At 69.0% G+C, this 55426-nt stretch carries 59 protein-coding genes (2 of these 59 cut by a window edge); 20 read left to right on the top strand and 39 right to left on the bottom strand.

Going from position 1 to position 55426, the window contains the following annotated elements:
- On the top strand, positions 1 to 352 hold the 3' portion of the coding sequence (locus EV648_RS31415; RefSeq protein WP_132298749.1) for a BlaI/MecI/CopY family transcriptional regulator. It extends 35 nt beyond the left edge of the window; only the last 352 of its 387 coding nucleotides appear in the window; its start codon lies beyond the left edge, outside the window; its stop codon occupies positions 350 to 352.
- Positions 349 to 1254, top strand: coding sequence for a M56 family metallopeptidase (locus EV648_RS31410; protein ID WP_132298748.1), 906 nt, complete (start codon positions 349 to 351; stop codon positions 1252 to 1254). Before EV648_RS31415 ends, EV648_RS31410 begins: the two co-directional genes overlap by 4 nt.
- 386 nt (positions 1255 to 1640) lie before the next feature.
- On the opposite strand, the gene EV648_RS31405 is transcribed toward EV648_RS31410, so the two are convergent.
- The 6 genes from EV648_RS31405 to EV648_RS31385 all read right to left on the bottom strand — a co-directional run bounded on the left by EV648_RS31405 (position 1641) and on the right by EV648_RS31385 (position 5415).
- Positions 1641 to 2192, bottom strand: coding sequence for a dihydrofolate reductase family protein (locus EV648_RS31405; RefSeq protein WP_132298747.1), 552 nt, complete (start codon positions 2190 to 2192; stop codon positions 1641 to 1643).
- 27 nt (positions 2193 to 2219) lie between these two features.
- Positions 2220 to 2360 (bottom strand): hypothetical protein, encoded by a 141-nt coding sequence (locus EV648_RS42785; RefSeq protein ID WP_158292932.1) that lies wholly within the window; start codon positions 2358 to 2360, stop codon positions 2220 to 2222.
- Positions 2361 to 2373: 13 nt separating this feature from the next.
- A complete protein-coding gene (locus EV648_RS31400; RefSeq protein ID WP_132298746.1) occupies positions 2374 to 3477 on the bottom strand; it encodes a low specificity L-threonine aldolase in 1104 nt (367 codons plus the stop codon).
- Positions 3478 to 3508: 31 nt separating this feature from the next.
- The gene (locus tag EV648_RS31395) at positions 3509 to 4231 is read right to left on the bottom strand and encodes an anti-sigma factor (protein ID WP_132298745.1); all 723 of its coding nucleotides are present in this window, start codon (positions 4229 to 4231) and stop codon (positions 3509 to 3511) included.
- Entirely contained in the window at positions 4228 to 4761 is a 534-nt protein-coding gene (locus EV648_RS31390) for a sigma-70 family RNA polymerase sigma factor (protein ID WP_132298744.1), read from the bottom strand. The genes EV648_RS31395 and EV648_RS31390 overlap by 4 nt, the downstream gene beginning before the upstream one ends.
- A 132-nt stretch (positions 4762 to 4893) precedes the next feature.
- Complete coding sequence (locus EV648_RS31385; RefSeq protein WP_132298743.1) at positions 4894 to 5415, bottom strand: hypothetical protein; 522 nt, start codon at positions 5413 to 5415, stop codon at positions 4894 to 4896.
- Positions 5416 to 5509: 94 nt separating this feature from the next.
- On the opposite strand from EV648_RS31385, the gene EV648_RS31380 reads away from it, so the two are divergent.
- Entirely contained in the window at positions 5510 to 5839 is a 330-nt protein-coding gene (locus EV648_RS31380) for a nuclear transport factor 2 family protein (protein ID WP_132298742.1), read from the top strand.
- Here the strand turns inward: EV648_RS31380 and EV648_RS31375 are convergent.
- The 13 genes from EV648_RS31375 to EV648_RS31315 form a co-directional block, all read right to left on the bottom strand.
- Positions 5829 to 6812, bottom strand: a complete 984-nt coding sequence (locus EV648_RS31375; protein WP_132298741.1) for a zinc-dependent alcohol dehydrogenase family protein — start codon at positions 6810 to 6812, stop codon at positions 5829 to 5831. The genes EV648_RS31380 and EV648_RS31375 overlap by 11 nt on opposite strands.
- Positions 6813 to 6827: 15 nt before the next feature.
- A complete protein-coding gene (locus tag EV648_RS31370) occupies positions 6828 to 7850 on the bottom strand; it encodes an alcohol dehydrogenase (protein ID WP_132298740.1) in 1023 nt (340 codons plus the stop codon).
- A gap of 108 nt (positions 7851 to 7958) precedes the next feature.
- A complete protein-coding gene (locus tag EV648_RS31365; RefSeq protein WP_132298739.1) occupies positions 7959 to 8531 on the bottom strand; it encodes a TetR/AcrR family transcriptional regulator in 573 nt (190 codons plus the stop codon).
- Positions 8532 to 8675: 144 nt separating this feature from the next.
- Entirely contained in the window at positions 8676 to 12239 is a 3564-nt protein-coding gene (smc, locus tag EV648_RS31360; protein ID WP_199234918.1) for a chromosome segregation protein SMC, read from the bottom strand.
- A gap of 198 nt (positions 12240 to 12437) precedes the next feature.
- Complete coding sequence (locus EV648_RS31355) at positions 12438 to 12593, bottom strand: hypothetical protein (protein WP_241995774.1); 156 nt, start codon at positions 12591 to 12593, stop codon at positions 12438 to 12440.
- A 177-nt stretch (positions 12594 to 12770) separates the two neighbouring features.
- A complete protein-coding gene (gene mutM, locus EV648_RS31350) occupies positions 12771 to 13625 on the bottom strand; it encodes a bifunctional DNA-formamidopyrimidine glycosylase/DNA-(apurinic or apyrimidinic site) lyase (RefSeq protein ID WP_132298737.1) in 855 nt (284 codons plus the stop codon).
- A gap of 163 nt (positions 13626 to 13788) precedes the next feature.
- Positions 13789 to 14520: a ribonuclease III gene (gene rnc, locus EV648_RS31345; protein WP_132298736.1), complete on the bottom strand. Its 732-nt coding sequence runs from the start codon at positions 14518 to 14520 to the stop codon at positions 13789 to 13791.
- 35 nt (positions 14521 to 14555) lie between these two features.
- The gene (gene rpmF, locus EV648_RS31340; protein WP_077012766.1) at positions 14556 to 14747 is read right to left on the bottom strand and encodes a 50S ribosomal protein L32; all 192 of its coding nucleotides are present in this window, start codon (positions 14745 to 14747) and stop codon (positions 14556 to 14558) included.
- 67 nt (positions 14748 to 14814) lie between these two features.
- Complete coding sequence (locus EV648_RS31335; RefSeq protein WP_199234917.1) at positions 14815 to 15336, bottom strand: DUF177 domain-containing protein; 522 nt, start codon at positions 15334 to 15336, stop codon at positions 14815 to 14817.
- A gap of 128 nt (positions 15337 to 15464) precedes the next feature.
- Positions 15465 to 15935 (bottom strand): pantetheine-phosphate adenylyltransferase, encoded by a 471-nt coding sequence (gene coaD, locus EV648_RS31330; RefSeq protein WP_132298734.1) that lies wholly within the window; start codon positions 15933 to 15935, stop codon positions 15465 to 15467.
- On the bottom strand, positions 15935 to 16516 hold the full coding sequence (gene rsmD, locus EV648_RS31325; RefSeq protein ID WP_132298733.1) for a 16S rRNA (guanine(966)-N(2))-methyltransferase RsmD: 582 nt from the start codon (positions 16514 to 16516) through the stop codon (positions 15935 to 15937). Before rsmD ends, coaD begins: the two co-directional genes overlap by 1 nt.
- Positions 16513 to 18756, bottom strand: coding sequence for an ATP-dependent DNA helicase RecG (recG, locus tag EV648_RS31320; protein WP_132298732.1), 2244 nt, complete (start codon positions 18754 to 18756; stop codon positions 16513 to 16515). Before recG ends, rsmD begins: the two co-directional genes overlap by 4 nt.
- A complete protein-coding gene (locus tag EV648_RS31315) occupies positions 18753 to 20396 on the bottom strand; it encodes a DAK2 domain-containing protein (protein WP_241995773.1) in 1644 nt (547 codons plus the stop codon). The genes recG and EV648_RS31315 overlap by 4 nt, the downstream gene beginning before the upstream one ends.
- A 920-nt stretch (positions 20397 to 21316) precedes the next feature.
- Here EV648_RS31315 and EV648_RS31310 point away from each other — a divergent pair.
- Both EV648_RS31310 and EV648_RS31305 read left to right on the top strand, forming a co-directional pair.
- A complete protein-coding gene (locus EV648_RS31310; protein ID WP_241995771.1) occupies positions 21317 to 22300 on the top strand; it encodes an SAM-dependent methyltransferase in 984 nt (327 codons plus the stop codon).
- 12 nt (positions 22301 to 22312) lie between these two features.
- Positions 22313 to 22792 (top strand): AAA family ATPase, encoded by a 480-nt coding sequence (locus EV648_RS31305; protein ID WP_132298731.1) that lies wholly within the window; start codon positions 22313 to 22315, stop codon positions 22790 to 22792.
- Positions 22793 to 22858: 66 nt separating this feature from the next.
- Here the strand turns inward: EV648_RS31305 and rpmB are convergent, their stop codons facing one another.
- From rpmB to EV648_RS31280, 5 genes are all read right to left on the bottom strand, one after another.
- Positions 22859 to 23080, bottom strand: a complete 222-nt coding sequence (rpmB, locus tag EV648_RS31300) for a 50S ribosomal protein L28 (RefSeq protein ID WP_132191415.1) — start codon at positions 23078 to 23080, stop codon at positions 22859 to 22861.
- Between the two features lie 80 nt (positions 23081 to 23160).
- Positions 23161 to 25149 carry an aldo/keto reductase gene (locus EV648_RS31295; RefSeq protein WP_132298730.1) on the bottom strand — a complete coding sequence of 663 codons (1989 nt, stop codon included), beginning with the start codon at positions 25147 to 25149 and terminating at the stop codon, positions 23161 to 23163.
- A gap of 31 nt (positions 25150 to 25180) precedes the next feature.
- Positions 25181 to 26008, bottom strand: coding sequence for a carbohydrate ABC transporter permease (locus EV648_RS31290; protein ID WP_132298729.1), 828 nt, complete (start codon positions 26006 to 26008; stop codon positions 25181 to 25183).
- A complete protein-coding gene (locus EV648_RS31285; RefSeq protein ID WP_241995769.1) occupies positions 25998 to 27065 on the bottom strand; it encodes a carbohydrate ABC transporter permease in 1068 nt (355 codons plus the stop codon). Before EV648_RS31285 ends, EV648_RS31290 begins: the two co-directional genes overlap by 11 nt.
- A gap of 1 nt (position 27066) precedes the next feature.
- A complete protein-coding gene (locus EV648_RS31280) occupies positions 27067 to 28347 on the bottom strand; it encodes an ABC transporter substrate-binding protein (RefSeq protein ID WP_132298728.1) in 1281 nt (426 codons plus the stop codon).
- A 281-nt stretch (positions 28348 to 28628) separates the two neighbouring features.
- Between EV648_RS31280 and EV648_RS31275 the strand changes: the two genes are divergently transcribed.
- The gene (locus EV648_RS31275) at positions 28629 to 29243 is read left to right on the top strand and encodes an HAD-IA family hydrolase (protein WP_132298727.1); all 615 of its coding nucleotides are present in this window, start codon (positions 28629 to 28631) and stop codon (positions 29241 to 29243) included.
- A gap of 142 nt (positions 29244 to 29385) precedes the next feature.
- Entirely contained in the window at positions 29386 to 30990 is a 1605-nt protein-coding gene (locus EV648_RS31270; protein ID WP_132298726.1) for a GxGYxYP domain-containing protein, read from the top strand.
- 88 nt (positions 30991 to 31078) lie between these two features.
- On the opposite strand, the gene EV648_RS31265 is transcribed toward EV648_RS31270, so the two are convergent.
- Complete coding sequence (locus EV648_RS31265; protein WP_132298725.1) at positions 31079 to 32320, bottom strand: MFS transporter; 1242 nt, start codon at positions 32318 to 32320, stop codon at positions 31079 to 31081.
- Entirely contained in the window at positions 32317 to 32946 is a 630-nt protein-coding gene (locus tag EV648_RS31260; RefSeq protein WP_132298724.1) for an HAD-IA family hydrolase, read from the bottom strand. The genes EV648_RS31265 and EV648_RS31260 overlap by 4 nt, the downstream gene beginning before the upstream one ends.
- A gap of 48 nt (positions 32947 to 32994) precedes the next feature.
- Between EV648_RS31260 and EV648_RS31255 the strand changes: the two genes are divergently transcribed.
- The gene (locus EV648_RS31255; RefSeq protein ID WP_132298723.1) at positions 32995 to 34206 is read left to right on the top strand and encodes an ROK family transcriptional regulator; all 1212 of its coding nucleotides are present in this window, start codon (positions 32995 to 32997) and stop codon (positions 34204 to 34206) included.
- On the opposite strand, the gene EV648_RS31250 is transcribed toward EV648_RS31255, so the two are convergent.
- The 3 genes from EV648_RS31250 to EV648_RS31240 all read right to left on the bottom strand — a co-directional run bounded on the left by EV648_RS31250 (position 34189) and on the right by EV648_RS31240 (position 36807).
- The gene (locus tag EV648_RS31250) at positions 34189 to 34929 is read right to left on the bottom strand and encodes a DinB family protein (RefSeq protein WP_241995767.1); all 741 of its coding nucleotides are present in this window, start codon (positions 34927 to 34929) and stop codon (positions 34189 to 34191) included. The genes EV648_RS31255 and EV648_RS31250 overlap by 18 nt on opposite strands.
- Positions 34926 to 35741 (bottom strand): bifunctional hydroxymethylpyrimidine kinase/phosphomethylpyrimidine kinase, encoded by an 816-nt coding sequence (gene thiD, locus EV648_RS31245; RefSeq protein ID WP_132298722.1) that lies wholly within the window; start codon positions 35739 to 35741, stop codon positions 34926 to 34928. Before thiD ends, EV648_RS31250 begins: the two co-directional genes overlap by 4 nt.
- 103 nt (positions 35742 to 35844) lie before the next feature.
- The gene (locus EV648_RS31240; protein WP_132298721.1) at positions 35845 to 36807 is read right to left on the bottom strand and encodes a thiamine-phosphate kinase; all 963 of its coding nucleotides are present in this window, start codon (positions 36805 to 36807) and stop codon (positions 35845 to 35847) included.
- Positions 36808 to 36938: 131 nt separating this feature from the next.
- Between EV648_RS31240 and EV648_RS31235 the strand changes: the two genes are divergently transcribed.
- The 4 genes from EV648_RS31235 (at position 36939) to EV648_RS31220 (ending at position 39443) form a co-directional block, all read left to right on the top strand.
- A complete protein-coding gene (locus EV648_RS31235) occupies positions 36939 to 37172 on the top strand; it encodes an Lrp/AsnC family transcriptional regulator (protein WP_040455366.1) in 234 nt (77 codons plus the stop codon).
- A complete protein-coding gene (locus tag EV648_RS31230) occupies positions 37151 to 37672 on the top strand; it encodes a DUF3515 domain-containing protein (RefSeq protein WP_241995765.1) in 522 nt (173 codons plus the stop codon). Before EV648_RS31235 ends, EV648_RS31230 begins: the two co-directional genes overlap by 22 nt.
- A 109-nt stretch (positions 37673 to 37781) precedes the next feature.
- On the top strand, positions 37782 to 38198 hold the full coding sequence (locus tag EV648_RS31225; protein ID WP_132298719.1) for a YciI family protein: 417 nt from the start codon (positions 37782 to 37784) through the stop codon (positions 38196 to 38198).
- A 21-nt stretch (positions 38199 to 38219) separates the two neighbouring features.
- Complete coding sequence (locus tag EV648_RS31220; RefSeq protein ID WP_132298718.1) at positions 38220 to 39443, top strand: RNA polymerase sigma factor; 1224 nt, start codon at positions 38220 to 38222, stop codon at positions 39441 to 39443.
- A gap of 28 nt (positions 39444 to 39471) precedes the next feature.
- Here EV648_RS31220 and EV648_RS31215 read toward each other — a convergent pair whose 3' ends face one another.
- On the bottom strand, positions 39472 to 40605 hold the full coding sequence (locus EV648_RS31215; RefSeq protein ID WP_132298717.1) for a D-alanine--D-alanine ligase family protein: 1134 nt from the start codon (positions 40603 to 40605) through the stop codon (positions 39472 to 39474).
- Positions 40606 to 40881: 276 nt separating this feature from the next.
- Here EV648_RS31215 and EV648_RS31210 point away from each other — a divergent pair, with 276 nt between their 5' ends.
- Positions 40882 to 41478 carry a TetR/AcrR family transcriptional regulator gene (locus tag EV648_RS31210; RefSeq protein WP_132298716.1) on the top strand — a complete coding sequence of 199 codons (597 nt, stop codon included), beginning with the start codon at positions 40882 to 40884 and terminating at the stop codon, positions 41476 to 41478.
- A gap of 23 nt (positions 41479 to 41501) precedes the next feature.
- Entirely contained in the window at positions 41502 to 42596 is a 1095-nt protein-coding gene (locus EV648_RS31205; protein WP_132298715.1) for a PLP-dependent aspartate aminotransferase family protein, read from the top strand.
- Positions 42597 to 42674: 78 nt separating this feature from the next.
- Here the strand turns inward: EV648_RS31205 and EV648_RS31200 are convergent, their stop codons facing one another.
- On the bottom strand, positions 42675 to 43868 hold the full coding sequence (locus tag EV648_RS31200) for an MFS transporter (protein WP_132298714.1): 1194 nt from the start codon (positions 43866 to 43868) through the stop codon (positions 42675 to 42677).
- Positions 43865 to 44710: a DeoR/GlpR family DNA-binding transcription regulator gene (locus EV648_RS31195; RefSeq protein ID WP_132298713.1), complete on the bottom strand. Its 846-nt coding sequence runs from the start codon at positions 44708 to 44710 to the stop codon at positions 43865 to 43867. Before EV648_RS31195 ends, EV648_RS31200 begins: the two co-directional genes overlap by 4 nt.
- Positions 44711 to 44804: 94 nt before the next feature.
- Between EV648_RS31195 and EV648_RS31190 the strand changes: the two genes are divergently transcribed.
- A complete protein-coding gene (locus EV648_RS31190; protein ID WP_132298712.1) occupies positions 44805 to 45962 on the top strand; it encodes an MFS transporter in 1158 nt (385 codons plus the stop codon).
- 6 nt (positions 45963 to 45968) lie between these two features.
- Here the strand turns inward: EV648_RS31190 and EV648_RS31185 are convergent, their stop codons facing one another.
- Entirely contained in the window at positions 45969 to 46793 is an 825-nt protein-coding gene (locus EV648_RS31185; protein ID WP_132298711.1) for an SMP-30/gluconolactonase/LRE family protein, read from the bottom strand.
- 137 nt (positions 46794 to 46930) lie between these two features.
- Here EV648_RS31185 and EV648_RS31180 point away from each other — a divergent pair, with 137 nt between their 5' ends.
- Positions 46931 to 47083 (top strand): MerR family DNA-binding transcriptional regulator, encoded by a 153-nt coding sequence (locus tag EV648_RS31180; protein WP_158294110.1) that lies wholly within the window; start codon positions 46931 to 46933, stop codon positions 47081 to 47083.
- Between the two features lie 150 nt (positions 47084 to 47233).
- Positions 47234 to 47740 (top strand): GyrI-like domain-containing protein, encoded by a 507-nt coding sequence (locus tag EV648_RS31175; protein ID WP_132298709.1) that lies wholly within the window; start codon positions 47234 to 47236, stop codon positions 47738 to 47740.
- Between the two features lie 294 nt (positions 47741 to 48034).
- On the opposite strand, the gene EV648_RS31170 is transcribed toward EV648_RS31175, so the two are convergent.
- Positions 48035 to 49042: a sugar phosphate isomerase/epimerase gene (locus tag EV648_RS31170; protein ID WP_132298708.1), complete on the bottom strand. Its 1008-nt coding sequence runs from the start codon at positions 49040 to 49042 to the stop codon at positions 48035 to 48037.
- Between the two features lie 19 nt (positions 49043 to 49061).
- Positions 49062 to 50156 (bottom strand): Gfo/Idh/MocA family protein, encoded by a 1095-nt coding sequence (locus EV648_RS31165; protein ID WP_132298707.1) that lies wholly within the window; start codon positions 50154 to 50156, stop codon positions 49062 to 49064.
- Positions 50157 to 50225: 69 nt separating this feature from the next.
- Here EV648_RS31165 and EV648_RS31160 point away from each other — a divergent pair, with 69 nt between their 5' ends.
- Positions 50226 to 51374, top strand: a complete 1149-nt coding sequence (locus tag EV648_RS31160) for an ROK family transcriptional regulator (protein WP_241995763.1) — start codon at positions 50226 to 50228, stop codon at positions 51372 to 51374.
- Positions 51375 to 51398: 24 nt separating this feature from the next.
- On the opposite strand, the gene EV648_RS31155 is transcribed toward EV648_RS31160, so the two are convergent.
- On the bottom strand, positions 51399 to 52403 hold the full coding sequence (locus EV648_RS31155) for an NAD(P)H-dependent glycerol-3-phosphate dehydrogenase (protein ID WP_132298705.1): 1005 nt from the start codon (positions 52401 to 52403) through the stop codon (positions 51399 to 51401).
- Positions 52400 to 53308 carry a 1-acyl-sn-glycerol-3-phosphate acyltransferase gene (locus tag EV648_RS31150; protein WP_241995761.1) on the bottom strand — a complete coding sequence of 303 codons (909 nt, stop codon included), beginning with the start codon at positions 53306 to 53308 and terminating at the stop codon, positions 52400 to 52402. Before EV648_RS31150 ends, EV648_RS31155 begins: the two co-directional genes overlap by 4 nt.
- Before the next feature lie 16 nt (positions 53309 to 53324).
- Here EV648_RS31150 and cofC point away from each other — a divergent pair, with 16 nt between their 5' ends.
- Complete coding sequence (cofC, locus tag EV648_RS31145) at positions 53325 to 53996, top strand: 2-phospho-L-lactate guanylyltransferase (protein ID WP_132298704.1); 672 nt, start codon at positions 53325 to 53327, stop codon at positions 53994 to 53996.
- Positions 53997 to 54016: 20 nt separating this feature from the next.
- A complete protein-coding gene (locus tag EV648_RS31140) occupies positions 54017 to 54223 on the top strand; it encodes a hypothetical protein (protein WP_132298703.1) in 207 nt (68 codons plus the stop codon).
- A gap of 138 nt (positions 54224 to 54361) precedes the next feature.
- On the opposite strand, the gene EV648_RS31135 is transcribed toward EV648_RS31140, so the two are convergent.
- Together EV648_RS31135 and EV648_RS31130 are read right to left on the bottom strand one after the other, a co-directional pair.
- Positions 54362 to 54940, bottom strand: a complete 579-nt coding sequence (locus EV648_RS31135) for an HU family DNA-binding protein (protein WP_132298702.1) — start codon at positions 54938 to 54940, stop codon at positions 54362 to 54364.
- Positions 54941 to 55275: 335 nt separating this feature from the next.
- Positions 55276 to 55426, bottom strand: the 3' portion of a protein-coding gene (locus EV648_RS31130; RefSeq protein WP_132298701.1) for a hypothetical protein. It continues 38 nt past the right edge of the window; 151 of the gene's 189 nt are visible here — the last part of the coding sequence; its start codon lies off the right edge, out of view — the gene reads right to left on this strand; its stop codon occupies positions 55276 to 55278.

Genomic DNA, 55426 nt, shown 5'->3' with positions numbered 1-55426 from the left:
CGACCTCGAGCGGCTCGTTATGGAGCAGCTCTGGGCCGCCGACGGCGCACTCACCGTGCGCGAGGTGCACGAGCGACTCGCGGGCACCCGCGATCTCGCCTACACCACAGTGATGACGGTGCTCGACCGGCTTGCCAAGAAGAAACTTACCGAGCGCGAGCGGGACGGCAAGGCCTGGCGCTACAAGGCCGCAGCGCCCCGCGAGGAGATGGCCGCGGATCTGATGCGCGACGCGCTCGACCGGGCCGGCGACCGCCGCGAGGCCCTGGTGCGGTTCGTCGGGCAGGTCAGCGACGAAGAGGCAGCCTTGCTCCGCGACGCGCTCGCGCGGCTGGAGGCTCGGGAGGGGTGATCACCCCGCTACTGCTCGCTGCACTCGCGCTGGTGCTGACCGGGCCGGCACCGGCTCTCCTGGCTCGCTCCAGCTGGCCGTACCGGATCCCCCGCGCTGCCGTTGCCCTCTGGCAGGCGATCGCGCTGGCCGCAGTACTGGCTGCTCTGGGGGCTGGGCTCGCACTGTCGTACTCGACGGCGGGTGAGCCTGGTGAGCCTCGATTCGATCCGTCGTCTGCGCGGGATCTCGCCGCTGCGGCTGTGCTTGCGTTGACTGCGCTTGTCGCTGTCAGGCTGGTCTGGGCTGTCGGGCGGGTTGCAGTCGGGACCAGGGCGCGGCGGAAGCGTCACCGCGATCTGGTGGACGTGCTGGCGACACCGGACGGGCTGATCCCGGGTTTACGCGTGCTGGCCGAGGAGACGCCGCTCGCCTACTGTCTGCCGGCAATGCGTGGCTCGAGGGTGGTCGTGTCCGTTGGTGCGCTCGACTGCCTCGATGACGGTGAACTGCGCGCGGTACTGGCCCATGAGCAGGCGCATCTGCGTGCCAGGCACGACCTGGTGCTGGAAGCCTTCACCGCCCTCCACCACGCCTTCCCCCGCTGGGTCCGCAGCGACGTAGCCCTCGACCAAGCCCGAACCCTGGTAGAACTCCTCGCCGACGACGACGCCCGCCGCCGCAACGGCCCCCTCCCCCTGGCTCGAGCCCTGGTAGCCCTAGCCGGCTCCCCCGCCCCCGAAGCCGCCCTGGCCGCAGCCAAGTCCTCCACGGTTCTCCGAGTCCAACGCCTAGCCGACCCGGAACCCAACCACCCGGTCTTGGCCTCAGCCACCTACGCCACAGCAGCCCTACTCCTTGTGGTCCCCACCCTCACCGTCGCCGCCCCTATCCTCAAGGCTCTCGCCAACGCGGTCACGTAGTACTGCGCCCCGCGCGGCTCCTACTCCCACCCGGGCCGCTGCTCCGTCGCGGGCTCAGTGAAAGCGGGGGCTCCCGCAGCCGAGGTCATCGATCGGGCACCTGGATCGGGTTCCGCCGAAGCGCGCTGGGCTGGTCAGCTCGGCTGGCTGGTTCCACCGCAACCACCACGGCAGGCTCCGCCGGATGGGCTCGGGTGGTCATAGAGCCGCCACCACGACGTGGCACGACTCGCCACCCAAGCCGCCCGCCCGAATTCCTGCTCCGGCTGTACCGACCGACAGGAAGATGTCGCTCACGACGTCTACCTCCCGCGCCTGCCCAGGCGTTCAGCACACGTAGTACTTCCTGTCTTTCCGTACGGCCCTCAGCCGCGTGGGACGTAGTACTAGCTGGGTTTGTAGCGGAGGAGCGTGCCGTTCGTCGCCCAGGGGGTTGCCTCGAGAAGAGTCAGCGGCTGTGGCGTGTCCTGGGCAGGGAAGACAGGTTTGCCACCACCAATCAGGATCGGGCACACGCGCAACTGGATCTCGTCCACCAGCCCAGCCGTGAGCAGAGTGTGGAAAAGACTGATGCTCCCCCACAGGATGATGTTCTTGCCGTCCTCGGACTTCAGGGCGGTGACTGCCTTGACCGGGTCGGTGACGATCTCGCCCGGCTCCCAGTCGCCCCATGGTGCGCTGTCGAGGGTCGACGAGACGACCACCTTGCGGAGGCGGTTCAGCTGCGGCGCGATCACCTCGTCGGTTGCCGTCGGCCAGAAGTCGACGAACAGGCGGTAGGTGTTCGCGCCGAGCAGCATCGTGTCGACGGTCTCGAGCAGGTCGAGGTTGTCGCTGTCGGCCTGGTCCGCGACGCTGTCGAAGAACGTGAGGTCGTCACCGGGCCCGGCGGCGTACCCGTCGAGCGACACGTATTCCTGGAAGATGAGCTCTCTCATCTCCCACAATCTAATGGCTTTGGTAGCTCAGTGGCCGATTCCCTTGCCCTCGCCGCGGGCGACCGCGAGCAGGACGAGTCCCGACAGAACCAGCAGAATGACCATGGTGATGACGAACGTCAGCACTAGCGACTTCTCTCCCCGATTGTTGCCGTGCACCAGCCTCACCAGTGCTACGACCTCAGTCTTCCAGAAGTTCCCCGAAAGCCTTCGCCGCCTCGTCGATCTCCCAGCGCAACGTGTCCGGTGTCACCACCAGTTCCACAAACGACCAGCCCGGTACGTCGGCCGGTTGCCACGCGCCGGAGATCGATTCGCGGGTCGCCTCCATCCGGCGTACGGCGGTCACCTCGATCTGCTCGGCCGGCCGCGGCGCGTAGACGCGGAACGAGTTGGTGTGCGGCGGCTCCGGGAAGACGCGGAATCCCGTGCTCTGCAAGGCGGCAGCCAGCTCGATCGCCTGCTGGTGGAGGTCTCCCATCAGCGGCAGTACGTTGCGGAGCCCGTCTCGCGCGGACACGGCGTACGGGAAGAGGGTGTAGACGTTGCCGCCGAGCCTGCGCTGCCAACGACGTACCTCTGCGATCAGGTCCTCGGGCCCCGCGACAGCGGCACCGCTCAGACCGCCCAGCCCCTTGTAGAACGACACGTAGACGGTCGAGGCCAGTGCAGCCACCTCAGCAAGACTGTGCTCCAGGTACGGCGTGCTCTCCCACAGCCGGGCGCCATCCAGATGCAGCGGTACGCCGCGCTCCGCACAAGCCTCGGCGAACACCACCAACTCGTCCCACGTCGGCAGCACGAACCCGGCGTCGCGCAAGGGTAGTTCCAGCGCCACAGCGGCCAGGCGACCCGGTATGGCGGCCAGCTCGTCCGGCCGGGGCTGCCGCGGCTCGGAGGTCAGCCGCTCGATGCGGAGGTGGTGCACTTCCTCCAGGGCGTTCAGCTCATGCTGCAGGAAGTGCGAGAGCCCGTGCAGCGCCACCCGCTGAGTGCCGGCCCGATCGGCGTACACCCGGAGCACACTCTGCTGAGCCATGATCCCGCTGGGCACGAACACGGCCGCGGGCTTCCCCAGCAGCTCTGCGACCTCCTGCTCCAGCAGTTCGACCTCACCTCCGGTCCCGTAGCCGTCGCGCTCCTCCTCGGTCGCCGCCGCGGCCAGCGCAAGCAGGCTGTCTGAAACCGGCGTCTTCCGGCCGGACAACCAGCGGGTGCACTCGGCGGCAGCAGCCTTACGGCGGGAACGAAGATCTTCGGAGGCGGTCGTCGTCGGGTGAGTCACGCATCCATCCTCCCCGACGTCGCAACCAGATTTAGACCGGCGTAGTCACCACGTGCTCGCCTTGGAGAGTCTTGATCTCCACGGAGCGGACCTGGTCGATCGGGATCAGCACACCGCCGCCGAAGCGGCTGCCCTCGCGCGCTGCCTTCTCCGAGACCACCCAGCTGCCCGCCACGAAGGTGTTGCCGGCCTTGTCGGTGACGAGCATCTCGCACTCGGCCCCGGCCTTCAGGCCCGCGATGTTGACCATGATCCAGCTCCAGCCGGCTCGCGGCTCCACCGTGGTCGCCATGGTCGTCCGGGTCACCGTGTCCGTGGCGGTCACCTGCTTCGACCCGGCCACGGGCGCATCGGGATCAGCAATCGTCTGACGACCGATCAGTACGCCGCCGCCCAGCGCGCCGGCGATCAAGACGACGGCAGCGGCCACCAGGTACCACGTCGAGCGCTTCTTGCGCGCCGCAGCCGCAGGAGGCGCGGCAGTCCCAGCCTCGGCGGCCGCAACCTCGGCCGCGGCGGTCGAGCGAACCTCCCGCAGGGTCCGCTGCAGCAGCAGGTCACCGTCAGCCGGCGGCCCGTCCAGGAAGGCCTCTGGCGGTACATCGCCGAGGAACTCCTTCATCTCGTCGAGCTCGGCCAACTCCTGGCGGCACTCGGCACAACCGGCCAGGTGCTCGTCGATCTCGCGGACCTCGTCCGGCTCCAGCGCGCCGAGGGAGTAGGCGCCGAGCCGCGAGGGATCGTGTTCGCTCATCGGGCCACCTCCGCTTCCGGTCCACTCATCACCGCGCGGAGTGCGCGGAGGGCGTAATACGATCTCGATTTCACGGTACCCGGCGGAACTCCGAGTTCCTTCGCGGCTTCGGTCACGGACCGGCCGCGGTAGTACAACTGCACCAGCACCTCACGATGTTCCGGCGATACCTGGTCGAGCGCGTCCAGCACCACCATCGTGTTCACCACCGCCTCGGAGTGGTCGCCCTCCACCGGCGGGCGATCCTCCACCTCCGCCACCTCGGCGGGCCGCACCGCGCGAGCCCGAGCCCGATCGGTGACGATGTTGCGCGCGACCGTCAGCAGCCAGCCGCGAACCGACCCCTTGCCCTCGAGCAGGTCGTCAGCGTGCTTCCACGCCCGGACCAGAGTCTCCTGGACAATGTCCTCCGCGGCCGCTCGATCACCCGTCAGCCGGGTCGCGTACGCGAGCACGCTGCGGCCGTGCTCGGCGTACAGCGAGCGGATCAACGCCTCGGCAGCCTCCGGCCGGCGGTCCGTGTCACCCACCGCTATCCTCCCGGCCTCGACTGTCGCGGTCGTTCGTACGATAGGCGATCCAGCGACCATGGGCAGCACAGGGGACACCGCAGGGCCCCAAGTGGAGCCCTGCAGCAGGTAGGTGGTCGCTTCCATCGGGGCTCAGTACCCGTCGCTGCCCGACCCCGAGGCCTGGGTGGTGATCTTCTTGCCGTCCGCGCCGACGACCCACCAGACCCCGCCGACACCCTGGCCCTCGGCCTCCCCGGCCTCGCTGTCACTGGCGAACAGGTAGAGCGGCAGGCCGGCCAGCGTGACCTGCTTGGTGCCGTCGGTCCGGGTCACCGTGCCGACCAGCGAGGCGTCCACCCCGTCCAGCTGCGGCGTACCGCTGCCGGCCATCACCGGCTGCCACTTGACGGCGCAGTCGCCGTCGCAGTTCGACTTCGACGGATCAGCGGTGTCCTTGTCGAACACGTACAGCGCCCGGCCGGAGCCGTCCACGACGATCTTGCCGAAGTTGCCCACATTCGCGGTGGCGAGCTTGGTGACCGACGACGCGGGCGCCGACTGACTGCTGGTGTTGCTCGGCGCGGCGGCCGGGGTCTCGTCGCCGCCACCACAGGCGGTGAGTCCGGCCAGACCGAGAACGGCTGTTCCGACGAACGTGGCGAAGCGCTTCATGGGACTTCTCCTTGGGTTGTGGGCCGTTCGACACCACCCACACGGACGGACGGGCCGACCGGTTCAGGGAGAGCTCCGCGGTTATCGTTACGTTATGAGTACCGACGCCACCTTGCCCCCGGCGGTGCAGCGCGTGCTGACCGCGATCGACGAGCAGGACAACGACGCCTTCGTGGCCGCCTTCGCCACCGACGGCTACGTCGACGACTGGGGCCGGCAGTTCCGCGGCCCGGAGCGGATCCGGTCCTGGAGCGACAACGAGCTGATCGGCAAGCGCGCGACCATCTCGGACCTCCGGGTGTCCACTCCGGGCAACCCTGTCACCATCACCACCCAGGTCGGCGGCGACGGCTACAACGGTCCCTCCCACTTCACCTTCGACGTCCAGGGTGACCTGGTCGCCTCGATGACGATCACGGCCTGAACAGGATCTTCCCCGAGCGGCCGCCCTGGCGGGCGTGGTCCAGCGCCTTGCGGAACTCCGCCAGCGGGTAGGTCGCCTCGACCTCGGCCCGCAGTACGCCGTCGGCGACCAGCGCGGCGAGCTCGGTGTATGTCTGCTCGAGCTCCTCGCGCGACGCGTTGTTCAGCCAGTTGACGATCCACAGACCGCGCAGCGACAACTGCCGATAGATGGAGTCACCGAGGCCGATCGCCGTCGGAGCACCGGTCACGCTGGAGTAGCTGACCACTGTCCCCTCGAACTCCAGCGACCGCGCCAACGCTCCCGCTGTGGCGTCGCCGGTGCCATCGAGCACCAGGGACAACTTCTCCTCCCCCAGCGCCTCGGCGATCCGCCCCGCCAGGTCGTTGCCATCGACAACCACCAGGTCGGCGCCGGCAGCCCGGAGCCGCTCGGCCACCTCCTCACGCCGTACGACGCTGAGGGTCTTCAGGCCGGTCTGCTTCGCCAGAGCGATCACGTACTGCCCGACGCCGGAGTTCCCCAGGTTCTGCCCGACCCACTGCCCGGGCTGCAGATCGACGTACTTGTTCAGGGCCAGGTACGCCGTCAGCGGGTTGATGCCGACCATCGCCAGCTGTGCCGGGTCACCCTCGTCGGGAAGCGGCACGATGTTGCGGGAGGCAACGACAACCCGGTCCGCCCAGGTGCCCTGCTGGTAGTTCGGCACGATCAGGACCCGCCGGCCGACCAGCGACTGGTCCACCGACGTACCGGCCTGGACGACCCGCCCGACCCCCTCGGAGCCGAGCGCGAACGGCGCCTGCGCCTGATATCCATAGGTGCCGGAGGCAAGCATGAAGTCCACCGGGTTGATGGCGGCGGCCTCGATGCCGACCAGCACGTCGTCCGGGCCGACGGTCAGGTCCAGATCGGTGACCAGGGCAACGGACTCATCGATGTCGCCGATCGCATTCAGGATCAATTGGCTCATTGTGCTATCCCTGTCTCAGTTGTTCGTGGTGAGGACCATGCGGAAACGCGCGGCACCGGACAGCATCCGGGCGTACGCGTCCGCGGCTTTCTCGAGTGGAACCGTCTCGACCATCGGCCGGACGTCGTTGCCCAGGCTGAAAGCGAGGTTCTCCTCGTTCTCGCTGGGTGTGCCGGTCAGCGAGCCCGCGATACTGCGGCCTCCGAAGATCAGCGCCGAGGTGGCCACCTCGATCGGGTCGCCGGCAGCGCCGACCACGATCAGGCGGCCGCGCAACGTGAGGCCCTCCACCAGTGGAGTCATCGAGGCGCCGGAGGTCGCGGTCGCGATGATGACGGTGGCGCCGCCGAGCTCCTGCAGAGCCTTGCCCGGGTCCACCGCCGCGCTGTCGATGTACTCGGTGGCGCCCAGCTTCAACGCGAGTTCGCGCTTCCCCTCGCCCCGCGCGATCGCGACCACCCGCAGGCCGAGCTTCACGGCGTACTGGATCGCCAGGTGGCCGAGGCCGCCGATGCCCTGGACAGCGACCAGGTCACCCGGCCGCGGCGCGCCCTTGCGCAACCCGTTGAACACGGTGATCCCAGCGCACAACAACGGCGCCGCCTCCGCCGCCCCCAACTCCTCCGGTACTGCGACCAGCCCGCTGGCCCGGGCGATCACGGATTCCGCGTAGCCGCCGTCGATCGAGTCGCCAAGCACCGGCTGGTCCGTGCAGTAGACGAAGTCGCCGCGCCGGCAGTTCGCGCAGGAGCCGCAGTGGCCGCCGAGGTACCCGAGGCCGACCTGCTGGCCGATGGTCCAGCCGGTGACGTCCGGGCCGAGCGCGTCGATCCGGCCGACCACCTCGTGGCCGGGGACGATCGGCGTACCGGCCGGGCGGTTGCCGATGACGTTGTGCACGCCGTACATGTCGCTGTGGCAGACGCCGCAGGCCTCCACGGCGATCCGGACATGTCCGGGGCCGGGTTCAGTCAGTTCGCGCTCGACCAGGGTGAAAGCGCCGTCGCCGGTCGCCTGCACCGCGCGGTACGTGGTCATATCCTGCTCCTAAGATGATCGGTCGTCTTGAAGTGGGTAGAGCTCTCCCCTGGAAAGGGGAAGTTGTTAATCCGACTGCTCTCGACGGAGCGGCCGGGTCAGGTCCGGCTAAGCGAGCAGGGTGTCGAAGGTGACGGTGAAGAAGTCGTCGAAGGGTTCCGGCGATCGCTCGGCGCGGACCCGGATCAGAGTGCCTTCCCAGGCGCTCACGAGGTACCGCCCGATCATCGCGGTGTCGAGCCCGGCGGGAATGCTGCCGGCCTCCTGCGCCTCCGCGAGCGCCCCGCCCAGCCGCTCGGCCCACAGACCGAGCCCCTGCTTCAGCAGTTGCTGGATGGAGTCATTGTGGTCGGCAACCTCGGTGGTGAAGTTGCCGAGCATGCAACCCCGAAGGTTGCCATAGCCGAGCACCTCGTCCCGCAGGTACTCGAAGTGCGCTCGGATCCGCGCCAGCGGCTCCACGGACTGGTCGGCCAGATCCCCCAGCCGCCGCGACACCCCGTACCGCTCCAGGGCCTCGATCGCGAGCGCTTCCTTGCTCTCGAAGTGGTTGTAGAACGACCCCTTCGGCACCCCGGCCCGATCCGTGATGTCCTTCACCGCCGCGGCATTGAACCCCCGCTCATGAAACTGAGCCTGCCCCGCCTCAACGATCTCTTCCCGCATGCTCCGCCTAGCCATGCGTCCAATATGACCGGTCGTCTCAGCCAAGTCAAGCACTCCGCTGAACTGGCCGGTGCCGGCCGCGACGGAGGAGGCAGTGACTGGGTGATCCGGCCGCTGCCCGCCTGATCAGGGAGGGACCGCGAGATCAGGGAGGGCTGGTCAGGCGGGTTCGGGTTCGCGGATTCGCTGGGAGATGACGGCGGAGACGCCGTCGCCTCGCATGGTGACGCCGTACAGGGCGTCGGCGACCTCCATGGTGCGCTTCTGGTGGGTGATGACGAGGAGCTGGCTGTTCTCGCGGAGCTCCTCGTAGATCTCCAGCAGGCGGCCCAGGTTGGTGTCGTCCAGCGCGGCCTCGACCTCGTCGAGGATGTAGAAGGGCGACGGGCGGGCCTTGAAGAGCGCGACCAGGAACGCGACCGCGACCAGCGAGCGCTCACCACCGGACAGCAGCGACAGCCGCTTGACCTTCTTACCCGGCGGACGAGCCTCGACGTCGATCCCGGTGCCGAGCATGTCGTCCGGGTCGGTCAGCACGAGCCGGCCCTCGCCGCCGGGGAACAGCCGGCTGAAGACGTGCTCGAAGGCGACCTCGACGTCGCGGTAGGCCTCGGTGAAGACCTGCTCGACGCGGTCGTCGACCTCCTTGACGATGTCCATCAGGTCGCGCCGGGACTTCTTCAGGTCGTCGAGCTGCTCGGACAGGAAGCGGTGCCGCTCCTCCATCGCGTCGAACTCCTCCAGCGCGAGCGGGTTGATCCGCCCCAGCTGGTTCAGCGCGCGCTCGGCGGTCTTCAGCCGCTTCTGCACCTTCGCCCGGTCGAACGGCTCGGCCTCCAGCTCAAGGGTGTTGTCGTCGCCGTCCTTGGGCAGCGGCGGCACCAGCTGGTCCGGACCGTACTCCGCGATCAGCGCGTCCACCTCGGTACCGAGCTCGCTCAACGCCTTCTCGTACAGCGCTTCGAGCCGCATCTTCTGCTCTGCCCGGGCCAGCGCGTCACGGTGCACGGTGTTCGTCAGCTGCTCGAGTTCACTGCTCAGGTTGCGAGTAGCGGAACGAGCCTGGGCCAGCGCTTGCTCGCGATCGGCACGCTCGGCCTGGATCGCCGACCGCTCCGAGGCTGCCAGCTGCAGGGAGTGCTCGAGCCGCGCAAGGACATGCCCAGCCGCCAGGTGCACGGCCTGCGCCGCCTCTGACTGGCGTGCCCGCCGGGACGCCCGCGCGATTGCCCGGGCACGAGCCTCGCGCTCCTGGCGGGCCGCGCGCTCCAGGGAGTCGGCGCGACCGGACAGAGCCCGCGCGCGCTCCTCGGTCGTCCGCAGAGCCAGCCGTGCTTCCATTTCAGCCGCTCGGCCGCCCTTAGCAGCTTCGGCGAGCCGGTCACGTTCGGTCGGGTCGGGCTCGTCGCCCTCGTCGTCGCCGTACTGTTCGACGTCGTTCAGCCGGTTCTCGAGGTCCGCGAGGCCGGACAGGTTCCGGTCCCGCTCGGCCTCGGCCGCGGCGATCGCCTCGGCCATCCGCTGCGCCTCGCCGCGGGATGCTTTCGCCAGTGACCCGAACTGCGCCAACTGCTCGGCAACGGCCGCCATCGACGCGTCCGACTCGTGCAGCCGGGCCAGCGCGATCTCGACGGACTGCTTCTGCTGCTCCCGCTCGCGCTCCATCGCGGCGAGCTCGAACCGCAGCCGCTCGCTCCGCGCTGTGGCTTCCGTCAGCTTCTCGGCGGCCTCGTCGACCGCGGACTGCACCTCGATGAGGCTCGGCGCCGCGTCGGACCCGCCGTACGCGAAGTGGGCACCCAGTACGTCGCCGGCGCGGGTGGTCGCGGTGACGTCGGGCAGGTGCTGGACGAGCGACCGGGCCGCGGGGACGTCGTCGACCACGGCGACCTTGCGGAGCAGGCGCTTGAGCGCGGGCCGCAGGTTCTCCGGGCAGTCCACCACCTCGACCGCGTACTTCGCGCCGAAGGGCAGCTGGGGCCACGACGCGAAGTCATCGGCCGGGGCATCGCCGAGCAACAGCCCGGCGCGGCCGAGATCATGCTCCTTCAGGTGTCCGACGGCGTCCAGCGCGGCCTGGGTGTGCGTCACGGCGACGGCGTCGGCGGCCTCGCCCAGCGCGGCGGCGATGGCGGTCTCGTACCCGGTTCGCACGCTCAACAGCGCGGCGACCGAGCCCATCAGGCCGGTCACCTGCTCGGAGGCGGCCAGCAGGGCGCCGGCGCCGTCCTTGCGGTTCAGGCCCAGCTCCAGGGCCTCCTTGCGGGCGGCCAGGCCGGTCCGCTCCCGCTCGGCGTCACGCTCCTCGGCGCGCAGCTTGGTGAGGCGCTCCTCCAGCTCGTCCAGGACGCCCTGGGCCGCCTCGTACTCCTCGTCGAGACCTCGCTCACCGGCGTCGAGGCCGGCCACCTGGGTCTCGAGCGCGGTGAAGTCGTGCTGCGCCTTCGCGGCGCGGGCCTCCGCCTCGCGCTGGTTGGCCGCGAGCCGGCCGATCTCGGACTCGGCGGCGGCCGCGCGGCTCTTCAGCGCGTTCACCTGGCCGGTCAGCCGGGCGAGTCCCTCCCGACGGTCCGCGGCGGCCCGGATCAGCGCCGCGATCCGGCGCTCCTCCTCGGCGTGCTCGGCCTCCAACTGCTGGCGGCGCTCGATGGACTCGGCGAGCAGCTCGGAATGGGCCTCGACCTCGGCCTCGATCTGCGCCTCGGTCTCCCGGACCCGGGCAGCCTCCAGTTCGAGCTCCTCAGGGTCGCGCCCGCTGCGCGGCTCCTCGGCCTCGTCGTTCAGCGAGCGGATCCGGTCGGCCGCGATCCGGGCCGTGCCCTTGATCTTCTCGCCGAAGCCGGACAGCTGGTACCACGTGTCCTGCGCGGCCTGGAGCGCCGGCGCGTCGGTGCGCAGGGCGTCCTCGAGGGTGGCCTCCAGGTCCCGGGCCTCCCGCAGCGCGGCCTCGATCTGGGACCGCTTCTCGGTCAGCGCGGCCTCGTCCTTGAGCTCGGCCTCGAGCGCGGACTGGGCCTGCACGATGTCGTCGGCGAGCAGCCGGGAGCGGCCGTCGCGAACCTCCGCCTGGATCGTCACCGCTCGCCGCGCCACCTCCGCCTGGCGCCCGAGCGGCTTCAACTGGCGGCGGATCTCGGTGATCAGGTCGCCGAGCCGGTGCAGGTTGCCCTCGGTGGCCTCCAGCTTCCGGATCGCCTTCTCTTTGCGCTTGCGGTGCTTCAGCACACCGGCGGCTTCCTCGACGAACCCGCGCCGGCCCTCCGGGGTGGCGCGCAGGATCGAGTCGAGCTGGCCCTGGCCGACGATGACGTGCATCTCGCGGCCGATACCGGAGTCGCTGAGCAGTTCCTGGACGTCGAGCAGCCGGCAGTTCTGGCCGTTGATCTGGTAGTCGGAGCCGCCGTTGCGGAACATCGTCCGCGAGATGGTGACCTCGGCGTAGTCGATCGGCAGCGCGCCGTCGGAGTTGTCGATGGTCAGCACCACCTCGGCGCGGCCCAGCGGGGCCCGGCCGGAGGTGCCGGCGAAGATGACGTCCTCCATCTTGCCGCCGCGCAGGGACTTCACCCCCTGCTCGCCCATCACCCAGGCGAGGCCGTCGACGACGTTGGACTTCCCGGAGCCGTTCGGGCCGACGATGCAGGTGATCCCCGGCTCGAAATTCATCGTCGTCGCCGACGCGAAGGACTTGAAACCTCGGAGCGTCATGCTCTTCAGGTACAAGGCGTAGCTCCCAACCCGTGAAAGGACAGACGGAACCGATGGGAACCGCCGTAACTGCCAGTGACGCTGCCGCTACCCGGGGGAGGGTGTTCCGCTGATGAGTCTACCGACTGCGGACATGAAACCGGCGGAGGCCCGGACGGGGGCCGCCGCCGTGGGTGGTGCGGACGGTGATGTGTACTGCTGTGGCTTCGGCGGTCAGACCGAAGCGGGGGCGCGCAGAGCCTCGTCTACCGTGAGCAGACGGCCGTCGTGAACGGCTGCGACCAGATGGTCATTCTCTGCCTGCAGGCGCATCACGTGCGCCTCCAGATCGGCGACACGCCGGTTGAGCAGACGAACCTGCTCGAGCATGCGCGGGTCAGTGCCTCCAAGGTGCCCTAGAAGAGCCTTGGCCATTGTGCTGTCCTCCGGAAGGGTTCTGGCAGGTGGCGCCCCTGGTCCGCGGAGCGCATAGTGTGTGCCGTCTTTCAGGGTGACACCAGCATTAGCCTGGGTCAACCTGGGGTACGTCAATTAACGATATCCCGCTCACCACCGGGCGTGTCGCGGCGTCGGCTGGCACTTCGGGCAGCGATACGACGAACGGTTCATGAACGCCTCGCGACGGATCGGGCGACCACACCGGGGGCACGGCGAACCCTCCTGCCCGTACGCCGCCAGGCCGCGCTCGAAATAGCCGGATTCCCCGTTCACGTTGACATACAGGGCATCGAAGCTGGTCCCGCCGACGTCCAGTGCGGACGCCATCACCTCCCGGGCATGACGCAGGATTTCCCTTATTTGCAAGGGTTTCATCGTATCGGTCGCCCGGGCGTAGTGCAGCTTGGCGCGCCACAACGCTTCGTCAGCATAGATATTGCCGACTCCGCTGACCAGCGACTGGTCCAGCAGAGCGCGCTTCAGGCCGGTCTTGCGCTTGCGGACGCCGGCCACGAAGAGGTCCTCGTCGAAGAGTGGATCGAACGGGTCCCGGGCGATGTGGGCGATCTCGTCGGGCAGTTCCGCGCCGCCCTCGGAGTACGACAGACCACCGAACATCCGCTGGTCCAGAAAACGGACCTCTCCGCCGTCGTCGGCGAACCGGAACCGCACCCGCAGATGCTTCTCGTCCGCGGCGCCGACCGGCTGGACCCGGAACTGGCCGCTCATGCCCAGGTGGGCCAGCACGGCGTCGCCGGACTCCAACGGCAGCCAGAGATATTTCCCCCGCCGCGCGGGCGTCCCAAGGGTCTGGCCCTTGAGCTTGGCGACGAAGTCGTCCGGCCCGGCCAGGTGGCGGCGTACCGGCCGGGGGTGCAGTACCTCGACGGCGTCGATCGTCCGGCCGGTGGTGAATTCCGCGAGTCCGCGGCGAACGACCTCTACTTCCGGGAGCTCGGGCACCTGTGTCCTGCCTTGGGGGGTCGTGCGATGGCTCCGGTGTCCGGGCGGGTGCATCGCAAGGCGGAGGGATGCCTCGATGCGGGGTTCATCGTGGCATCCCGACAACGCAGCGAGGTGCCCGCCCGGGCGCCGGAGCCATTGTGCGAATCCCCAAGGCAGGACACTACGGCTGCTGGGAGGGGTCTGTGCTGTCGGGGTGGGCGGCTCGAAGAGCCTTCCAGGCGGTCTCGGCCGCCTGCTGCTCGGCTTCCTTCTTGCTCCGGCCGATGCCGTGCCCGTAGGTGTCCGAGCCGATCCGGACCCGTGCCTCGAAGGTCTTGGCGTGGTCGGGACCCGACTCGGCGATCACGTACTCCGGTACGCCGACGCCGAGTTGTGCCACCAGTTCCTGCAGGCTGGTCTTCCAGTCCAGGCCGGCGCCCAGCCGTGCCGACGACTCCATCAGCTCGTCGAACAGCGTGTGCACCACCCGGCCGGCCACCTCGAACCCACGGTCCAGGTAGACCGCGCCGATCAGTGCCTCGACGCAGTCGGCCAGGATCGACGACTTGTCCCGGCCGCCGGTGGCCTCCTCGCCCCGGCCCAGCCGCAGGTACTTGCCGAGCTTGAGCTCACGGGCAACCCCCGCCAGCGCGCGCATGTTCACCACAGCGGCGCGCAGCTTGGCGAGCCGGCCCTCGGAGAGGTCCGGATGGTTGCGGAACAGCGACTCCGTGACGATGACGCCGAGCACGGAGTCCCCGAGGAACTCCAGCCGCTCGTTCGTCGGCAACCCACCGTTCTCGTACGCGAACGAACGGTGGGTGAAGGCGTGCTCCAATAACTCGTCAGCCAGCGATACGCCGAGCCGCTGGTTCAGCTCGGCGTAGAGGCCCCCGTGTGCCGGCGATGTCATAGAGCGTTGACCGAATTCACTGGGTGAGGTGTCGCTTAGCTCTCGACGACCTGGCGACGCTCACCCTTGGCGCCGTACTGGCCGCAGGTGGGGCACACGGTGTGCTGCAGGTGCTTCGCGCGGCAGGCGGGGTTCACGCAGGTGACGAGCGACGGCGCAGTGGTCTTCCACTGGGCGCGACGGCTCCGGGTGTTGCTGCGCGACATCTTCCGCTTCGGAACGGCCACGGTTATGACTCCTCGGTTCGGCCGGGGGCTTGCGACCCGGCCGGCTGGCTGGCGTATGTGTCTTGGTCTAGCGGTCTTGCGGTCGTTCGTCCTGCTGGAGCAGGCCGCTCAGGGCGGTCCACCGTGGGTCGATGCCGTCCTCGTGCTGATGGCCGGGCTCGTCCGCCAGGCGTGCCCCGCACTCGGGGCACAGACCCGGACAGTCGTCCGTACACAGCGGCTGGAACGGCAGCGCGAGCACCACCTGGTCCCTCAGCGCCGGCTCGAGGTCGATCAGATCGCCCTCCATCCGGCTGGCCTCGTCGGGCTCGGCGTCACTCTCCGGGTAGACGTACAGCTCCTGGACGTCGGCGAGGAACTCGTCCTCGACGTCGACCAGGCACCGCGCGCACTCCCCGACCAGGCGGCCACGGGCCGTTCCGGTGACGAGCACCCCTTCGACAACCGCTTCCAGTCGCAGATCGAACTGGATGGGGTCGCCCTCGGGGACGCCGATCACATCGATCCCGAGATCGGCCGGTGCCGGAGCCGTGAAGGAGACTTCGCGCTGGGACCCGGCACGGCGCGACAGCTCGTGGGTATCGATCACGAGTGGGGACCGCGGGTCCAAGACGCTCAGGACATCCCTTTCAGGCGTGGGCAGGCAGAATCTCAGTCTCAACGAGACCGGTGGACAACATTACCAAGTCCCTGCCGTTCGGCCCAATCCAGGGGCCGCTACAGCCTGTCGCGCAAGCGGGCGTGAACACCGGGTGGCAGGAAGTCGTCGACCGCACCGCCGAGTCTGGCGATCTCCTTGACCAGGCTGGAGGAGATGTAAGCGTTCTCCGGCGCGGTCGGCAGGAAGACGGTGTCGACGCCGGACATGTGCCGGTTCATCTGCGCCATCTGCAACTCGTAGTCGTAGTCGCCGCCCGAGCGCAGGCCCTTCACGATCACCCCGGCGCCCTCGGCCCGGCAGTAGTCGACCAGCAGTCCGTCGAAGGTGCCGACCCGGACGTTGCCGAACGGTTCGGTGATCTCGGTCAGCATCGCGACCCGTTCCTCGTCGCTGAACAGCCGCTTCTTCGACTGGTTCACCCCGGCCGCGACGATCACCTCGTCGAAGGCGGCCGCCGCCCGTCCGATGATGTCCAGATGCCCGTTGGTCGGCGGGTCGAAGGTGCCCGGGAACACCGCTCGGCTCATCAGTTCATCCCAGTGCCCTGGTCATGGCGGTGACCGTACCAAAGCCGGGCCTCGCCGTACTTGCGATCCCGCAGTGCGGCGAACCCGTCCGGCCACTCCCACGGCTCCCGTTTTCCCCGCTCGACCACCGCCACCGCGTCGTCCGCGAGCCAGCCATTGCCCGCCAGCGCGACCAGGATCTCCTGTAGTTCAAGGGTTTCCAGCTTGTACGGCGGGTCGGCGAAGACCAGGTCGAAGGGCTTGCCGGAATTGTCGCCTGAGGCAACCTTCTCGACCGGGCGGACGAGCACCGTCGCCCCGGGCAGACCGACCGCCTTCACGTTGGCGGTGATCACCTCCGCAGCCTTGCGGTCCGCCTCGACCAGCACGACCCGCTCCGCTCCCCGGGACAGCGCCTCCAGCCCAATCGCGCCGGACCCGGCGTACAGGTCCAGGACGGTGAGGCCGTGGAAGCCGGCGAACTCGGCCTCCAGCGAGGAGAACAGCGCCTCGCGGACCCGGTCGGCCGTCGGCCTGGTCCCACTCCCGGCCGGTACGGCGATCCGCCGGCCGCCCGCCACTCCCCCGACGATCCGCGTCACGTCTTCTCCAGGTAGTCGGTCGCCTCGGACTCCAGCGCGCTGCGGACGAACGAACGCAGTACGGGGTATTCGGCCAGTTCGGCGTCGACCGAGATGATCGAGTTCGCCACGTGCCGCGCGGTCAGGATGATCTCCTCGTCGCGGAGCACGCTGAGCAGCTTCAGGCTGGTCCGGCGGCCCGACTGGGCGACCCCGAGGACGTCGCCCTCGCGGCGGGTCTCCAGGTCGATCCGGGACAGCTCGAAGCCGTCCGTCGTGGCGGCGACCGCCTCCAGCCGCGCGTACGACTTCGAACCGGCCCAGCCGTGCGTCACGAGCAGGCAGAGGCCGGGCACCTTGCCCCGGCCGACCCGGCCGCGCAGCTGGTGCAGCTGGGAGATGCCGAACCGGTCCGCGTCCATCACCACCATGGTCGAGGCGTTCGGCACGTCCACGCCGACCTCGATCACGGTGGTCGCGATCAGTACGTCGATCTCCCCGGCGGCGAACCGGGTCATCACCGAGTCCTTCTCGTCGGCCGGCAACCGCCCGTGCAGGATCTCCACCCGCAGGTCGCCGAGGATGCCGTCGAGGATCTCCGCGACCTGCAGCACCGAGATCGCCGGCCGCGGCTTGCCCTTGGACTCGGCCTCGTCCTCGGAACCGGCGGCGAACTCGCCTTCCTCGTCGGCGGCGTTCTTCACGTCGTCGCCGATCCGCGGGCAGACGACGTACGCCTGGTGGCCCTTCTCGACCTCCTCGTGGACGCGCTCCCACGCCCGGGCCAGCCAGGCCGGCTTCTCCTTCGCGGGGACCACCGAGCTCTTGATCGGCGACCGCCCGGCCGGCAGCTCGGTCAGCGTCGACACCGCGAGATCCCCGAACACGGTCATCGCCACGGTCCGCGGGATCGGCGTCGCCGTCATCACCAGCACGTGTGGGGTCGCGTCCCCCGACTTCTGGCTGAGCGCGGCCCGCTGCTCGACGCCGAACCGGTGCTGCTCGTCGACCACCACCAGTCCGAGGTCCGCGAACTGCACCTTGTCCTCGAGCAGCGCGTGCGTCCCGACCACGATCCCGGCCGAACCACTCGCCGCGTCCAGCATCGCCGTACGCCGGGAGGCCGCGTTCAGGGAGCCCGTCAGCAGGCCGACGCGGGTGGCCCGTTCGGCGCCGCCGAGCATGCCCTGCTCCGCGAGCTCGCCGAGCATCTTCGTCAGTGTCTTGTGGTGCTGGGTGGCGAGCACCTCGGTCGGAGCGAGCAGGACCGCCTGGCCGCCCGCGTCGACCACCGAGAGCATCGCCCGCAGCGCGACCACGGTCTTGCCGGAGCCGACCTCGCCCTGCAGCAGGCGGTGCATCGGATGCGGCCGGGCCAGGTCCGCGAAGATCTCCTCGCCCACCTCGGCCTGTCCCTCGGTCAGCTTGAACGGCAGCCGCGCGTCGAAGTCGTCCAGCAGACCACCCTCGGACCGGACCCGCGGTACGGCCTTCAGCGCGTCGGTGACCGCGCGGCGCTGGGCCAGGATCGTCTGCATCACCAGGGCTTCCTCGAACCGGAACCGCTTCTGCGCGACCTCCCAGTCCTTCTCGGTCTCCGGCAGATGCACCTTCTGCAGGGCCTCCCGCAGGCCGATCAACTTCTCCCGGCGCAGGATCAGCTCCGGGATCGGGTCGTCCAGCTCGCCGAGGTTGTCGAGCACGATCTTGATGCTGCGCTCGATCGTCGCGGTCGGCAGCTTCGCGCTGGCCGGGTACAGCGGCCGGAACGGCTTGGCCCGGCGCTCGATCTCCTCCTCGCTCAGGTCCTCCTCGTCCAGGATCTCGGTGCCGGGGCCCTTGAGCTGCATGATGTCGCGGAACATCGTCACCTCGCCCCAGAACAGCGCCGCCGTACCGGCGGTCAGCTTGTTCGCCAGCCAGGGCTGGTTGAAGAAGGCCAGCTCCAGGTCGTTGCGCCCGTCGGTGACGACCACCTTGGTGATCGTCTTGTGCCGGCGGTACTTGTTCACCTCGTCCGGCCGGATCTCCTGCTTGGAGTCCAGCGAGCGCACGGTGACCTTCTTGACCCGCCCGCTGACCGTGGCCTGGTCGCCGACCTCCAGCTCGTCGAACGGCGTCAGCTCGCCCTTCTTCAGGTAGCGCCGCGGGTAGTGCCGTAGCAGCTCGCCGACGGTCTCGATGCCGAGCACGTCCGAGAAGGTCTTGGCCGTCTTCGCCCCGACGAAGTCGCGGAGCTTCCGGTCGATGTCAGTCTTCATTCCACCCCGATCAGCAACGGGTACCTTTCCTGACCACCGTCGTACACCACGACATCGACATCCCGGCGGCTCCGGCGTACGTGCCGCACCAGCGCGTCGACCAGTTCGGGGTCCGCATCGCGCCCGGTGACCACGGTCATCAGCTCGCCACCACCGCCCAGCAGGCGGTCGACCACCCCGGTCGCGGCCGTCGCCAGGTCGTCGGTGATGAGGGCGAAATCACCGTCCACGACCCCCAGAGCGTCACCGATCCGGCAGGTGCCGGCCATCGTCCAGGCGTCCTTGACCGCGATCGTCACCGCGCCGTGGCGGGTCTGCCCGGCCGCGGCCGACAGGTGCACCACGTCGTCGTCGAAGCTGCGCTCCGGGTCGTGTACCGCGATCGCCGCCAGGCCCTGGACCTGCGCCCGGGTCGGGATCACAGCGACCCGGATGCCGTCCTGCCGCGCTGCGGTGGCAGCCGCCTCGGCTACGGCGATGGAGTCCTTGTCGTTCGGCAGCAGCACGATCTCCGGAGCTCCGGACCGCTCGATCGCCTTCAGGAGCTCGCCGGTCGAGCAGCGTCGCCCGGGTCCACCCGCGATGACGACAGCGCCGGAATCGGTGAACAGCTTGGCCAGGCCGTCACCCGCGGCGACGGCGATCACCGCCCGACCGGGGACCGGTTCGTGGTGGGTCAGGTCGGCGAAGTGCGTGACCCGGATCCGGTACGGGCGGCCGATCTCGATGCCTGGCTCGATCGCCCCGCCGACGTCGTCGGTGTGCACGTGCACGTTCCACAGGCCGTCGCCGCCGACCACCACGACGGAGTCCCCCAGGCCGGCGAGGAGGGTGCGGAAGTCGCCGATCTTCTCGTCCGGCGCCTCCAGCAGATACATCACCTCGTACGCCGGTCCGTCGGGGTCGAGGTCGTTCCCGGTCCGCGCCTCGGTCGGGACCACTCGGGCCGGTACTCCGGTGGTCGCCGCCGGACCGCGGCCGGAGAGCACCGACTCCATCGCCCCGAGAATCACCACCAGCCCGGCACCGCCTGCGTCCACCACCCCGGCCCTGCGGAGTTGTTCCAACTGCTCGGTGGTCTTGGTCAGAGCCACCCGTGCGGCCGCAACCGCCGCCAGGCACACCTCGGCGACCGTCTTGCCCTCGTTGGCCGCCTTCAGAGCCGCGTTCGCAGCCTCCCGGGCCACGGTCAGCATCGTCCCCTCGACAGGCTGCGCCACCGCCCCATAAGCGGCGTCGGCCGCGAACACCAACGCATCCGCGAACGCCACCGCCTCACTCATCCGCACATCCGCGAGCCCCCCGCCGGGCTGCTCCTGGGTGCGTGGGAGGTTCTCGGCCAGGCGGAGACCGCAGGCTCGGACCAGTTGCGAGGTGATGACGCCGGAGTTGCCGCGGGCGCCGAGCAGGGCGCCTCGCCCGAAGGCCTGGACCGCCTCCGCGAAGGTCAACTCCCCCTCGGGCAGCGCGTCACACGCCGCCTCCCAGGTCAGGTAGAGGTTGGTGCCGGTGTCCCCGTCCGGGACCGGGTAGACGTTCAGCTCGTCGATCTCCACCCGAGCCCGCCCGAGCTCCGACAGCGCAGTACGGGCCCAGCTCCGCAGTACGGCCGTCGTCAGCACCTCTTCACGAGCATCCACGCCCGGAAGGCTAACCGGTCCCACGCAGGTCAGGCCGATGCAACGGCCCCAAACCCGGGAACCAGATCGACGATCCCAGCCTCCTTCACGCTCAGCGCGCACCCGTCCCGTGGCCGCTTGTCGCAGAGCCAGCACTCAAGAACGCCCCGCCAACCAGCAACTCGCCCGCGCTATCCGTGCCACCCACGCCCCGACGCCACCGCACCCCCGGCACCACCCCAACCCGCTCAACACCACCGCCGCCCGCACTTTGTGCACCACCCGAGCACTCACCGCCGGCCCGGGCGCTCACCCCGTGGACAAAGTCGGCCCCACCACGGCCGACACCACCCGCAGCACGCACCTTGTGCACCGCCCGAGCACCCGCCGCCGGCCCGGGCGCTCACCACATGCACAAAGTCGGCCCCACCCCAGGCCGACACCACCCGCAGCCCGCACCTTGTGCACCGCCCGAGCACCCGCCGCCGGACCAGGCGCTCACCTCATGCACAAAGTCGGCCCCACCCCAGCCCAGCACCACCGCAGCCCGCACCTTGTGCACCACCCGACCCGAGCACCCACCGCCGGACCGGGGGCTCATCCCGTGCACAAAGTCGGCACCACCGCACCGCCGTACCGAACTCGTCCGGGCGGCGCCGTTGTACTGCGCACCCGGGTGGCGTCGTTGTACCGAGCGGCCCCCGGGTGGCGCCGTCGTATCGAGCGGCGCGGCTGGTCGCCGTCTGAGCGGTCAACCCTGCGGCGAGAGGGTTGCCTGGCCAGAGTCTGGGTGGGCAACCCTGCGCAGCCGGGGGAACCCCTCGGAGGGCGGGGCTGGTTGGGGGACCTGGTGCACGTCGTGCTCGCGCGGGATGGGCGAGGCGAGGTCCGCGGTGGTGGGTGGGCACCTACTATGTGTTGTGCTTCCTTTGCTCTTCTCGGTGGCGACCGACAGCTACGACCTGGCGGTCCGTGAGATCCGGGACGAGTTCGGGCCCAAGGTCAGGATCGAGCGGGTCAGTGGGGACCTGGGGCGGATCGTGGAGAACGGGCCGTCGATCGAGGAGCTGGCCGACGCCTGCGTCCGCGGGCGGATCATCTTCGTCCGGCATCTGACGGTCGAGATCGCGAGCTTCGGAGTCGACGAGGTCCCGCCCGCGCACGAGCTGGCCGAGTTGATCCTCGCCGAGCTGCCTCGGCACCCTCAACAGCTCGCCGTACAGACGTGGACGGACGGCGCGGGCACCGGCGGCTCGTACTACCACCTGCTGGAAGAAGCCCTCGGCGCCCGCGGGATCGAGGTCACCCGGGCGGGGCAGGACTTCGTGGTCTCGTGCTTCGTAGGGCGAAAAACTGTTGCCCTGGGCGTGAATCGGCTCGCGGACAGCCTGTCCGACTGGCCGGGTGGGCGGATGCGGCTGGCGCGGTCCGACGAACGGGTCTCGCGGTCGGAGTTCAAGCTGGAGGAGGCGATCCAGACGTTCGGCCTGCGGTTGCCCGAAGGCGGCAAGGCTTTGGACCTCGGGGCAAGCCCGGGTGGCTGGACCCGGATCCTGCGGCAGTACGGCCAGGAGGTGTGGTCGGTGGATCCCGGCGCGCTGGACCGGCGAGTGACCGCCGACCGTGGCGTCCACCACGTCGGTACTACGGCCGGCGAGTTCTTCCGGCGCAACCAGCTCCGGTTCGACGTGGTGGTGAACGACATGCGGATGGACCAGATCCTGAGCGCCCGGGTGATGCTCGACGCGGTGCCGCACCTGCGCCGCGGAGCACTCGCGATCGTCACCCTCAAGGGCGGCGGCCGGAACCAGCTGGACGCCGCCAGGCGCGGGATGGATGTCCTGCGCAAGGAGTACGACGTACTGCACGCCCGTCAGCTGCACCACAACCGCAACGAGCTGACGGTCATCGCCGAGGCCCGCTGAACCGTGGCCACCATGACCCTGCTCATCGGGTTGCCGGGAGCGGGCAAGACCACCCTGGCCAAACGGCTGGAGGCCGAGCGCCCGGCGCTTCGGTTGACTCCCGACGAGTGGATGGGTCGGCTGTTCGGCGCCAGTGAGCACGAGGGCAAGCGGTGGGTTCTCGAATCGGAACTCCTGTGGGGCGTGGCGACTCGCGCGCTGACGCTGGGAGTGGACGTGATCCTCGACTACGGCTGCTGGAGCGAGGAGGAGCGCGAGTTGTTCCGCACCCAGGCCCAGAGCCTGGGCGCACAGGCCGAACTAGTGGTTCTGCTGCCTCCGATGGAGGTCTTGTGGGAGCGCCTGAACGCCCGCAACGCGGCCGCGACGAGCGGGGTCTTCACCATCACCCGCACCGAGCTCGCGTCGTACGACGAACTGTTCCAGCAGCCGGGGCCGGACGAGCTGGCACGCTACGACCACCACCTGGTGATGCCCCGGGAACACCAGTAGGCGCCCGGGATAACCCGGGCGCCTAGGGGCCCTACACGGAGGACGGCCTACTGGAGGCCGGAAGTTCTAGCCGACGACGCGCTGAACCTTGCCCGCCTTGATGCAGGACGTGCAGACCTTCAGCTTGGTGGGCGTGCCCTTGATGATGGCCCGGATCGGCTGAATGTTGGGGTTGAAACGACGCGGCGTGCGCGCCTTGACCCGACGGATCATCGCGCCCTTACCCAGCCGCGCAACACTGTTGCCGAACGTCGGCTGCTTGCCGCAAACATCGCACTTCTTAGACATGATTCTCCGTGTTTAGGGTCGAGACACCGACAGACCATGTTACACAGCGGCCAGCGGCGCGACCAATTCGGTCCCAGCGCTCAGTCGAGCGCTGTTAGCCAGGCCACATCCTCGTCGGTCAGCTCGACCGACAGCCCCGGCAGCGAGGTCCTGGTCTCGCTGATCTGCCGCGGCCCGATCAGCGGGAACACCGGGTACGGCTGGTGCAGCAACCAGGCCAGCGCGATCGCCGTCGGCTCCACCCCGCGAGCCTCCGCGAGCACCCGCGCGCGGCGGAGTCGCTCGAAGTTCTCGTCGGAGTAGAAGCAGCGGACCAGTTCCTCGTCCGACCGGTCCTCCGGCTTCGCCCGCCCGGTGAAGAACCCGCGCGCCTGGCTCGACCAAGGAAACAGTGCGACCTGCCGTTCGCGCAACCACGCCTGCGACTGGTCGTCGCTGACATGCCTGCAGCCCGCCCAGGGTACGTCGTACGCGCGAGCCAGGCTGAGGTGGTTGCTCAGCAGGGTCAACGGCTGCTTGCCGTTCGCCGCCGCGTAGGCGTTGGCCTCGTCGAACCGCGCGGTCGACCAGTTCGACCCGCCGTACGCCTTGATCCGGCCGGCCCGGAAGTGCTCGTCCATCACGTCGACGAACTCGCCGACTGGGACCTCCTCGTTGTCCCGGTGCATCAGGTAGAGGTCGACGTGGTCAGTCTGCAACCGCTCGAGGCTCTCCCTCAGCTGTCGGGTGATCGACTCCGGGTCGCAGTGCGGCGTGTGCGCACCCTTGCCGATGACAACGACCTCGTCACGGTTGCCCCGCGACCTGATCCACTGGCCGAGCAGCTCCTCACCGCGGCCACGGCCGTAGATGTACGCCGTGTCGAAGGTGGTGCCGCCGCGCTCGACAAAGTCGTCGAACATGGTCACGGCGTGCATCAGGGTCTCCTGGTTGTCGACGCCCATCACCAGCCGCGACACCTGCTTGTCCAGGCCCGGCACCTGCCCGTACTTCATCGGCGCGTCCGCCCTCCGAGTCAGCGGCCGGCCCGTCAAGGTCGGGACGATCGCGTCATCGCGCTCGCTCGCGTACTGCTGGCCGATCAGCTTGCGCCATTCGTCCTGCACCGCGAGGTTCCCCAGCGTGTCGGCCCAGGACATCTCCGGGGCCTGACGCTGCTCGATCGCGGCCGCGACGGCGTCCGCCTCGGCCGCGTAGATGTAGGCCGGCTCCGCGGAGATGTCCCGCGACTCCTCCCCCACCTTGTGCACGGTGACGTGGGTCGGTTTGCCGTCGCCGCCGAACCACGGGTCCTCGATCACCAGGTAGCCCTCGCTGCCGAGGACGCGGACCCGGTTCTCGTCGCCGAGCCGGACGCCGGTGCTGACCTGGGCGGTCATCCCGCTGTCGAAGAAGAGCGTCGCCACCGACCACTCGTCGACGCCGGTCTCCCCGACCTGACCGACCGCGGTCACCGCCGCCGGATCGGCGTACGGCGCCCCGACGGCCGCGCCGGCGATCAGGCGCGCCATCGAGACCGGATAGCCGCCGACGTCGAGGATGCCGCCGCCGGCCAGCTCGTCGGCGAAGATGCGGCTCTCCGGGCGGAACGAGGACTGGAAGGCGAAGGAGGCCTGGATCTGGTGCACGGTGCCGATCGCGCCGTCGCGGACCAGCTGGGCGATCAGCTTGGTCTGCGGCAGGCAGCGGTACATGTACGCCTCCATCAGGAAGACGTCGTTGCGCACCGCGGCCTCGATCATCGCCGCGGCCAGCGAGCGGTTGATCGCGAGCGGCTTCTCGCACAGCACGTGCTTGCCGGCCTCGGCCGTCTTGATCGCCCACTCCACGTGCAACGGGTGCGGAGTGGCGATGTAGACGGCGTCCACCGTGGGGTCGTCCAGGAGTTCCTGGTATGACCCGTGGCGGTTGCGGATGGCGTAACGGTCGCCGAACTCGTTTGCCGAGTCCGTACTGCGGCTGCCGACTGCGGCGAGCTCGCCGGTCGTCGACGAAGGGAGCTGGCTGGCGAACCTGGAGGCGATGTTTCCGGTCCCCAGGATTCCCCAGCGAAGCTTGGTGTCAGGCACAGAGGTTCCCCTCGGAAGTTTGCGGTCAGGGTCAGAACTTCATCGCGCCGGCGGCGATGTCGGCGATGAAGTGGCGACCGCCGATGATGAACACACCGATCAAGGGGATCACGCTCATCAGCGCTCCCGCCATCACCATGCTGTAGTCGGTGCCGTACACACCGTTCAGCTGCTGCAGGGCGACCTGCAGGGTGAGCCTGTTCGGATCCGTCATCACGATCAACGGCCACAGATAGTCGTTCCAGACATTGATGAAGGTGAAGATGCCCAGGAACGCCAGCCCGGGTCGCAGTACGGGCAGTCCGACGGTGAGGTACTGCCGGAAGAAGCCCGCTCCGTCGACCTTGGCTGCGGAGATGAGTTCGTCGGGGATCGCGCCCTTGGCGTACTGGCGCATCCAGAAGATGCCGAACGCGTTGGCCGCGCCCGGGATGATGAGGGCCTTCAGCGACCCGATCCAGCCGAACTCGGCCAGCGTCACGAACTGCGGCACCAGCGCCAGCTGGGACGGGATCATGAAGGTCGCCAGCAGCAGCCCGAAGAGCAGGTTGCGGCCCGGGAACTCGTACTTCGCGAACGCGAAGGCGGCCAGCGAGTCGAAGAACAGCACCAGCACGGTGACCCCGACCGAGGCGGCCAGGGTGATCAGCATCGCGCCGAAGAAGTCGATGTTGTCCAGCACGTTGCCCATGTTCTCGAACAGGTGCGAGCCGACCAGCAGCTTCGGCGGGTAGGTGAAGATGTCGGGCGTGGTGTTGGAGGCCATCACCAGCATCCAGTAGAAGGGGAAGATCGAGACGGCCACGCCGAACATCAGCACAACGTGACCCACGACGGTCCGGATCCGCTCAACGGGCATCGGTCAGCTCCTTCCGCTCTTCGGTCTCCGCGTCGCCGGCCTGCCGCCGGGCGGCCTGCTCGGCGATCCGGGCGTTCGCGCGCCGGGCGGCCCGTTTGGTCAGCCGTTCGTCGTCGTTACCGCCGATCAGCCGCCAGTTGATGATCGAGAACAGCACGATCAGGATGAACAGCGCCCAGCCGATCGCGGCGCCGTAGCCGAACTGGTTGGAGCCGAACGCGTTGTCGTACAGGTAGGAGACGATGGTCAGACCGCCGTCGCCCGGACCGCCGATCGCGCCGCTGCTGCCGAACAGCACCTGCGACTCGGTGAAGATCTGCAGCCCGCCGATCGTCGAGGTGACCGCGGTGAACAAGATTACCGGGCGCAGCAGCGGCACCGTGATCCGCCAGAACGTCTGCCGCGGCGAGGCCCCGTCCACCTTGGCGGCCTCGTAGATGTCGGACGAGATCGCCTGCAGGCCGGCCAGGAAAATGATCGCGTTGTAGCCGGTCCAGCGCCACGCGACGATGCTGGCGATCGCGACCTTGATTCCCCACGGCTGGCTGAGCCACTCGATCTTGTCCAGTCCGATCGACTGCAGGAACGCGTTCAGCAGGCCGAAGTTGTTGCTGAAGATCGAGCCGAACACCATCGTCACCGCCACCACCGAGGTGATGTTCGGGATGAAGTACGCGATCCGGTAGAAGCTGCGGAACCGCGTCGCGTTGTGCAGCGAGTTCGCGATCACCAGGGCCAGCAACAGCATCGGGACCGTCGAGATCACCCAGATGATCAGGGTGTTGGTGATCGCCTTCCAGAACTGGGGATCGGTGAGCAGGTAGCTGTACTGCTCCAGCCCGACCCACTTCATCGGGCCGATCCCGTCCCAGGAATGGAAGGACAGGTAGATCGAGAAGAAGACCGGGAAGGCGCCGAAGATGGCGAACAGGATGAAGAACGGCGACACCGCGGCGTACTGCGGCAGCGCCTGGCGGAACTTGTTCGGCGGCTTGTCCGGGGCCGGGTCCTTGGTAGCCACCGCGGCGGTACGGCGGATCGTGTCGGTGACGGCCATCTCAGATCGCCCCCGCCCGGGTGAGTTCGCGGTCGATCTGGTGCTGCGCGTCCCGCCAGGCCTGGTCGGACGTCTTGCTGCCGATCTCGATGTTGACCAGCTCGGCCTTCAGCGCATCGCCGATGATCGTGTCGTAGGGGCTGAAGTAGGCGCCCGGGTACTTCTTCGCGGAGTCGGCGAACACGTCGACGATCTGCTGACCGCCGAAGAACGGGTCGGGTGCGGCCAGCCGGGAGTCGGTGTAGCTGGCCGGGGTGGAGGGGAAGAGCACCGGGTCGAGGAACGACTGAGCCTGGTTCTTCGACGACTCGAGCCAGCTGATGAACGCGAAGGCCGCCTCGGGATCCTTGCAGTACTTGGTGATCGCGAGGAAGGAGCCGCCGCGGTTACCCGCGCCGCCCGGTGCCGGAGTGACCCGCCACAGGCCCTTCGTCTTGGGAGCGGCGTTCTTCGGACCGAGCTGGGCCCACCAGACCGCACCGACGAAGGCCACCAGGCGTCCGTTGGTGACGACGGCGTTGGCATCGGTACTGCCGTCCTGGGCGTTGGCCGACAGGCCTTCCTTCACCACCCGGACCGCCAGGTCCCAGGCCTTCCGGATGTGGTCGCCGTCGGCGAGGTACTTGCCGTCAGGGGTCATGAACCGCTGGGGCAGCTGGGCCAGGGCGTAGAGGAAGACGGAGGTGATGTTGTCGGTGATGGCCGAGCCGGGCACCGCCTGCTTGGCCTTCTTGCCGACCTCGATGTAGCTCTCCCAGTCGGGGGCCGCCGCGGCCACGTCCGCCGGTTCGGTCGGCAGGCCGGCCTTCTCGAAGATGTCGCGGCGGTAGAACAGGGCGGTCGGACCGGTGTCCATCGGGAACGCCATCATCTTGTTGTCCGGCGTGATCCCGAGCTTCCACTTCCACTCCAGGAAGTCGCCCTTCAGCTTGTCCGCGCCGAGCTCGTTCAGGTCGTGGAACTGGTCCGCGTTCGGGAAGTAGGTGGCGACGTCGTCGTTGATCCCGATGATGTCGGGCACCAGCGACTTGCCGGCCAGCGAGGTCAGCACCTTGGTCTTGTAGTCGCCGCCGATCCGGGTCATCGAGAGCTTCTTGGACGTGCCCGCGATGCCTTTCTCGGCCTGCGCGATCAGATCGTCGTTCACCGATCCGGTCCAGCACCACATGCTCAGCTCGTCGGACGCGCCGAGCGAACTTCGTGAACCGCACCCGGACAGACCCGCGGCCACGGCCGCGCTCCCGGCTCCCAGCGCCAGGAACTTCCTGCGTGTCACTGTCATGAATCGCCTCACCTACACCTTCGCGTCGCAACCGGGAGGGGCATTTCCATGTTCATTTTCGCGAGAGATTGTCTACAAATGTTCAGACATCGCTAAGGTAAGCGCATACCAACTGAACCGGTCAAGGGCTCAGCCGGCGCCGCCGCGTCCGTTCCCGGTCACCACAGCGCGCGTGCCGGTCGACCGACTCCTGCCGTGCACCCACTTCCCCAGGCACCTCCCCAGCGGTCCCGGACGGTCCCGCACGGTCCCGGTGAGCGGCCGACTGAAAGGATGGCGACATGACGATCGATGCCGTGCTCTTCGACGCCGACGGCGTCATCCAGCGCCCGACGGTGGACTGGCGCGCCGCCTTGTCCGGCTTCGTCTCCCCCGGGGACGCCGAGGAGTTCGTGCTCGACCTGATGACGTCGGAACGTCCGTCGCTGGTGGGCAAGGGCGACTTCCGGGACGCGGTCGCCGAGGTGCTGCGGCGCTGGCACTCCGAAGTACCGGTCGAGGCCGTGCTCGACCTGTGGCGCCGGTTCGAGGCGGAGCCGGTGGTTGTCGACCTGATCCAGCAGTTGCGGGCGCACGGGATCGGGTGCCACCTGGCCACCAACCAGCAGGCCTACCGGCGGACGATCATGCACGACGAGCGGCACTACGGTGACTGGTTCGACCAGACCTTCTACTCCTGCGACCTGGGCCTGGCCAAGCCGGACCCGGCGTACTTCCGGACCATCCTGCAGGCGATCGATCGGCCGGCCACGTCGGTGCTGTTCATCGACGACAACGTAGCCAATGTGGACGGCGCACGAAGCGTCGGACTGCACGCCGAGGTCTACGACCTGGCCGAGGGCACGGACGCGTTGCGCTCCCTGCTGATCCGCTACGGACTGCCAGTTTCCGCCTGATCCTCGCCTTCGCGATCGCTGATTCTGGCCGATGTCGGTCTGATCCGGGCTGAGGTCTTGTCGGCGGAACCTCCCTGTGGCATCGTCTCGGCCCAGTTGACAACGTGGGACAGCAACGGGGGTCAGCCGTGGGAGGCACTGCATGTCCGGACTCCGTTTCACCCGTCGGCACGCCCTCGGCCTCGGCGCCGCGGCGGTCGGTGCACTGGGCCTCAACTCCGCCAGCATCAACTCCACCGCCGCCGCTGCCGCGAGCGCGGCCGCCGGTGGCTACCCGAAGGGCAGCCGGCCGCTGGTCCTGAACGTCCTGCAGGAGAGCTCACTGAGCCCGGCCGAACTGACGCTCGCGACCACCCTGCAGGGACAGCTCGCCCGCACCGGCAGCGAGGGCCTGTACCTGGACATCCCGTCGCTCGGGTATCGCCTGTGGCTCGACGACCTGGCCGACCGGTACGGCGTACGCGTCCGTCCGGGTGACCTGTGGAAAACCCTCGAGCGGTCGCGGGTGGCCGGATACGTTCTCTTTCGACAGGGCACCTCGTCGGTCAATGTGGCCACGACTCTCGCGGGGCTGACGGGTGCCGTCGCGATCGAGGAGAGCCTGGAGGCGGCAGCGATCCGGAGCGGGCTGCGCAAGGTCCTGGACGTGCGGGACAAGGACGAGCAGTGGGTGTGGGACCACTACTGGCACCGGCTTCGCCACGACGTGGTGATCGAGCAGAAGGAGGACTGGCCTGAGCGACTTCGTGACTACGCGACGATGGCGGGTGCTTTCGCCTTCTTCGACGGCAACTCCGCGTTCCGGACCAAGGTGGTCGGCGCGCTGGACGACGACGCGACAGTGATCGGGTGGGGCGACGCGACGAACGGTGAGGACACGTTCATCGGGCCGAACTCCGACGCCGGCGTGAAGGCGATCCCGGCCGACCATGCACGCAACCTGTCCGTGCTATCGGGGATCCGCGCGGACCGGATCTCCCAGCGCGGCCCGGTGGAGACGCCACGGCCGGATCCGGACGCGCACTACGTGAGCTTCCTGATCACGGACGGGGACAACATCCAGTGGATGCTGGGCGACTTCCCGACCGACCCCAGGTGGTTCGGCAGCGCCCAGCGCGGCAAGGTCGACCTGGGCTGGGGCATCTCACCGTCCTTGGTGGACCTCGCCCCGTCGGTGATGCGCTGGTACTACGACCAGTCCGGCCGAGGTGGCGGGGCTGGGAAGGACCGGTTCGTCGTCGGGCCCTCGGGTGGTGGGTATCTGTATCCGAGCCGGTATCCGAAGGACGCGTTGGACAAGCACACGGGTTCGCTGGCGCGGGAGATGGAGCGGGCTGATCTGTCGGTGGTGCAGATCATCGACTTCGACTCGTTCCCGGACACGGCGTTGTGGTCGACGTACCTGAAGCGGCCGCAGATCGACGGGCTGATCTACCTGGAGTACTCGCGGTACGACTCGCACAAGGGCAAGGTCGTCTGGGCGAACGGCAAGCCGGTGATCTCAGCGCGCACGATGCTCTGGGACGGCCTGCCCGGCGCGGACGAGGCCAGCGTGATCGCGGAGTTGAACTCCGCGACTCGCGACCCGCAGTCGACTGCCGGCTACTCGGTCGTCCTCTGGCACGCGTGGAGCAAGTCCCTCGACAACGTGATGACAGTCGTCGACGGCCTGGCCCCGCACGTGAAGGTGGTCCCACCCGACACCCTCGTCAAGATGGTCAGCCAACACGCGAAGCCTGAGGCCTGACGCACTACCGGCTGACCCACGCGAGCCCGAGGCCTGGCCCCGCAAGTCGGATGGCGCCACGCGTGACCACCCCCTGCGTCGCGTGGTGTCAGAGCTGACTCGCGACCGGCTGGGTTGGGCGGCGGATTAGTAGGAGGATCGCTAGGAGTGGGAGGGGGATCAGGAAGGCGGTTCTGAGGTCGAGGATGCCGGCGAGGGCTGCCAGGGCGGCGGGGGCCAGCAGGATCGCGGTGCCCGAGGCGAAGGCGCTGAGCGAGGCGAGGTGCGCCGGGCTGACTCCAGGGATGGAGATCAGGTCGGCGAGCACGATCGGGTAGAGCGTCGCCACCCCGAGCCCGGCAAACGCGAGTCCGACTGTCACCATCACGGGCGAGTCGAACGCCGTGACGAGGACCGTGCCGGCGGCGGCGAGCACACCGCCAGGCAACAGCGCCGAACCCCGGCCGCGCTTCACGCGCCCGCTCAATCGGCCGTGGTTCGCGGGCCTGATCTGTCGGCGAAGGTTCACCGGCTCGACCATTCGGCGGAGGTTCTCGGGACCGATCGTCCGGCCGAGTGCCATGCCGATGGGAAACGCGCTGGCGAGCAGGGCAGCCGTGCCAGCGGGTACGTCAGTCGCCAGGAGCCGCGCCACTGCCCAGATGACGAAGCAGAACTCGACCGACACCGCCAGCACTACGCGCGACCAGCCCCGGAAGACCGTCCCCCAAGGCGGTCCATCACCAGGCGACTCAGCAACCACCTGTACTGCGCGAGGCGCTACTCGCGATCGGGTCAACGGCAGCACGAGCAGTAGCGGCAAGATTGCCAGGAGCATGGCGATGCGACCCGTCGGGCCGAGCGAGTCGAGTGCACCGATCACCAGCGGCGCGAAGATTCCCGTAGTACTGGAGACTGCGTTGGCTCGGGCGATCCGGACAGCGGCACGTGGTCCGCTCAGCAGCAGCGGCACGACGAGCAGCATCAATGCGCCCCCCAGGCCTACGAGCAACCCACCTGCCAGCGCGACGACAAGTCCTTGAGCAACCGCCAGCAGCAAGGCACCAACCGCACAGACGATCGCGCCGACCCGAAGTACGAGCATCCGCGCGTCGGTCCGCAACGCCATCGGCCCGATCAAGGCAACGATCAGCAGCCCCACCGCGAACGCGGACGACAACCAGGCGAGCCGATCAGTCGCCTCCCCCAGATCCCTGGCCAGCAAGGCCACACAGGCCCCAAGCCCAGCGATAGCGAATCCCAGCCCCGCCAACGCCAGCCCACCCAGGACGTCCCCCGCCCTCTCCCCCGCCGCCACCTCCTGGTCAGGGGATTTGGATGGAGCGGTCATTCGGAGGGGTTGCGCGGATCGAGCAGGCGGGCCAGCTGATGCAGATCAACGAGCCGCATATCACCGTCAAGGCCCTTCAACGCGGCCGTCTGAGCACCGGCAGCGCGCGCGGCTTGAAGGCCAACCTCTGCGTCTTCGACCACCAGGCAGTACTGCGGATCGACCTCGAGGAGTTCCGCGGCCCGCAGGTATCCCTCGGGGTCGGGCTTGCCTCGGCTGATGTCCTCGATCGTCACCAGCACGGGCGGATCGATGCCCGCTGCGCCCAGGCGTACCTTCGCCAGCCTGTGGTCCGCGCTCGTCACCACTGCCCACGGCAGCACCAGTTGCTCGATCGTGGCGAGCAGCTCGGCAGCCCCGGGAGCCGCCGCGACGCCGGCCAGATCGTCGTATTGGAGTTCCAGTTGGCGCGCCGCTGCGACTGCGCGGGAGGTCTCGTCGAGGAGCGGGAGCATCTTGTCGACGGTGGACTCGGCCGGGGCGCCGTGAGCGATGGCGAGCACGTCCGCCGCGTTCACGCCGTACTCGGCCGACCAGGTGGTCCAGGCGCGCTCGACCGACTCGTCCGAGGTGACGAGAGTGCCGTCCATGTCGAACAACACGGCGCGCAGTTCCCGAAGCTCCATCGACTCCTCCATTAAACTCGTTCTCCGAGCATAAGGTAGAAGGGTGCTATGAACGCAAGAGGGAGCGCGTCGACAGTTCGCCATGACAGCCCTGACCGCCGCGGTTCTCGCCGGGGCCAGTGGCAGACGGCCGCGGACGTGCTCAGCCAGGTCGCCCGCCAGCCGGGCATCACCCGCGCTGCCGTGGCTCGCGAGCTGCGGCTGAGCACCAGTTCGGCGACGGAGGTCACTGCGCGACTCCGGGAACTGGAGCTGCTCACCGAGACGCCCGCACCGAGTCAGGGGCGCGGACGACCGACGACCGTGTTGCAGCCGCACCCGCGCGGCCCGCTGGTCCTTGCGCTCGACCTACGGCAGGGCAACTGGCGCAGCGCAGTGGTATCACTCGACGGCGTCCTGCACGACCAGCAGTCCAAGCGCCACCGCAGTCGCCGCGCCCGGTCGGTGCTTGCCACCCTTCAGCAGGCCGTGGTGAGCACCCAGGAGCAGTACGGCGACCGCCTGCTCGCCGTGACGTTGGCTGTCGCCGGCACTGTGCGGGACGACCAGCTCATGCAAGCTCCCACGCTCGGCTGGGGACAGGTCGACTTAAGTCCGGTCACAGCCGGCACTGGCCTCCCGCTGCTCACGGGGAACGACGCGACGCTCAGCGGAGTGGCCGAGGCGCGTACGGGTGCCGCTGCCGGAGCACGGACCGCGCTGCATCTCATCGTCGAGGTAGGCCTCGGCGGGACGCTCATCCTCGACGGGATCCCGGCCAGCGGCGCTACCGGTGCTGGCGGGGAGTACGGACATATCCCGTTCGGGGATCGTGCGCGGCGGTGTCCATGTGGAGCCCGCGGCTGCTGGGACCTCGAGATCGACGGTCGGGCGCTGGCCACGCATCTCGGCGAGCCTGAGCCTGACGAGCCCTATGCCTACGCGGAGACGGTGCTGCGGAGATTGCCGGACGAGGCAGCGACGCGGGCGGTCGGCAAGGTCGCCGACGCACTCGGCTTCGGGATCGCCGGGCTGGTGAATGCTCACGACCCCGACGTGGTCACGCTCGGCGGTCTGGCGATCCCACTCCGGGCCGCGGCCTCAGACGTCTTCGACCGGGCCTACTCCGACGGGCTGATGACGTTCCACCGCCGTACGCCGCCGCCTGTGCTCGACTCGGCCCACTCCGACGACGGAGCCCTCCGCGGCGCCGCCGCCATCGGCCTGGACTACATCACCACCGAAGACGCCCTGGCCGCCTGGTCAGACGGCCGCAGCTGAACTCCCGCCAGTACTGCGCCCCGCCAGCCCCTCGGCCTCATCCGAAACCCTGCTGGGCGGGACAAACCCCACGCCATCGTCCGCAGCACCAGAAGCTCCGGCGAGCCCGGCGCTGTCGTCCGTAGTACCGGCTTCCGCTTCTTCGGGCTGCGCCGGTTTGGGAGCGGGGATGATCGGGGGTTCGAGTTCGGCGAGGATGTTGATGATGTCCTGGCGGTGGTGCTGGATCTCGTGGGCGGTGTGCCGGATGATCCAGCCGAGCGAACGCGGTGCCCGGACCGGGTAGTTGTAGAGGCCGAGCTTGCCCAGTTGCGGCGGTGTCAGCACTCTCGCCGCCGCGCCGAACTCGCGGGCGAACCGCATCAGCGCGGCCGCCACCTCCATCGGGTCCTGGTCCTCGTACTTCGCCTGCTTGACCCGGCCGGTCCGGTCCATCGGCGCGTACACCGGCCGGTCCTCGGCGAGGCACTGCGCGATCCGGAACCGCTGCACCTCGAGCACGTCGCGGACATGGCAGGCGTATTCGATCGCGGACCAGACCTCCGGCTCGGGCCGGATCCGGACCACGTCGGCGTCGGGCCCGGCGGCCGCCTTGGTCAGCGCCATGCTGCACTCCGCGGACTGCCGGACGAGCGTCGTCACCGTGCCCTGCAGGTCACCCGTGTCGTAGTCGAACCCGCACTCGTCACACAGTCCGTCCACCGGGGGGCGGCGCTTGTTCACCTGTCACTCCCGTTTCGGAACTGCCACGCGTGATCCACCGGACCGATGCCACCGCCGAGCGCGAACCCCGCGGCCACCGCCCCGCTGATGTACTCCTTGGCCGCGCCGACAGCCGCCTGTACGTCGTACCCGCGGGCCAGGTACGAAGCGATCGCACTGGCCAGCGTGCAGCCTGTGCCGTGTGTGTGCCGGTTATCTGCGCGCGGCGCCCTGAACTCTTCCCGTACTCCGGGGCCGTGCAGCACGTCCACCGCCTCCGCGCCAGAGTCGTGGCCACCTTTCACCAGTACCCAGGTGGCACCGGCGTCGAGCAGGATCTTCGCGGCGAGCTCGCGGTCCTCGACGCTGCGGAGTTCGACACCGGCGACTGGGCCGAGCTCGGTCAGGTTCGGCGTCAGCACGGTCGCCAAGGGCACGATCTCCGCGCGGACGGCCTCCATGGCGTCGGCTGCGAGCAGCGCGTCGCCGTGCTTCGAAACCGCGACTGGGTCGACTACTACGGGCACGCCGTCGGGCAAGGTGCGCAGGAGCGAAGCCACCACCCGCACCATCGAAGCCGACGCGAGCATGCCGGTCTTCACGGCGTCGACCCCGATGTCGTCGACGACGCTGCGGAACTGCGCCCGCACCTGCTCTTCGGGCAACTCCCAGGCGCCCTGCACCCCGAGACTGTTCTGCGCGGTGATGGCAGTCAGCACACTCATCCCGTGCACGCCGTTGGCCAGCATCGACTTCAGGTCGGCCTGGATCCCCGCTCCGCCGCCCGAGTCGGACCCGGCGACGGTGAGAACCCTGGGCGGTGCGCTGGTCATGACAACTCCTGGCAGCCTGCGATACGGACGATGCCCCCAGTCTGCCGCCTACCCCCGGCGGCCGCCGACGGCACCCTGCGCGCGGGATGCGTGGTGGGCATCGTCAGTTCCGGAAGTGGGCGTGGCCGGTCGTGCCGGTGTAGGGCCGGCCGTCCACCGTGACGGTGCCCGGTGGGCGTTCTTCGTTGCCTTCGGCAACTGAGCCGATGACGGTCCAGCCCTCGGGGACGTCGGCCGGCTCGAAGGTGCCGACCAGGGCGTGGTCCTCTCCCCCGCTCAGCACGAACGCCAGCGCATCGGCACCCGTGGCCGCGGCGACCGCCTGGAGCGGCTCGGCAACCGCCAGCGCCGCCGAGCGGATGTCGATCACCACCTCGCTAGCGACCGCGATGTGCCCGAGGTCGGCAACAAGCCCGTCGCTCACGTCGCACATCGACGAGGCCCCGGCGATCGCCGCGCGTGGACCCTCGGCGTACGGCGGCTGCGGGCGGCGGTGCGCCTCCACGACAGAGCGGGGCGAGCGGAACCCGCGGTTGAGCACGGTGAACCCGGCCTCAGCCCAGCCGAGCCGCCCGACTACCGCCACCTCGTCGCCGGGGCGCGCCCCGGAGCGCAGTACGGGCTGGCGGCCGTCGAGGGAACCGAAGGCGGTCACCGAGACGACGATCTTGTCAGACTGCACGGTGTCACCGCCGACGATGCTGGCGCCGAGCAGTTCCGCCTCGTCGGCGAGTCCCTGGTTGAGCTCGAGCGCCCACGCGGTCGGCAGGTCAGCGGGCGCGCCGAAGCCGACCACCAGCGCGGTCGGTCGGGCGCCCATCGCGACGATGTCCGCCAGGTTCTGCGCAACCGCCTTGCGGCCCACGTCGTACGCCGACGACCAGTCCTGGCGGAAGTGCCGGCCCTCGACCAGCAGGTCCGTCGTGATCACCATCCGGCCGTCCGGCACCGCCAGCACGGCCGCGTCGTCGCCCGGTCCGACGAGAACGTCCTCACCTTGGGGAAGGCTCTTGGTGACGGCCGCGATCAGGCCGAACTCACCAGTGCTTCCCAACGTCTCTGTCACGTCAACAGACCTCCCATATCGCTCCACGGAGTCTAGGCGGTACGGTGACCGGGCAACGAAGAGTACGCCCGGCCGCTTCGCAGTACCGGTGGCCGGCGCCAGCTGAGGACGACTGAGCGGAGAACGACGTGGTGGTCCAGGCCTACATCCTCATCCAGACCGAGGTCGGCAAGGCGGCCGACGTCGCAGCGCAGATCGCCGAGGTCCAGGGCGTCACCCTGGCCGAGGACGTCACCGGTCCGTACGACGTGATCGTGCGCGCGGAGGCCCGCAACGTCGACGAGCTCGGCAAGCTGGTCGTGGCGAAGGTGCAGAACGTGCCTGGTATCACCCGCACGCTGACGTGTCCCGTCGTCCACATCTGAGTCCGATCACCGCTCCACGGCGCCGGCGCGCCCCGCGACGAGCCGCGCCGGCCCTCACCCTGTCCGCCCTGGCGACGCTCATGCTGACCGGTTGCAGCCCCGGCCCGGTCGACATCGCCGTACCGTCGCCCGCGCCGGAGGTGGCCGAGGCCTGCGCTCCGCTGGTCCAGGCGCTGCCGGAGAAGGTGCTGGACGCCGACCGCCGCAAGACCGAACCGCCGAGCCCGCTGACCACGGCGTACGGCGATCCGCCGATCGAGGTGACCTGCGGGGTCGCGCCGCCGGCCGGGATGGCGGAGGCGCTGTCGCAGTGCTTCGAGGTGAACGGCGTCGGCTGGTTCGCCAAGGAGGTCAGCAACGGCTTCATCTTCACCACGATCGGCCGCAAGGTCTATCTGGAGATCGCCGTTCCGGACAAGTACCTGCCCGAGGCGAACGCCCTCACCGACGTCTCGGACGCCGTCAAGGCCCACAACACCTTGATCACTCCCTGCACCTGACAGCCGCCGTGGATCGTGTCGTGCTGTTCTTGTCCGGTTCCGTCTGGGAGCGTCGACGTAGCTGGTGAGAGGTACCGAGCACGGTGCCGCGACCGACTGGGAGCTACTGATGAAGTACATGATCCTGACCTACGCCTCGCAGCAGGACTATGACGGGATGGGCGGCAAGGACACCGGGAAGCCCGCCTGGACCGCGGAGGACTTCGCGGCGATGGGCGCCTTCATGGAGAAGTTCAACAACGACCTGGTCGAGTCCGGCGAACTGATCGAGACCCGCGCTCTCGCCGCGCCCGTCCTGACCCGGCGGCTCGGCTCGAAGGACGGCTCGTCGGTCGTCACGGACGGCCCGTACGCCGAGACGCAGGAGGTGCTGGCCGGCTACTGGATCGTCGAGTGCGACAGCTTCGACCGCGCCACCGAGATCGCCGCCCGGCTCGGCGACACCCCCGCACCGGAGTTCGTCCGGGCCACCGCCTACGCCGACATCCGGCCGATCGTGGAAGGCCAGGAGGACCTGGTCGGCTGATCCGAGCCGTCCGGAGGAGACATGACGCCCGCGTCCGAGGAGCTGCTGCGTGAACTGGCGCCGCAGGTCCTCGGCGCGCTCGTCCGGCGGTACGGGCACTTCGACACCGCCGAGGACGCCGTACAGGAAGCCCTGCTCGCAGCGACCCAGCAGTGGCCGTCGGAGGGCCAGCCGGACGATCCGCGCGCCTGGCTGATTACCGTCGCGTCCCGGCGACTGACCGATCTCCTTCGCCGGGAGCAGGCTCGGCAGCGGCGGGAGGACACGGTGGCTCAGTGGGTGTTGCCCGACGAGTGGCTGGCGCCGAGCGCGGACAAGGCCGACTCCCCGCAGGACGACACGCTGATCCTCTTGTTCCTGTGCTGCCATCCGTCACTGACCGCCGCGTCCCAGATCGCGCTCACGCTGCGGGCGGTCGGCGGCCTGACCACCGCCGAGATAGCCCGCGCCTTCCTGGTGCCGGAGGCGACGATGACCCGGCGGATCACCCGGGCCAAGCAGAGCGTGAAGGACGCGGGAGCGCGATTCTCGCTGCCGCCCGACCGCGCCGAGCGCCTGGACGCCGTACTCAAGGTCATCTACCTGATCTTCAACGAGGGCTACGCCAGTACCACCGGCCCGAGCCTGCAGCGGGTCGAGTTGGCGGCCGAGGGGATCCGGCTGGCTCGGATGGTGCACAGGTTGCTGCCCGACGACAGCGAGGTGGCCGGGTTGCTGGCGCTGATGTTGCTCACGGATGCGCGGCGACCGGCTCGGACCGGTCCGGCTGGTGAGCTGATCCCGATGGCCGAGCAGGACCGGTCGTTGTGGATCCGCTCGTCGATCGACGAAGGCGTCGAACTGATCACCGAGGCGCTCCCCCGCGGATCGGTCGGGCCCTACCAATTGCAGGCCGCGATCGCTGCCGTCCACGACGAGGCGCCGACGGCCGAGGAGACGGACTGGCCGCAGATCGTCGCCCTGTACGAGGTGCTGCTGCAGTTGTCCGACAACCCGATGGTCTCGCTGAACCACGTGGTCGCGGTGGCGATGGCTCGTGGTGCGTCCACCGGGCTGGAGTTGCTCGCGCGGATCGAGGACGACGAGCGGATCGCGAAGGACCACCGGCTGCACGCCGTACGGGCCCACCTGCTGGAGATGTCAGGGGACCCGGCCGGCGCGCGTACGGCGTACGAGCTGGCGGCGAGGCTGACCACCAGCGTTCCGCAACAGCGCTACCTCAACGCCAAGGCGGCAGCGCTGTAGGCGCTGGCTGGTGGTCAGCTCCGGTTCGTCAGCGGAGGCCGGTGGCCCTCGTCATGGCGAGGGTGAGCAGGCGGTCGACCAGGGCCGGGTAGTCGACGCCGGTCGCGGCCCACAGGCGCGGGAACATGCTGGTCGGGGTGAACCCGGGCATGGTGTTGATCTCGTTGATGACGAGCCGCTGGTCCTCGTCGAGGAAGAAGTCGACCCGGGCCAACCCCTCGCCCTCGATCGCGTCGAACGCGGTCAGCGCCTTCGCCCGGACCTCCGCCGCGATGTGCTCCGGCAGGTCGGCCGGCACCGAGAGCGCGATGTACTCCTCGCCCTCGGGCAGGTACTTGGTCTCGAAGTCGTAGAAGTCGTGGCCGCCGCCGGAGACCGAGATCTCGCCGCAGACGCTGACCTCGGCCGGGCCGCCGTTCAGCCCGCCGAGCACGCCGACCTCGATCTCGCGCGGGTTCTTCGCACTTGCCTCGACGATCACCTTCGGGTCGTGCGCCCGCGCCTCGGCGATGGCGTCGTCCAGCTCGGCCAGACTGTTCACCTTGCTGATGCCCAGGCTGGATCCGCCGCGGGCGGGCTTCACGAACACCGGGTAGCCGAGCCTGTCGACCGCCTCCCGGCTGGCCTGCGGGTCGCGGGTCCAGTCGCGGTCGCGGATCACGACGTACGGAGTGACCTCGAGACCGGCCGCCTCGAAGACGACCTTCATGTAGTGCTTGTCCATCCCGACCGCGCTTGCCAGCACGCCGGAGCCGACGTACCGGATGTCCGACATCTCGAGCAGGCCCTGCAGCGTGCCGTCCTCACCCCACGGGCCGTGCAGCAGCGGGAAGACGACGTCCACCTCGCCCAGCGTGCTCGGCACCTCACCCGGTTCGGAGACGACGAGCTCACGGTCGGCGCCGAACAGCACCGGCAGCGCGGTCACGTCCACCTCCGGCAGCTTGCCGTCGGTGATCGACAGTCGCTCCGGGTCGCCACTCTCCAGCACCCAGTGACCGCTGGTGGTGATGCCCACCGGTACGACGTCGTACTTGTCCAGGTCGATCACCTGGAGCACGTTGGCCGCGGTGACGCAGGAGATGGCATGTTCGCTCGACCGGCCGCCGAAAACCACGGCGACGCGGGGCTTGCTTCTTTCTTCCCTCGAGTGCTCACTCACCGGCTCGACGATAGCGTCACTTCAGTCCGGCTTTGACCAGGGTTCAGTTAAGACCTCTTCAGATCTCTGTCAGTAGCGCCCGTTCCCGACGCGTCTCCCGGGGCATGTTCCAGCCCAGAAACGCGGTCAGCCGGCCCCCGGACCGGTACTGCGCGACGAACCTCCCGAGCGCCGGATTCGACTGTTTGCCTCGTTTGGAATCAACTCCGGCGCGCCGGGTGCCGTGTACGCTGCCCGGACGCAGGACCAGTCGGCGCAGTGGCATTGGGGTAAGGCATGGGGCTTCGCGAGCTGAAGCGGGAACGGACCCGGCGACTGATCTCGGACAAGGCGTTCGAGCTGTTCACCGATCACGGGTTCGGCCGGACGACGGTCGAGCAGATCGCCGCGGCCGCCGAGGTCGGGCCGAGCACGCTGTACCGGTACTTCCCGACCAAGGAGCGGTTGGTCCTGGAATTCGTCGAGGACAGCCTGTTCGGCGCGCTGGACTGGTTCCGGGAACAGTCGGCCGACACCAATCTGCCGGACGCGCTGCAGAGTGTGATCGAGCGGGTGCTCGACCAGATGGAGAGCAACCCGGACCGGGTCAGGACCGTGTACGACCTGGCCGGGCAGACGCCGTCGCTGAGCGCGCACCTGGCCGAGGTGATCTGGCGCTGGCGGAACGAGCTCACGGTCGTGCTGGCGGGGCGGCTCGTCGGGGACTCGGCTCAGTTCACCGCGGCACTCGCGGCGGGGACCACGATGAACATCATCGAGATCGTCGTGCAGACCTGGGTGGACAACCCGGACGGCACTCAGGTCAAAGACCTCGCCCACGAGGCGATGGGCCTGCTCCGCGGCGGCGGCATCCCCCTCCCGACCTCGCAGTAGCCGGCGCTTGGGAGAATCGCGGCATGGATCCCTCCACTGTCGTCGTGCATGCCGGCCGTCCGGCCCGGGTGCCGGACGCTCCGCTCGGTGAGTCCCCCGTCTTCAGCTCGACCTACATCGCGGGCGGAGACCGCGGCTACGGACGTTTCGACAACGACGCCTGGGCAGCGCTCGAGACGACCCTCGGTGAGCTCGAAGGCGGCCGTGGCCTGACCTTCGCGTCCGGCATGGCTGCCGCTGCCGCCCTGTTCGATCTCGTACCGGTCGGGGGCCGGGTGGTCGCACCCCAGCACGCGTACAGCGGAGTACTGGGTCTGCTCGACCAGCAAGCGTCGACCGGGCGGCTGAAGGTGGATCGGGTCGACGTCGCGGACACCGCGGCAGTCTCGGCGGCGGTCGTCGGCGCCGACATGTTGTGGATCGAGTCGCCGACCAACCCGGCCATGGAGGTCGCCGACGTGGCGGCGCTTTCCGCAGCCGGTCGGGCCGCGGGCGCCGTGGTGATCGTCGACAACACCTTCGCCACACCGTTGCTGCAGCAGCCCCTGAAACTTGGCGCGGACGTCGTGATGCACTCGGCGACCAAGTTCATCGCCGGACACTCGGACGTGGTCCTCGGAGCCATCGTCACAGCCGACGACAACCTGTGGACTTCACTCGAAGCCCGGCGCCGGAGCCTGGGCGCGATCCCGGGACCGATGGAGGCCTGGCTCGCTCTGCGCGGTCTGCGGACACTGGCGCTACGGCTCGAGCGGGCGCAGTCCAACGCCGCCTTCCTGGCCGAACGACTGCTCGCACACCCGCGAGTGAGCCGCGTGCGCTACCCCGGTCTGCCGGACGACCCAGGCCATGAGCGGGCGGCCGCACAGATGTCCGGCTTCGGCGCGATCCTGGCGATCGAACTCGGCGGCGACGCGGGCGGCGCCCAGCGAGTGTGTGAAAGCACCGCCCTCTGGGTCCACGCGACCAGCCTCGGTGGCGTCGAGTCGATGCTGGAGCGCCGCCGCCGCTGGCCGGCCGAAGTACCGACCATCCCCGAGGACCTGATCCGCCTCTCCGTCGGCATCGAGCATCCGGACGACCTCTGGTCAGACCTCGACCAAGCACTCAAAGCCTGACGGACGGCAGCCGGCGCCGGCAGTTCAACCTGGCCTCGGAGAGGTGGGGATCCTGGGGTCGGCGTCCGGTGCGGATGCCTATCGGTTGGCGGGTTCGCTCGGCTGACGTGAACGCGAGCGGAGCACTGGTGCTGCGATGACGGTCAGAACGCAGAGGATGACCGGCAGCGCGAAGGCGACGTTGAGCGGCATCCAGTGGGTGAGGCCGCCGATCAAGGCCGGTCCCGCGAGCAGCCCGACGTACCCGAGGCCGACGACCTTGGCCATCAGCGCACCCGACGCCTTGGTGTCCAGGTTGCCTGCCGCCGTGAAGAGTTGCGGCACCCCGCCGGAGAGCCCGAGCCCGAAGAGCGCCCAGCCGACGAGTGCGACCGGCACCCACGGGACCACGATGACCATGGTCAGGCCGATCGCGGCCAGCGCGGCTCCGTAGCGGACGATCGCCGCGGGGCCGATCACCGCCGCCACCCGGTCCGTGGCGAACCGCCCGACGGTCATCGCCACCGCGAACGCGCCGTACGCGTAGGCCGCAGTACTGGTCGAAGTGCCGAGGACGTCCCTGAATTGCAAGGCTGCCCAGTCGTTGGCGACTCCTTCGGCGAGCATCAGGCCGAAGGCCAGGCCGCCGAGTTGCCAGACCAGCTTCTTCGACGGAGGTGCGGTCGGTGCTGGTGCGTCCGCTGTCTCGTCCTCGACTGGAGCGTCCGCCTCGATCAGATAGCGGCTCATGTAGAGGGAGACCGCGATGCACAGCGCTCCGCAGGCGCTCAGGGATACGGCGGTCGGGACTGCAGCCTTCAAGGTCGCGGCGCCGATCAGTGCCGCGAACGCGCCGCCGATCGACCACATCGCGTGGAAGGCCGCCATGATCGGTCGCGGGTAGGCGCGTTCGACGACCACCGCGTGCGAGTTCATGCCCACGTCGAGGGATCCGTTGCCGAAGCCGAACACGAACAACGCGAGGCCGAGCGTCCACCAGTTCTGGGCGAGCCCTGGACCGAACAGCGAAAGGCCGAGGAGTACGCCGGCCGCGGGGACAAGACGACGTTGGCCGACGCGGTCCGCGAGAGGGCCGGCGACCTGCATGCCGAGAAACGCCGCGCCACCCAGGATCAGCAGCAGGAACCCCAGCGTGCTGTGGGAGATCCCGGTCGCGCGTTCGACGTTCGGAATGTGCACCACCCACATGCCGACGGCGAAGCCGTTGAGACCGAAGTACGTCCAGGTCGCGACGCGCGCGGCCCGCGGCGGCGCGGCGATGTCGATGCTCAAGAGCTGCCTTCCAGGGCCGGTCGCGCTGCAACTGGCCGATCGGTGCGGGACTGATCGGTGGCCGACTGGTCGATGGCTGACTGGTCGGCGACCTGGATCAGTACTCCGCGCTGCGCGAGGACGGCGCGGGTGTCTTCGGGAGCGGTCGAGTCGGTGATGATCAGGTCGGGCCGATCGGCCGGGCAGATGTACGCCAGCGCGGTGCGGTCCCACTTGGCGCCGTCGGCCAGCACGATCGCCCGGGTGGAGACGGCGAGAGCCTGCTGCTTCACCTCGGCATCACCCAGGTCGAACGCGGTCATCCCGGCTTCGATGCTGAACGCGCACGGGCTCAGTACGGCGATGTCGAACCGCAGCGCACGCAACGACGCCAACGTCAGCGGACCGACCATCGCCAACTCCCCCGGCCTCGGTTCACCACCCGGCATCAGAAGCCGGACTCCGGGGGCGTCGACGAGTTCCTGCGCGACGTGCAGCGACAGTGGCATCACCGTCACCGTGCGGTTGTGCAGTAGCCGGGCGACCTCCAGGGCGGTCGTGCCGCTGTCCAGCACGATCGTGTCGCCGTCCCGGATGTGCTCGGCGGCGGCCCTCGCGATCGCCTGCTTCGGCCCGAGCGCGGCCGTCGCGCGCGCTGCGAACGGCGGCTCTATCCCGGTCGGCATCGCCGGCACCGCGCCACCGTGGACGCGCTTCAGCACGCCCTGCGCGGCGAGGTAGTCGAGGTCGCGTCGAATGGTCATGTCCGAGGCGCCGGTCGCCGCCACCAGCTCGGCCACGCCGACCCGGGGTACGGCCTTTAATCGCTCGACGATGACCCGCTGCCGTTCCGTACTCTTCACTGTGGAAAGTTAACATCTCGATGATCGTTCAAACAAAGGCGATGTTTGAATGGTGGACTCCCTGGGCATCCGGACGTGGTGAGGGGTTGGATTCGTGGTCGACGAGGTGCGACGGTCGCGGTACGGCGTGGGTGCCGTGTTCTGTGTGCACGGGGCGGTGACGGGGTCGTTCGCGACCCGGGTGCCGTGGATCCAGGATCACGCCTCGGCGAGTCCGGGCCAGCTCGGTCTCGCGCTCGCGTTCCCCGCGATCGGGGCATCGCTCGCGATGCCGTTGGCCGCGCGGATCACTCACCGCTTCGGCAGCCGAAACGCGCTGCGGGGGCTGATCTCGCTCTGGACGATGTCCCTGATCCTGCCGTCGTTCGCCCCGAACCTGCCGCTGTTGTGTGCGGCGTTGTTCGTCTACGGCGCCACCGCCGGGATGGCCGATGTCGCGATGAACGCCCTCGGCGTCGAGATCGAGCGGCGGATGAAGAGGTCGATCATGTCCGGGCTCCACGGGCTGTGGAGCGTGGGCGCTCTGATCGGCGCTGGCCTCGGCACGATCGCCGCGCATCTCGACGTCAGTGCCCAGGTGCACCACGTGATCGCGGCCGTCGTGCTCACCGTGGCCGGTGTCAGCGCCTGTCACTACGTGCTCGATCTGTACCCGGCCGACGACGTGGAGGCGCCGCCTCGGTTCGCGCTGCCACCGAAGTCGGCGTGGTTGATCGGTGCTGTCGGCTTCTGCGCGGTCTTCGCCGAGGGTGCGAGCCTGGACTGGTCGGCGGTGTATCTCCAGGATGTGCTCACCACCTCGGCCGGCGTCGCCGCCGCCGCGACCACCGGCTTCGCGCTGACGATGGCCGTCGCCCGGATCGCCGGGGACTCCGTGGTGGATCGGTGGGGAGCCGTTCGCACTGTTCGGGTGAGCGGGGTAATTGCCGCCCTCGGCGGATTGCTGGTCGTGCTTGCGCAGCACCCGCTGGTCGCGATGATGGGATTCGGCCTGCTCGGTCTCGGCGTCGCCGTCGTCGTGCCCCTCGCCTTCGCCGCCGCAGGCCACGCCGGCCCCAACCCGAGCCAGGCGATCGCCGGCGTCGCCACCGTCACCTACACCTCGGGCCTGATCGCCCCCTCCGTCATCGGCGGCATCGCCCAAGCCACCAACCTCACCATCTCCTTCGTGGTGGTGACGCTCCTGACCTGCGGCATAGCAGTCCTAGCCCCCGTACTGCGCCCGCGAACCCCGGTGGCCCCACCGAGCTAGAGGTGGCTAGGGGCATCCGGCGTGTGGGCTGGGGGCGTGGGTGGTGAGGAGTTGGCCGGTGCGGTCGGTGAGGCGCATGTTCTCGAAGCCGTTCCACTGGGCGGCGAGCATGAACAGGGTGTCGCCGTCGGGCCCACCGAGCATGCAGGAGAAGGCGCCGCGATCGAGGTCGACCGTCTGATGCACCTCACCTCCTTCGCGGACTCGCACACAGCGCTGGTTCGGCACGTCGGCGTACCAGACGGCTCCTCCGGCATCGAGGCAGATCCCGTCCGGATGCCCATCCCCGAGGTCGGCCCAGACCCGCCGGTTCGACAGCCCCCCGTCGGGCCCGATGTCGAACGCGGTCAACCGGCACGCGAACGACTCCGCGACGATCAGCGTCGCCCCGTCCGCCGTCACCGCCATCCCGTTCCCGAACTCGATGCCGTCAGCAACCTCCCGGGCGGATCCGTCCGGCGCCACGACAGCGATCACCCCGGGCTTGCTGAAGTCCAGGCTGCCGCCGTTCAGATAGGTGTTGCCGCGCGGGTCGACCACGATCTCGTTGAACAGTTCCGCGATCCCGCTCAGGTCAGCCGCAGTACCGAGCGACCCGTCGTCCTCCTGCCGCAACAACCTCGAACCCGCGATCACCAGCAACGTCCCGTCGGGCGACCACTCGATCGAGAACGGGATCGTGTCGGGCGGCACAGTCGCCATCACCTCACGCCCACCGTCGAGACCGACAGCGAGCACCTCGCCAGTCCCCCAGTTCGCCAGCCACAACCGCCCGTCATGCCAGCGCGCCGACTCCCCGTATCCCAAACCGTCCACCAGAACCTGCGACATCGCCGTACTCCTCGCCTAGGGAACCCTTCACCCTTGGTACGAATCCGCCGTCCGCCTTTCGACATCACCCTCGGCCTGCGCGGAGCCCCGAGGGTTGCAGTTGACACTGTGTGAAGCCGGAGAGTGAAGAGGTCATGATGAACATCGGAGAATTCGCCCGCCTCGGTGGTGTGTCGACGCGCAGATTGCGGCACTACGACGCCATCGGACTCCTCGACCCCGCCCATGTCGCCCCCACACCGGCCGCCGCTCGTACGACGTCACGCAGCTCCTCGTGCTCAACCGCCTGATTGCCCTCAAGGGACTCGGCTTCAGCCTGGAGGAGGTCGGCGTACTGCTGGCTGAAGGCGTGGACTCCGCGCAGATACAAGGGATGCTGCGTCTCCGCCGGGCCGAGCTCGAACCGTCAGGTCCGCCACGACCGCCACGTCCTGGACCGGGTGACCGCGAGACTCCGACTGATCGAGCAGGAGGATCACGTGAACGCCCAGATCACCACCAAGCAGACCGACAGCCTGACCATCGCCGGCCTCACGGCAACCGCCCCCGACGCCAGTCGCCGGAGCACCGGCGCCGTCGTCCAGTCCCTGTTCGGCCAAGTCATCGACCACATGGAAGCCGCCGGCGCCGACCGAACCACCCCGATCGCCCACTACGTCCCCGACCCCGACACCCCAGAAGTCCACATCACCGCCGGCTACGCCGTCCCCAACGGCTCAGTCCCCGGCCTGGAACCGCACACGCTCCCACCCACCCAGGTCGCCTCAACCATCCACCAGGGCGCCATGGCAACCATCTCCACCGCCTACCAAGCCCTAGCCACCTGGGCCACCGCCAACAACCGCCAGCACCCCCTAACCTCCCCCACGTGGCGAGAGCACTACCTAGAAGCCACCGGCCCCGACAACTCCCCCTGGCTAGTTGAACTCCAACTAGAACTCCCCTAAGCCCTCGGCGGGATGGTCTGGGGCTGTAGGCAACCTGCCGGCTGGCAGGTGCCGAGGAGCGTGTAGGCAGCCGGCTCGGCGGATCTCCAGGCGGTGGCCAGGCAGAGCGGGTCTGCAGATGGTGGCCGGGTGCAGCGGGGGCGAGCACCCGTCCACCGCAGGGACCTGCTACAAACCCGCGCACCGGCACGCTCGCCGCACCAGCTTCCGCACCAGCCCGGGACCGCTGGAAATGACGAACTCGTCCGGGCCGGCGGGAGCCGGGCGGACGAGTTCGTGGGGCTGGTGTGCGGGTTACTTGTCGGTGGCGAAGGCGGCGTCGAAGGAGGCTTCTGGTTTGTCGAAGGCTAGTTTGCGGATGACGTCTACTGCTTCGGCGGCGCCGACCTTGCGTTCCATGCCGGCGTCTTCCCACTCGACCGAGATCGGGCCGTCGTAGCCGATCGCGTTCAGGACGCGGAAGCAGTCCTCCCAGTTCACGTCACCGTGTCCGGTCGAGTAGAAGTCCCAGCCGCGGCGCGGGTCGCCCCACGGCAGGTGGGAGCCGAGCCGGCCGTTGCGGCCGCCGCCGACCCGCATCCGGGTGTCCTTGCAGTCGACGTGGTAGATCCGGTCCTTGAAGTCCCACAGGAACGCGACCGGGTCGATGTCCTGCCAGACCATGTGGCTCGGGTCCCAGTTCAGCCCGAACGCCTCGCGGTGACCGATCGCCTCGAGGGTGAGTGTGGTGGTCCAGTAGTCGTACGCGATCTCCGACGGGTGCACCTCGTGCGCGAACCGCACACCGACCTCGTCGAACACGTCGAGGATCGGGTTCCAACGGTCGGCGAAGTCCTGGTATCCCGCCTCGATCCGCTCGGCCGGCACCGGCGGGAACATCGCGACGTACTGCCAGATCGAGGAGCCGGTGAAGCCGATCACCGTGTCGACCCCGAGCTTGGCCGCGGCGCGGGCGGTGTTCTTCAGGTCCTCGGCCGCGCGCTGCCGGACACCCTCGGCGTCGCCGTCGCCCCAGACCCGGGACGGCACGATCGCCTGGTGCCGGAAGTCGATCGGGTTGTCACAGACCGCCTGGCCGACCAGGTGGTTCGAGATCGCGAAGACCTGCAGGCCGTGCCGCTCGAGGATCTCCTTGCGGCCGGCGATGTAGGTGTCGTCGTCGATGGCCTGCTGGACGTCGAAGTGGTCGCCCGAGCAGGCGATCTCGACACCGTCGTAGCCCCAGGAGGACGCCAGGCTGCAGACCTCTTCGAACGGGAGGTCGGCCCACTGGCCGGTGAACAGGGTGATCGGGCGTGGCATGCGCAGACTCCTAGGGGTTTCAGTTCTCGACGGTGGTCCAGGCACCGTCCGCTGCGGCGGACCGCAGGACGGCGTCTACGAGCTGGGCAGAACGGGCACCTGCGGCGAAGTCCGGCAGTCCGTCCGGATGGTCGCCGTCCAGCGCGGCGGCATAGGTATCGGCGACGAACGAGTCGAACGCGTCCTGGTATCCCTGGGCGTGCCCGGCGGGCAGCCGGTTCACCCTTGCGGCAGGAGGACTCAACGTCTCCGGGTCGCGCGTCAGCAGCAGGTTCGCCGCGCGCCGGCCGACCCAGAGGCGGTCCGGGTCCTCCTGGTCGAAGCCGAAGCTCGACTCGGTCCCCGAGACCTCCAGATACAGGCGGTTCTTCCGCCCGGCGGCGACCTGGCTCACGACTACGGTGCCGACGACGCCGGCCGCAGTACGGAACTGCGCGGTGGCGAGATCCTCGGTCCGTACTTCGACGCCGCCGCGGGTCGCGCGCACGGTGCGGGTCTGCGCGCTGACGTCGGCGATCCGGTCACCGGTGACGAACTCGGTCAGGTCGCACCAGTGCGAACCGATGTCCGCGAAGGTCCGGGACGGTCCCCCGGCCACGTCGTCGACGCGCCAGTTCTGGTCGTTCTCACCTGCGAGCCAGTCCTGCAGGTAGCTTCCGTGCAGGCTGGTGATCTGGCCGGCCTCGCCTTCCGCGATCCTGGTCCGCAACTCCCTGACCATCGGGTGGTACCGGTAGACGAAAGGCACCGTCGCCACCCGCCCGGCTTCCTGAGCGGCCGCGTGCAGCCCGATCGCATCCTTGGCGGAGGTCGCCAGCGGCTTCTCGCAGATCACGTGCTTGCCTGCTTCGAGCGCCTGCAAGGTCACCGGCAGATGCGTGTTGTTCGGAGTACAGACGTGGACCAGGTCGATGTCCGCGGCGAGCAGCTCCTCCAGGGTGGCGAAACCGCGCTCGGCGCCGGTCGCCTCCGCGGCGGCTTCCGCGCGGTCCGGACTCGAGCCGACGGCGCCGACGACCTTCGCGCCCGCCACCAGGGCAGACCGGCCGTGGACGCGGCCCATGAAGCCGCCACCGACGATCCCGACTCTGAGCTTGCGCGCTGTGGTCGACATGACCGGGACGCTATGCCACACTTCCGATTCCTGTCAAACAAAAGTCCAGCACCGATCGGCGGAAGTCTCGTGGCAGAAGATCTCAGTACTACGGCCGCGGACGCGGGCCCTGTACTGCGTCTGCTCCTCGACGGCCGACCGCGGACGCGGACCGAGTTGATGGACCTCACCGGGCTGGCCAGATCGACGGTCACCGGGCGGCTGGAAACCCTTGTCGCAATGGAGTTCGTCCAGCCGTACGGCGAGGCGGCGTCGACCGGCGGGCGGCCACCGGCGCGGTTCAGGTTCAACCCGGCGGCGAGGGTGGTGCTCGCCGCCGACGTCGGCGCGACCCATCTGTCGGTCGCGCTCGCCGACCTGACCGGGCACATCCTCGACAGCATCACGGTCCCGCAGAACATCGCCGACGGGCCGGAGATCGTGCTCGGGGCGATCGCCGAGCACGGCCGCTCGCTGCTCGCCGCGAGCGGCAGCACTACGACGAAACTGGCCGGCACGGGCGTCGGGCTCCCGGGCCCGGTCGAGCATTCGACCGGACGCCCCAACCACCCACCGATCATGCCGGGCTGGGACTCGTACGACGTCGTCGGTCATCTGTCGGCGGAGTTCCCCGGGCCGGTGCTGGTCGACAACGACGTGAACATGATGGCGCTCGGCGAGCACGCCACGCAGTACTCCGAGGTCGAGCATCTGCTCTTCGTCAAAGTTGCCACGGGCATCGGTGCCGGGGTGATCAGCGGCGGCCGGCTGCATCGTGGCGCACAAGGCGCGGCGGGCGACATCGGGCATATCCAGGCGCCGGGTCACACCGAACTGTGCCGCTGCGGCAACACGGGCTGCCTCGAGGCGATCGCGTCGGCCGCGGCGATCGCAGGCAACCTACGAGCCGAAGGACTGAAGGCGGAGACCAGCCAGGACGTGGTCGACCTGGTCCGCGCCGGCAACACCACCGCGACCCAGGCGGTCCGCCAAGCCGGCCGCGAGATCGGCTCGGTCCTCGCGGCCTGCGTGAGTCTGCTGAACCCCTCCGTGATCGTCATCGGAGGTTCTCTCTCCCAGGCCGGCGACAGCCTTCTGGCCGGCATCCGCGAAGCGATCTATGCCAGATCCTTGCCCCTGGCCACAACCGAGCTCCAGGTGGTCGCCTCCCGCACTGGCCGGCAGGCCGCGGTCCGGGGCGCCGCCACCATGGTCCTCCACCACACCCTCGGCCTCTGAGTTCACGGGGAGGTCGCGCGTCGGTCAGCCCCAGCGTTCGGATTTGGCGGATCTGGAGATGAGGCTGACGAGCATGTCCTTGGGAGTCATCTCGCCGGCCACGACCTTGGTGACGTGTTCGGCGATGGGCATCTCCACGTCGTGGTGGTGGGCCAGTTCGCTGATGGACGAGCAGGACTTGACGCCTTCGGCGACCTGACGCGTCGCACCGGCGATCTCGGCGACGCTCATGCCCTGGCCGAGCTTCTCGCCGAAGGTGCGGTTCCGGGACAGCGGAGACGAGCACGTCGCGACAAGGTCACCCAGGCCGGCGAGGCCGGAGAAGGTGTGCTCGTCTGCGCCCAGTACTGCGCCGAGCCGCGCCGTCTCCGCAAGACCGCGGGTGATCAACGAGGCCCGGGCGTTGTCGCCGAAGCCCAGGCCGACGGCCATCCCGACGGCAAGTGCGATCACGTTCTTGGTGGCGCCACCGAGCTCGACGCCGATCACGTCGGTGTTCGTGTACGGACGGAAGGTCGGCGAATGGCACAACTTCTGGAGCCGGTGGGCGGTGCCCTCGTCTACGCAGGCGATCACCGCGGCGGCCGGCTGGCCCTCGGCGATCTCGCGGGCCAGGTTGGGGCCGGAGACGGCGGCGATCCGCTCGGGGCCGGCACCGGTGAGCTCGGCGATCACCTCGCTCATGCGCTTCGTCGTACCGAGCTCGACGCCCTTCATCAGGCTCACCAGCGGTGCGGCGGGTGGCATCAGCGCGGCCCAGTCGGAGAGGTTCTCGCGCAACGACTGGCTGGTCACCGCGAGCACGATCGCCTCGGCGCCGTCGGCCGCGGCGGCCGGGTCGTGGGTTGCGGTGATCGCGTCCGGCAGTCGCAGGCCGGGCAGGTAGTCCGGGTTCTCGTGCCGCGAGTTGATCACTTCGCAGAGCGATTCACGGCGGCCCCAGACGGACACCTGGTTACCGGCCTGGGCGAGCACCGTGGCGAAGGCAGTCCCCCAGGACCCCGCGCCGAACACCGCAACTTTTGTCATCGAGTCTCCTCATCCTCACGGTTCCCGGCGCCGTCGGTCCCGGCCGCCCGCTCACGATCGCCGACAGAGTCAGCGCCGGCCGCACGGTCCTTCTCTTCCGCCTCGGCCTTCTCATCCGAATCGGCCTGCTCCACCGCCTGGTGCTTGCGCAGGTCGAACAACTCCTTCGGCGGAGCCTCCGCACGCAGTACGCCGAGCTCGTCGGCGACCCGGTGCATGATCACCTCGGTTGCCTCGTGCAACAGCTGGTTGGTGATCGGCTTGCCCTCGAAGGCACTCAGGTCGACCGGCTCGCCGGCGGTCACCCGCATCGTCTTGCGGGGCAGCAGCCGGATCCTCAGACTGCCGTACGACGCGAAGACCTCCTGCGCACCCCAGTTCGCGATCGGGATCACCGGGCAGCCGGTCATCAGGGCGATCCGGGCGGCACCGGTCTTGCCGGTCATCGGCCAGCCCTCGGGGTCGCGGGTGATGGTGCCCTCGGGGTAGACGCCGACGCACTCGCCCTTCTCCACAGCGGCGACGGCGGCCCGGAAGGCGTCAGCGGCCTCGGCCGAGTCGCGGTACACGGGGATCTGGCCGGCGCTGGTGATGATCCGGCCGGCGATCGGCAGCTTGAACAGCGACGCCTTGCCGAGCAGTCGCGGGATCCGGCGGCACTCCCAGATGTAGAAGCCGAGCACGAACGGGTCGAAGTGCGAGATGTGGTTCGTGACGAACACCATGCCGCCGGTCCGCGGCACGTTCTCACGGCCCCGGAAATCCTGCTTGGTCCAGATCAGCATGAACGGTTTGACGATGGCCACCACCAGGCCGAACCAGAAACCCCGACGCGGCCGGGGCCCCTCGGCTGTGCGCTGGCCGTTCACTGCTGCCTCCTGGTGCTGGTCGTTGCCATCGGTCATGGGAGAATCCTGCCTGATGGCAGACCTACAGGTCGCTCCCTGGACCCTGGTGATCCCGGTGAAGCGTACGGCGATCGCGAAGAGCCGGCTTGCTGCCGCCTACCCGCAGCACCGTCCGGAGCTCGCCCGTGCCTTCGCAGTCGACACTACTGCGGCAGCACTGGAGTCTCCCCTCGTCCGGGCCGTCCTGGTGGTCACCGATGATCCAGTGGTCTCGGCGGACGTCACAGCGGTCGGCGCACGCGTCGTACCGGACCTCCCGGCCACAGGGCTCAACGAGGCACTGGAGCACGGCGCTGCCGTCGCCGCAGCCGAGTTCCCCGGCTCCGGCGTTGTCGCGCTGTCGGCTGACCTGCCCGCGCTCCGGCCTGCCGAACTGACCCTCGCTCTGGCCGCCTGTACTGCGGACCGAAGCTTCGTGATCGACCTGCCAGGCACCGGTACCACGATGCTCGCCGCGGCGCCGGGGATCGCGTTGGACCCGCGCTTCGGGGTGGGTTCCGCCTTGGCCCACCAGGCGTCGGGCGCAGTACCGGTTGAGCTTGCGGGGATCGAGACAGTACGCCGGGACGTCGACACGGCGGCGGATCTCGCCCACGCAGTACAGCTGGGAGTCGGTCCGAGCACGGCCGACGTGATGTCGCTTGTCCTGGGGGCCGCGACCGGCTCCGAGGGACTCGCCTGCTGATCATCGGTTAACGTGACGTCATGCAAGCGACAGTGAGCCGGTACGACACCGAGACAGCCTCCGGCGTCGTGCTGACCGACCGCGGCGTCGAGCTTCCTTTCACAGCGGAGGCCGTCGCCCACACCCCGGTCCGGCTGCTCCGGCTCGGCCAGCGGGTCCGCATCACCACCACCGGATCCGGCGCCTCGCTCGCGATCACCGAGATCCACTTCATCACCCTGCCCTGATACGGACTTGCGGCATAGACCTGATGTTGCCGCAGACACCTACTTCCGGATGTGACTTCCTGACACGGCGAAGGCCGGTCGCCCCTGGTGTGGGGTGACCGGCCTTCGCTGGTGTTGCTGGTGCTGCAGTGCTTCAGGTCAGCGAGCTGCTGCGCGCTTCGCCGGAGCCTTCTTGGCGGGGGCCTTCTTGGCCGGCGCCTTCTTGGCGACGGTCTTGGCCGGAGCCTTCTTGGCCACGGTCTTCTTGGCGACCGCCTTGGCCGGAGCCTTCTTGGCGGGGGCCTTCTTCGCGACCGTCTTGGTGGCAGCGGCCTTGGCCGGCGCCTTCTTGGCGGCGGTCTTGGTCGCGGCGGCCTTGACCGGCGCGGCCTTCTTGGCCGGAGCGGCTGCCTTGGTGGCGGTGGCCGCCTTCGGCACCACCAGCTTCGGCAGCTTCTTGGCCCCGGAGACAACGGCCTTCAGCTCCGCACCCGCGCGGAACTTCGGAACCACGGTCTTCTTGGCACGCTTGGTCTCGCCGGTCCGCGGGTTGCGGACCATGCGGGCACCGCGCTCGATGGCCTCGAAGGCACCGAACCCGGTGATGGCGACCTTGCCGCCCTTCTTGGTCAGCTCGCGCTCGACGGTGTCGATCACCGCCTCCAAGGCGTGCTGGGCCGAACGGCGATTTCCGTCGAAGTGCACTGCGAGCGCTTCGACCAACTGGCTCTTGTTCACTGCTTCCCTCCGTGAACGTAGGCGTCGAGCACAGCGCTCGATCTTCCGTGAACGTTATGGACTCATCGGGGAGTTCACAAACACCAACGCGGCAATTCGGCCTTGTTTTAGGCGATTTGGGCCATAAAACACCTCGATTCGGCCCCGAACGGGTTCCCGATTCCCTGCTGAGCAACGAACCGGCGACCAACGGTGACCCCGTTCACACCCCGCTCGGGGGTCACCGAACCACCATCATGACCCCGTTGCGGCCATCGATGAAGCCCCCGAAGCCTTGATGTTCGGGGCGATCGATGGACCGACCAGCGCCGTTGCCGTGTCAGTCGGCGAACCGGTCAGCGGCGGTTGCCACCGCGCAGCGTGCGAATTCCCGACTGGGCGGTGTCGAGACTCCGGGTCAGAGTGCTCTCGCCCTTCTTCGCTCGGATCGCCTCACTCACCTTGCCGAGCAGCCACTCCACCAGCGGCACGGCGATCGCCAGCACC

The organism is Kribbella sp. VKM Ac-2568, assembly GCF_004345365.1.
In the GTDB taxonomy this organism is placed as follows: domain Bacteria; phylum Actinomycetota; class Actinomycetes; order Propionibacteriales; family Kribbellaceae; genus Kribbella; species Kribbella orskensis.
The sequence above is the reverse complement of the archived record's forward strand: the minus strand, read 5'-3'. Positions and strand labels throughout refer to the sequence as shown.

Bases quoted from the DNA above. Each gene is read 5' to 3' on its own strand.
- EV648_RS31405 (WP_132298747.1), bottom strand. From the start codon at position 2,192: ATGAGAGAGCTCATCTTCCAGGAATACGTGTCGCTCGACGGGTACGCC.
- EV648_RS31395 (WP_132298745.1), bottom strand. From the start codon at position 4,231: ATGAGCGAACACGATCCCTCGCGGCTCGGCGCCTACTCCCTCGGCGCG.
- EV648_RS31385 (WP_132298743.1), bottom strand. From the start codon at position 5,415: ATGAAGCGCTTCGCCACGTTCGTCGGAACAGCCGTTCTCGGTCTGGCC.
- EV648_RS31380 (WP_132298742.1), top strand. From the start codon at position 5,510: ATGAGTACCGACGCCACCTTGCCCCCGGCGGTGCAGCGCGTGCTGACC.
- EV648_RS31375 (WP_132298741.1), bottom strand. From the start codon at position 6,812: ATGAGCCAATTGATCCTGAATGCGATCGGCGACATCGATGAGTCCGTT.
- EV648_RS31370 (WP_132298740.1), bottom strand. From the start codon at position 7,850: ATGACCACGTACCGCGCGGTGCAGGCGACCGGCGACGGCGCTTTCACC.
- EV648_RS31365 (WP_132298739.1), bottom strand. From the start codon at position 8,531: ATGGCTAGGCGGAGCATGCGGGAAGAGATCGTTGAGGCGGGGCAGGCT.
- EV648_RS31355 (WP_241995774.1), bottom strand. From the start codon at position 12,593: ATGCTCGAGCAGGTTCGTCTGCTCAACCGGCGTGTCGCCGATCTGGAG.
- rnc (WP_132298736.1), bottom strand. From the start codon at position 14,520: ATGACATCGCCGGCACACGGGGGCCTCTACGCCGAGCTGAACCAGCGG.
- coaD (WP_132298734.1), bottom strand. From the start codon at position 15,935: ATGAGCCGAGCGGTGTTCCCGGGCACCTTCGACCCGCCGACCAACGGG.
- recG (WP_132298732.1), bottom strand. From the start codon at position 18,756: ATGAAGACTGACATCGACCGGAAGCTCCGCGACTTCGTCGGGGCGAAG.
- EV648_RS31305 (WP_132298731.1), top strand. From the start codon at position 22,313: ATGACCCTGCTCATCGGGTTGCCGGGAGCGGGCAAGACCACCCTGGCC.
- rpmB (WP_132191415.1), bottom strand. From the start codon at position 23,080: ATGTCTAAGAAGTGCGATGTTTGCGGCAAGCAGCCGACGTTCGGCAAC.
- EV648_RS31290 (WP_132298729.1), bottom strand. From the start codon at position 26,008: ATGCCCGTTGAGCGGATCCGGACCGTCGTGGGTCACGTTGTGCTGATG.
- EV648_RS31285 (WP_241995769.1), bottom strand. From the start codon at position 27,065: ATGGCCGTCACCGACACGATCCGCCGTACCGCCGCGGTGGCTACCAAG.
- EV648_RS31280 (WP_132298728.1), bottom strand. From the start codon at position 28,347: ATGACAGTGACACGCAGGAAGTTCCTGGCGCTGGGAGCCGGGAGCGCG.
- EV648_RS31275 (WP_132298727.1), top strand. From the start codon at position 28,629: ATGACGATCGATGCCGTGCTCTTCGACGCCGACGGCGTCATCCAGCGC.
- EV648_RS31270 (WP_132298726.1), top strand. From the start codon at position 29,386: ATGTCCGGACTCCGTTTCACCCGTCGGCACGCCCTCGGCCTCGGCGCC.
- EV648_RS31265 (WP_132298725.1), bottom strand. From the start codon at position 32,320: ATGACCGCTCCATCCAAATCCCCTGACCAGGAGGTGGCGGCGGGGGAG.
- EV648_RS31260 (WP_132298724.1), bottom strand. From the start codon at position 32,946: ATGGAGCTTCGGGAACTGCGCGCCGTGTTGTTCGACATGGACGGCACT.
- EV648_RS31255 (WP_132298723.1), top strand. From the start codon at position 32,995: ATGAACGCAAGAGGGAGCGCGTCGACAGTTCGCCATGACAGCCCTGAC.
- thiD (WP_132298722.1), bottom strand. From the start codon at position 35,741: ATGACCAGCGCACCGCCCAGGGTTCTCACCGTCGCCGGGTCCGACTCG.
- EV648_RS31225 (WP_132298719.1), top strand. From the start codon at position 37,782: ATGAAGTACATGATCCTGACCTACGCCTCGCAGCAGGACTATGACGGG.
- EV648_RS31220 (WP_132298718.1), top strand. From the start codon at position 38,220: ATGACGCCCGCGTCCGAGGAGCTGCTGCGTGAACTGGCGCCGCAGGTC.
- EV648_RS31210 (WP_132298716.1), top strand. From the start codon at position 40,882: ATGGGGCTTCGCGAGCTGAAGCGGGAACGGACCCGGCGACTGATCTCG.
- EV648_RS31205 (WP_132298715.1), top strand. From the start codon at position 41,502: ATGGATCCCTCCACTGTCGTCGTGCATGCCGGCCGTCCGGCCCGGGTG.
- EV648_RS31185 (WP_132298711.1), bottom strand. From the start codon at position 46,793: ATGTCGCAGGTTCTGGTGGACGGTTTGGGATACGGGGAGTCGGCGCGC.
- EV648_RS31180 (WP_158294110.1), top strand. From the start codon at position 46,931: ATGAACATCGGAGAATTCGCCCGCCTCGGTGGTGTGTCGACGCGCAGA.
- EV648_RS31170 (WP_132298708.1), bottom strand. From the start codon at position 49,042: ATGCCACGCCCGATCACCCTGTTCACCGGCCAGTGGGCCGACCTCCCG.
- EV648_RS31165 (WP_132298707.1), bottom strand. From the start codon at position 50,156: ATGTCGACCACAGCGCGCAAGCTCAGAGTCGGGATCGTCGGTGGCGGC.
- EV648_RS31155 (WP_132298705.1), bottom strand. From the start codon at position 52,403: ATGACAAAAGTTGCGGTGTTCGGCGCGGGGTCCTGGGGGACTGCCTTC.
- EV648_RS31150 (WP_241995761.1), bottom strand. From the start codon at position 53,308: ATGACCGATGGCAACGACCAGCACCAGGAGGCAGCAGTGAACGGCCAG.
- cofC (WP_132298704.1), top strand. From the start codon at position 53,325: ATGGCAGACCTACAGGTCGCTCCCTGGACCCTGGTGATCCCGGTGAAG.
- EV648_RS31140 (WP_132298703.1), top strand. From the start codon at position 54,017: ATGCAAGCGACAGTGAGCCGGTACGACACCGAGACAGCCTCCGGCGTC.